At 70.0% G+C, this 54772-nt stretch carries 55 protein-coding genes and 1 pseudogene (2 of these 56 cut by a window edge); 21 read left to right on the top strand and 35 right to left on the bottom strand.

Going from position 1 to position 54772, the window contains the following annotated elements:
* Window positions 1–374: the 3' portion of an ATP-binding cassette domain-containing protein gene (locus tag ACYQ78_RS06335; RefSeq protein WP_459799761.1), read on the top strand. It extends 127 nt beyond the left edge of the window; only the last 374 of its 501 coding nucleotides appear in the window; the start codon falls outside the window, past its left edge; it ends in the stop codon at window positions 372–374.
* On the opposite strand, the gene ACYQ78_RS06330 is transcribed toward ACYQ78_RS06335, so the two are convergent.
* Both ACYQ78_RS06330 and ACYQ78_RS06325 read right to left on the bottom strand, forming a co-directional pair.
* Window positions 375–818 carry a PIN domain-containing protein gene (locus ACYQ78_RS06330; protein ID WP_459799722.1) on the bottom strand — a complete coding sequence of 148 codons (444 nt, stop codon included), beginning with the start codon at window positions 816–818 and terminating at the stop codon, window positions 375–377.
* Window positions 766–1017, bottom strand: coding sequence for a type II toxin-antitoxin system Phd/YefM family antitoxin (locus ACYQ78_RS06325; RefSeq protein WP_459799721.1), 252 nt, complete (start codon window positions 1015–1017; stop codon window positions 766–768). The genes ACYQ78_RS06330 and ACYQ78_RS06325 overlap by 53 nt, the downstream gene beginning before the upstream one ends.
* Before the next feature lie 242 nt (window positions 1018–1259).
* Here ACYQ78_RS06325 and ACYQ78_RS06320 point away from each other — a divergent pair, with 242 nt between their 5' ends.
* Window positions 1260–2669 carry an amidase gene (locus ACYQ78_RS06320; protein ID WP_459799720.1) on the top strand — a complete coding sequence of 470 codons (1410 nt, stop codon included), beginning with the start codon at window positions 1260–1262 and terminating at the stop codon, window positions 2667–2669.
* 16 nt (window positions 2670–2685) lie between these two features.
* Here ACYQ78_RS06320 and ACYQ78_RS06315 read toward each other — a convergent pair whose 3' ends face one another.
* The 4 genes from ACYQ78_RS06315 to ACYQ78_RS06300 are packed head-to-tail and all read right to left on the bottom strand — an operon-like array spanning window position 2686 to window position 5861.
* Entirely contained in the window at window positions 2686–3339 is a 654-nt protein-coding gene (locus tag ACYQ78_RS06315) for an RES family NAD+ phosphorylase (RefSeq protein WP_459799719.1), read from the bottom strand.
* Between the two features lie 23 nt (window positions 3340–3362).
* The gene (locus ACYQ78_RS06310; RefSeq protein WP_459799718.1) at window positions 3363–4226 is read right to left on the bottom strand and encodes an inositol monophosphatase family protein; all 864 of its coding nucleotides are present in this window, start codon (window positions 4224–4226) and stop codon (window positions 3363–3365) included.
* A 26-nt stretch (window positions 4227–4252) separates the two neighbouring features.
* Window positions 4253–4807 (bottom strand): hypothetical protein, encoded by a 555-nt coding sequence (locus tag ACYQ78_RS06305; RefSeq protein WP_459799717.1) that lies wholly within the window; start codon window positions 4805–4807, stop codon window positions 4253–4255.
* Between the two features lie 58 nt (window positions 4808–4865).
* Window positions 4866–5861, bottom strand: a complete 996-nt coding sequence (locus ACYQ78_RS06300) for a hypothetical protein (protein ID WP_459799716.1) — start codon at window positions 5859–5861, stop codon at window positions 4866–4868.
* Between the two features lie 168 nt (window positions 5862–6029).
* Here ACYQ78_RS06300 and ACYQ78_RS06295 point away from each other — a divergent pair, with 168 nt between their 5' ends.
* Window positions 6030–6764 carry a DUF427 domain-containing protein gene (locus tag ACYQ78_RS06295; protein ID WP_459799715.1) on the top strand — a complete coding sequence of 245 codons (735 nt, stop codon included), beginning with the start codon at window positions 6030–6032 and terminating at the stop codon, window positions 6762–6764.
* Complete coding sequence (locus ACYQ78_RS06290; RefSeq protein WP_459799714.1) at window positions 6765–7310, top strand: formylglycine-generating enzyme family protein; 546 nt, start codon at window positions 6765–6767, stop codon at window positions 7308–7310.
* Here the strand turns inward: ACYQ78_RS06290 and ACYQ78_RS06285 are convergent.
* The 7 genes from ACYQ78_RS06285 to ACYQ78_RS06255 are packed head-to-tail and all read right to left on the bottom strand — an operon-like array spanning window position 7288 to window position 13503.
* Window positions 7288–8571 (bottom strand): hypothetical protein, encoded by a 1284-nt coding sequence (locus tag ACYQ78_RS06285; RefSeq protein WP_459799713.1) that lies wholly within the window; start codon window positions 8569–8571, stop codon window positions 7288–7290. The genes ACYQ78_RS06290 and ACYQ78_RS06285 overlap by 23 nt on opposite strands.
* Window positions 8571–8915, bottom strand: coding sequence for a hypothetical protein (locus ACYQ78_RS06280; RefSeq protein ID WP_459799712.1), 345 nt, complete (start codon window positions 8913–8915; stop codon window positions 8571–8573). Before ACYQ78_RS06280 ends, ACYQ78_RS06285 begins: the two co-directional genes overlap by 1 nt.
* A gap of 11 nt (window positions 8916–8926) precedes the next feature.
* On the bottom strand, window positions 8927–9745 hold the full coding sequence (locus ACYQ78_RS06275; protein ID WP_459799711.1) for a copper resistance CopC family protein: 819 nt from the start codon (window positions 9743–9745) through the stop codon (window positions 8927–8929).
* Window positions 9742–10893 carry a metabolite traffic protein EboE gene (gene eboE, locus ACYQ78_RS06270; RefSeq protein ID WP_459799710.1) on the bottom strand — a complete coding sequence of 384 codons (1152 nt, stop codon included), beginning with the start codon at window positions 10891–10893 and terminating at the stop codon, window positions 9742–9744. Before eboE ends, ACYQ78_RS06275 begins: the two co-directional genes overlap by 4 nt.
* Before the next feature lies 1 nt (window position 10894).
* Window positions 10895–11752: a TatD family hydrolase gene (locus tag ACYQ78_RS06265; RefSeq protein WP_459799709.1), complete on the bottom strand. Its 858-nt coding sequence runs from the start codon at window positions 11750–11752 to the stop codon at window positions 10895–10897.
* Between the two features lie 3 nt (window positions 11753–11755).
* Window positions 11756–12370, bottom strand: coding sequence for an EboA domain-containing protein (locus tag ACYQ78_RS06260; RefSeq protein WP_459799708.1), 615 nt, complete (start codon window positions 12368–12370; stop codon window positions 11756–11758).
* Window positions 12355–13503 carry an inositol-3-phosphate synthase gene (locus tag ACYQ78_RS06255; protein ID WP_459799707.1) on the bottom strand — a complete coding sequence of 383 codons (1149 nt, stop codon included), beginning with the start codon at window positions 13501–13503 and terminating at the stop codon, window positions 12355–12357. The genes ACYQ78_RS06260 and ACYQ78_RS06255 overlap by 16 nt, the downstream gene beginning before the upstream one ends.
* 391 nt (window positions 13504–13894) lie before the next feature.
* Between ACYQ78_RS06255 and ACYQ78_RS06250 the strand changes: the two genes are divergently transcribed.
* Window positions 13895–14533: a neutral zinc metallopeptidase gene (locus tag ACYQ78_RS06250; RefSeq protein ID WP_459799706.1), complete on the top strand. Its 639-nt coding sequence runs from the start codon at window positions 13895–13897 to the stop codon at window positions 14531–14533.
* Here the strand turns inward: ACYQ78_RS06250 and ACYQ78_RS06245 are convergent.
* The 7 genes from ACYQ78_RS06245 to ACYQ78_RS06215 form a co-directional block, all read right to left on the bottom strand.
* Window positions 14530–17106 carry a M48 family metalloprotease gene (locus ACYQ78_RS06245; protein ID WP_459799705.1) on the bottom strand — a complete coding sequence of 859 codons (2577 nt, stop codon included), beginning with the start codon at window positions 17104–17106 and terminating at the stop codon, window positions 14530–14532. The genes ACYQ78_RS06250 and ACYQ78_RS06245 overlap by 4 nt on opposite strands.
* Complete coding sequence (locus ACYQ78_RS06240) at window positions 17103–17552, bottom strand: hypothetical protein (RefSeq protein ID WP_459799704.1); 450 nt, start codon at window positions 17550–17552, stop codon at window positions 17103–17105. Before ACYQ78_RS06240 ends, ACYQ78_RS06245 begins: the two co-directional genes overlap by 4 nt.
* 86 nt (window positions 17553–17638) lie before the next feature.
* Entirely contained in the window at window positions 17639–17824 is a 186-nt protein-coding gene (locus tag ACYQ78_RS06235; RefSeq protein WP_459799703.1) for an EF-hand domain-containing protein, read from the bottom strand.
* 9 nt (window positions 17825–17833) lie between these two features.
* Window positions 17834–18652: a GNAT family N-acetyltransferase gene (locus tag ACYQ78_RS06230; RefSeq protein ID WP_459799702.1), complete on the bottom strand. Its 819-nt coding sequence runs from the start codon at window positions 18650–18652 to the stop codon at window positions 17834–17836.
* Complete coding sequence (locus ACYQ78_RS06225; protein ID WP_459799701.1) at window positions 18642–19490, bottom strand: hypothetical protein; 849 nt, start codon at window positions 19488–19490, stop codon at window positions 18642–18644. The genes ACYQ78_RS06230 and ACYQ78_RS06225 overlap by 11 nt, the downstream gene beginning before the upstream one ends.
* A 25-nt stretch (window positions 19491–19515) precedes the next feature.
* On the bottom strand, window positions 19516–20313 hold the full coding sequence (locus ACYQ78_RS06220) for a hypothetical protein (RefSeq protein ID WP_459799700.1): 798 nt from the start codon (window positions 20311–20313) through the stop codon (window positions 19516–19518).
* Between the two features lie 143 nt (window positions 20314–20456).
* Window positions 20457–21764 carry a glycosyl hydrolase gene (locus ACYQ78_RS06215; RefSeq protein WP_459799699.1) on the bottom strand — a complete coding sequence of 436 codons (1308 nt, stop codon included), beginning with the start codon at window positions 21762–21764 and terminating at the stop codon, window positions 20457–20459.
* Between the two features lie 80 nt (window positions 21765–21844).
* Between ACYQ78_RS06215 and ACYQ78_RS06210 the strand changes: the two genes are divergently transcribed.
* The 9 genes and pseudogenes from ACYQ78_RS06210 to ACYQ78_RS06170 all read left to right on the top strand — a co-directional run bounded on the left by ACYQ78_RS06210 (window position 21845) and on the right by ACYQ78_RS06170 (window position 30504).
* Window positions 21845–22384, top strand: a complete 540-nt coding sequence (locus ACYQ78_RS06210) for an RNA 2'-phosphotransferase (RefSeq protein WP_459799698.1) — start codon at window positions 21845–21847, stop codon at window positions 22382–22384.
* Window positions 22385–22450: 66 nt separating this feature from the next.
* Window positions 22451–23029 (top strand): LGFP repeat-containing protein, encoded by a 579-nt coding sequence (locus tag ACYQ78_RS06205; protein ID WP_459799697.1) that lies wholly within the window; start codon window positions 22451–22453, stop codon window positions 23027–23029.
* Between the two features lie 108 nt (window positions 23030–23137).
* Window positions 23138–23992: an NAD-dependent epimerase/dehydratase family protein gene (locus ACYQ78_RS06200; protein ID WP_459799696.1), complete on the top strand. Its 855-nt coding sequence runs from the start codon at window positions 23138–23140 to the stop codon at window positions 23990–23992.
* Window positions 23989–25242 carry an enolase C-terminal domain-like protein gene (locus ACYQ78_RS06195; protein WP_459799695.1) on the top strand — a complete coding sequence of 418 codons (1254 nt, stop codon included), beginning with the start codon at window positions 23989–23991 and terminating at the stop codon, window positions 25240–25242. The genes ACYQ78_RS06200 and ACYQ78_RS06195 overlap by 4 nt, the downstream gene beginning before the upstream one ends.
* A gap of 47 nt (window positions 25243–25289) precedes the next feature.
* Window positions 25290–26831 carry a LacI family DNA-binding transcriptional regulator gene (locus tag ACYQ78_RS06190; protein ID WP_459799694.1) on the top strand — a complete coding sequence of 514 codons (1542 nt, stop codon included), beginning with the start codon at window positions 25290–25292 and terminating at the stop codon, window positions 26829–26831.
* A gap of 86 nt (window positions 26832–26917) precedes the next feature.
* Window positions 26918–28294, top strand: coding sequence for an ABC transporter substrate-binding protein (locus ACYQ78_RS06185; protein WP_459799693.1), 1377 nt, complete (start codon window positions 26918–26920; stop codon window positions 28292–28294).
* Between the two features lie 2 nt (window positions 28295–28296).
* Window positions 28297–29199, top strand: a complete 903-nt coding sequence (locus ACYQ78_RS06180) for a carbohydrate ABC transporter permease (RefSeq protein ID WP_459799692.1) — start codon at window positions 28297–28299, stop codon at window positions 29197–29199.
* Entirely contained in the window at window positions 29196–30020 is an 825-nt protein-coding gene (locus tag ACYQ78_RS06175) for a carbohydrate ABC transporter permease (protein ID WP_459799691.1), read from the top strand. Before ACYQ78_RS06180 ends, ACYQ78_RS06175 begins: the two co-directional genes overlap by 4 nt.
* A gap of 32 nt (window positions 30021–30052) precedes the next feature.
* A pseudogene (locus tag ACYQ78_RS06170) lies at window positions 30053–30504 on the top strand (nucleoside deaminase).
* Here ACYQ78_RS06170 and ACYQ78_RS06165 read toward each other — a convergent pair.
* The 3 genes from ACYQ78_RS06165 to ACYQ78_RS06155 all read right to left on the bottom strand — a co-directional run bounded on the left by ACYQ78_RS06165 (window position 30501) and on the right by ACYQ78_RS06155 (window position 34446).
* The gene (locus tag ACYQ78_RS06165) at window positions 30501–31571 is read right to left on the bottom strand and encodes a methyltransferase (protein ID WP_459799690.1); all 1071 of its coding nucleotides are present in this window, start codon (window positions 31569–31571) and stop codon (window positions 30501–30503) included. The pseudogene ACYQ78_RS06170 and the gene ACYQ78_RS06165 overlap by 4 nt on opposite strands.
* Complete coding sequence (locus ACYQ78_RS06160; RefSeq protein WP_459799689.1) at window positions 31555–31932, bottom strand: YchJ family protein; 378 nt, start codon at window positions 31930–31932, stop codon at window positions 31555–31557. The genes ACYQ78_RS06165 and ACYQ78_RS06160 overlap by 17 nt, the downstream gene beginning before the upstream one ends.
* Window positions 31933–32097: 165 nt before the next feature.
* The gene (locus tag ACYQ78_RS06155) at window positions 32098–34446 is read right to left on the bottom strand and encodes a PEP/pyruvate-binding domain-containing protein (protein WP_459799688.1); all 2349 of its coding nucleotides are present in this window, start codon (window positions 34444–34446) and stop codon (window positions 32098–32100) included.
* A 115-nt stretch (window positions 34447–34561) separates the two neighbouring features.
* On the opposite strand from ACYQ78_RS06155, the gene ACYQ78_RS06150 reads away from it, so the two are divergent.
* Window positions 34562–35719, top strand: coding sequence for an alkaline phosphatase PhoX (locus ACYQ78_RS06150; protein ID WP_459799687.1), 1158 nt, complete (start codon window positions 34562–34564; stop codon window positions 35717–35719).
* Between the two features lie 231 nt (window positions 35720–35950).
* On the opposite strand, the gene ACYQ78_RS06145 is transcribed toward ACYQ78_RS06150, so the two are convergent.
* Window positions 35951–36463 (bottom strand): MarR family winged helix-turn-helix transcriptional regulator, encoded by a 513-nt coding sequence (locus ACYQ78_RS06145; RefSeq protein WP_459799760.1) that lies wholly within the window; start codon window positions 36461–36463, stop codon window positions 35951–35953.
* A gap of 46 nt (window positions 36464–36509) precedes the next feature.
* Between ACYQ78_RS06145 and ACYQ78_RS06140 the strand changes: the two genes are divergently transcribed.
* Window positions 36510–37409 carry an EamA family transporter gene (locus ACYQ78_RS06140; protein WP_459799686.1) on the top strand — a complete coding sequence of 300 codons (900 nt, stop codon included), beginning with the start codon at window positions 36510–36512 and terminating at the stop codon, window positions 37407–37409.
* Between the two features lie 56 nt (window positions 37410–37465).
* Here ACYQ78_RS06140 and ACYQ78_RS06135 read toward each other — a convergent pair whose 3' ends face one another.
* Genes ACYQ78_RS06135 through ACYQ78_RS06120 form a run of 4 tightly spaced genes read right to left on the bottom strand, consistent with a single transcriptional unit; the run spans window position 37466 to window position 41812 of the window.
* Window positions 37466–38194, bottom strand: coding sequence for an alpha/beta fold hydrolase (locus ACYQ78_RS06135; protein WP_459799685.1), 729 nt, complete (start codon window positions 38192–38194; stop codon window positions 37466–37468).
* Window position 38195: 1 nt separating this feature from the next.
* Window positions 38196–39116: a winged helix-turn-helix transcriptional regulator gene (locus ACYQ78_RS06130; protein ID WP_459799684.1), complete on the bottom strand. Its 921-nt coding sequence runs from the start codon at window positions 39114–39116 to the stop codon at window positions 38196–38198.
* Entirely contained in the window at window positions 39109–40605 is a 1497-nt protein-coding gene (locus ACYQ78_RS06125) for a carotenoid oxygenase family protein (RefSeq protein ID WP_459799683.1), read from the bottom strand. Before ACYQ78_RS06125 ends, ACYQ78_RS06130 begins: the two co-directional genes overlap by 8 nt.
* A gap of 4 nt (window positions 40606–40609) precedes the next feature.
* Window positions 40610–41812, bottom strand: coding sequence for an acetyl-CoA acetyltransferase (locus tag ACYQ78_RS06120; protein WP_459799682.1), 1203 nt, complete (start codon window positions 41810–41812; stop codon window positions 40610–40612).
* A 37-nt stretch (window positions 41813–41849) separates the two neighbouring features.
* Here ACYQ78_RS06120 and ACYQ78_RS06115 point away from each other — a divergent pair, with 37 nt between their 5' ends.
* Both ACYQ78_RS06115 and ACYQ78_RS06110 read left to right on the top strand, forming a co-directional pair.
* Entirely contained in the window at window positions 41850–43028 is a 1179-nt protein-coding gene (locus ACYQ78_RS06115; RefSeq protein WP_459799681.1) for an acetyl-CoA C-acyltransferase, read from the top strand.
* Window positions 43025–43819: a DUF1295 domain-containing protein gene (locus ACYQ78_RS06110; RefSeq protein WP_459799680.1), complete on the top strand. Its 795-nt coding sequence runs from the start codon at window positions 43025–43027 to the stop codon at window positions 43817–43819. Before ACYQ78_RS06115 ends, ACYQ78_RS06110 begins: the two co-directional genes overlap by 4 nt.
* Here ACYQ78_RS06110 and ACYQ78_RS06105 read toward each other — a convergent pair.
* From ACYQ78_RS06105 to ACYQ78_RS06090, 4 genes are all read right to left on the bottom strand, one after another.
* Window positions 43807–44538: a GNAT family N-acetyltransferase gene (locus tag ACYQ78_RS06105; protein WP_459799679.1), complete on the bottom strand. Its 732-nt coding sequence runs from the start codon at window positions 44536–44538 to the stop codon at window positions 43807–43809. The genes ACYQ78_RS06110 and ACYQ78_RS06105 overlap by 13 nt on opposite strands.
* 15 nt (window positions 44539–44553) lie before the next feature.
* Complete coding sequence (locus tag ACYQ78_RS06100; protein ID WP_459799678.1) at window positions 44554–45609, bottom strand: tetratricopeptide repeat protein; 1056 nt, start codon at window positions 45607–45609, stop codon at window positions 44554–44556.
* A gap of 214 nt (window positions 45610–45823) precedes the next feature.
* Window positions 45824–47539: a 2-isopropylmalate synthase gene (locus ACYQ78_RS06095; RefSeq protein WP_459799677.1), complete on the bottom strand. Its 1716-nt coding sequence runs from the start codon at window positions 47537–47539 to the stop codon at window positions 45824–45826.
* Between the two features lie 9 nt (window positions 47540–47548).
* Window positions 47549–47887, bottom strand: coding sequence for a hydroxyisourate hydrolase (locus tag ACYQ78_RS06090; protein WP_459799676.1), 339 nt, complete (start codon window positions 47885–47887; stop codon window positions 47549–47551).
* 265 nt (window positions 47888–48152) lie between these two features.
* Between ACYQ78_RS06090 and ACYQ78_RS06085 the strand changes: the two genes are divergently transcribed.
* The 3 genes from ACYQ78_RS06085 (at window position 48153) to ACYQ78_RS06075 (ending at window position 52558) form a co-directional block, all read left to right on the top strand.
* Window positions 48153–48347 (top strand): hypothetical protein, encoded by a 195-nt coding sequence (locus ACYQ78_RS06085; RefSeq protein WP_459799675.1) that lies wholly within the window; start codon window positions 48153–48155, stop codon window positions 48345–48347.
* A gap of 283 nt (window positions 48348–48630) precedes the next feature.
* Entirely contained in the window at window positions 48631–51750 is a 3120-nt protein-coding gene (locus ACYQ78_RS06080; protein ID WP_459799674.1) for an AfsR/SARP family transcriptional regulator, read from the top strand.
* 124 nt (window positions 51751–51874) lie between these two features.
* Window positions 51875–52558 (top strand): 4'-phosphopantetheinyl transferase family protein, encoded by a 684-nt coding sequence (locus ACYQ78_RS06075; RefSeq protein ID WP_459799673.1) that lies wholly within the window; start codon window positions 51875–51877, stop codon window positions 52556–52558.
* Window positions 52559–52562: 4 nt separating this feature from the next.
* Here the strand turns inward: ACYQ78_RS06075 and ACYQ78_RS06070 are convergent, their stop codons facing one another.
* The 3 genes in view from ACYQ78_RS06070 to ACYQ78_RS06060 are tightly spaced (at most 7 nt apart) and all read right to left on the bottom strand, a layout consistent with a single transcriptional unit that may run on beyond the window.
* Window positions 52563–54305 carry an acetyl/propionyl/methylcrotonyl-CoA carboxylase subunit alpha gene (locus ACYQ78_RS06070; RefSeq protein ID WP_459799672.1) on the bottom strand — a complete coding sequence of 581 codons (1743 nt, stop codon included), beginning with the start codon at window positions 54303–54305 and terminating at the stop codon, window positions 52563–52565.
* Entirely contained in the window at window positions 54302–54496 is a 195-nt protein-coding gene (locus ACYQ78_RS06065) for an acyl-CoA carboxylase epsilon subunit (protein WP_459799671.1), read from the bottom strand. The genes ACYQ78_RS06070 and ACYQ78_RS06065 overlap by 4 nt, the downstream gene beginning before the upstream one ends.
* Window positions 54497–54503: 7 nt before the next feature.
* Window positions 54504–54772, bottom strand: partial view of an acyl-CoA carboxylase subunit beta gene (locus ACYQ78_RS06060; protein ID WP_459799759.1) — the 3' end only. Its footprint extends 1276 nt past the window's final position; 269 of the gene's 1545 nt are visible here — the last part of the coding sequence; the start codon falls outside the window, past its right edge; the stop codon is at window positions 54504–54506.

Genomic DNA, 54772 nt, shown 5'->3' with positions numbered 1-54772 from the left:
ACCGATTGTTCACGTCATTGACCGTGGAGGAAAATCTCCAGGTCGGCACGCATTGGGCGGCCCCCGGGTCATGGTCTCTCGGCCGGGTCTACGAGCTCTATCCGTACCTGAAAGAGAAACGCCGCGCCCATCCCGGTGACCTGACCCCCGAGGAACATCAGGCCGCCGCCATCGGCCGCGCCCTGATAGCCAATCCCCGGATTCTGCTCCTCGATTCGCCCTCGCACGCCGGGCCGGTCGACCGCTTGGCGAAAGAGGACCTCGCGCTCGTGGTCGCGACCCCCGACCTGCCCGCCACCACCTGCCGGATCCACCGCCTCGTCGACGGCAGATCCACCACCACCCGCCCTGAGGTCAACTGCTGCCCTCGCTGATCACTCGCTGAAGGGATCGACGACCGAGACTCCGGTGCCGGCGAAATCGCGCACGTTGCGGGTGACCAGGGTCCAGCCGTGGACACGCGCGGTCGCCGCGACCAATCCATCGGCGAAGGGCAGTGGCCGGACAGCGTTGAGACGGCCCCACTCCTCGGCGACCGCCGTGGTGACCGGCACGATGCGGTCACCGAACTGCCGATGGAGACCGTGCAGCCACCGTTCCAAAGTGATCGCCTTGACGGGGTCGCGCCGGCGGCACCGCTCGATGCCCGCGCGGACCTCTCCGATGGTCAGGGCGCTGATGTGCAGTTCGGGAAGGTGACCTACAGAAGGTCGTTGCGTTTCCGACCTCGGAGATGGCGTTGGTGTCGAGGAGATAGCCCATGGATCAGAATTCGATCTCGCGGGGCAGCGAACGGTCTCGGGGGAATTCCACGTCATCGTCCCAGTAGGGATCTTCGATCAGATGGCTCTTGAGATCGGGAACCGCGCCGCGAAGTCGGCGGAACTCCTCGATGCCGACCACCACCGCGGCCTCCTCCCCGTGCAGGGAGACCACTTGCGGACCCTCGGTGCGAGCACGACGGACCACCTCGCTGAACTGTCGCTCGGCATCCTGCAACTGCCAGCTCGTGATCACCTTTCTGACCGGACAAATTCTGATCCGCCGATGCCAGGGAAATCTGGTCGACAGCGAACAAGGGGCGCTGCCAGGATGGCCCGCATCATGGCGCGAGCGTAGGTATATCTCGATCATCTGACAGAGGCGTGGGGATCACCGCCTCTGTTCACGGCTGTCTTGTTTTGGCGGTGCCTGCTGCACCGCTCCTCCCGCCCGTCGCGGCGGTAGAGCCGTATGTGATCGATGAAGAGGACTCTCGCGTGGAGATTCACGAGTACACGACGTACGACGCCATCGGGCTCCGGAAGCTGATCGGCGCCGGTGAGGTCACCCGGAAGGACGTGGAGGACGTCGCCCGGCGGGCTCTGGCCCTGGCGAATGCTGAGCTCAACGGGCTGGCTCTGCCGGTGTTCGAGCCGGCGCTCGACTACTCAGAAGACGGGCCGTTCGCCGGGGTGCCGTTTCTGATCAAGGATCAGGGGCCGGTGGCCGAGGGGGTTCCGTTCTTCCTCGGGAGCCGGGCGATCAACGGGGTCGCGGCCCGGCACGACAGCGATCTGATGGCCCGCTTCCGGGCTGCCGGGCTGGTCACGCTCGGGCTCACGACGGCGCCGGAGATGGCGCTCAGTTTCGCCACCGAGTCGGTCAGGTTCGGGCCGACCCGCAATCCGTGGAACGTCGAGCTCAGGGTGGGCGGGTCCAGCGGGGGCGCGGCGGCGCTGGTGGCCGCGGGGGCGGTTCCCCTCGCCCACGGCAGCGACGGGGCCGGTTCGATCCGGGTTCCGGCCTCCTGCTGCGGGCTGGTCGGGCTCAAGCCGAGCCGGGGGCGTGTTCCGTGCGGGCCCGACATGGGAGAGCCCATGCTCGGGATGGCGTACGAGTTCGCGCTGACCCGCACCGTCCGTGACGCGGCCCACCTTCTGGACGCCGTCCACGGACCAGGCATCGGCGACAAGTACACCGCGCCGCCTCCGGCCCGGCCCTACGCCAAGGAGATCGAGCGGGTCCCCGGGAAACTGCGCGTCGCGGTCACCACCGAGGCCTGGTCGGGCGCCGACGTCGATCGGGAGGTCGCCGAGGCCACGGACCGAGCCGGGCGGGTGCTGGAGGCGATGGGGCATGTGGTCACCGACGCGAGCCCGGTCGTCGACTGGGACGCCGTCATGCGGAGCACGGTGGCCGAGGCGGTGGCGATCGCGTCTCTCCTGCTGCTGGCGCCCAGACAGCCCGATCCAGAGCTGATGGAGTCGGTCTCGCGGCGAGTGCTCGAAGTGGCCAAGGGGTTCGGCGCGCTGGATCTGATGGCGGCCTTCGGAGCGCAGAACCAGGTCACCCGGTCGGTGGCGGGGTTCTTCACCGGTCATGATCTGCTCGTCACCCCGACGCTCGGACGTCTGCCCGCGCCGCACGGCACGCTGCGGTACGACGACCCCGATCACACCCTCACGTCGTGGCTGACCTCGATGTTCGACTATGGCCCCTTCACCATGGTGTTCAACGTCACCGGGCAGCCCGCGATCAGCCTCCCCCTCGGGCACAGCGAAAGCGGGCTGCCCATCGGGGTGCAGATCGCCGCCGCGTACGGGCGGGAGGATCTGCTGTTCAGGATCACGGCCCAGCTGGAACAGGCCATGCCCTGGAAGGATCGAACCCCTCGGTCCTTCGTCTGAAGCACCCCGGCAGCGCCTAGCGCGCGACCGAATCGAGCCGACGCGACTCACAGAGCGATTCGCCCACCGAGGTGATGAGCACCCGGCAGAGTTCACGGGTCTGGTCGACCCGGAAGACCGACCCGGCGTCGGCGCCGCTGCGGGCGCGGAAGATCGCGAGGTTCTCCGACTTCCGATCGGGATCTCTGCAGGACAGCCACTTGACGCCGGAGATCCCCTGGCAGAACAGGTCCCAGGCGAACCGCTGGCTGAACTCGTAGGCGTCGTGGCCGCCGATGGGTCCTCTTTCGCCGAGGATCCGGCTGACGATGCTGCCCTCGCCCGCGTCGGCCGACCCGGTCAGGTCAAGCACTTCCACGGGCCTGCGGACGGTCAGCACCGCGAGCCGCCGCTGGCCGGCCCCGGCCTCGTGGAGTGCGCCACGCTCGAAGACCTCGATCACGGCACCCGTCTCGGAGGTCGACAGATAACACGTGCCGGCGTTTCCCCTGGGGAAGTCGAAACGGTGGTCGCCCTCCCCGCAGAACCAGGCGGGGACACCGGGAACGACCGCCGAGGACGGGCTCGGCGCCAGTGGCCAGCAACACGGATAGATCCGGTAGAGGGTGACCTCGGGCGACAGGCGGAAACGTGGCAGAGCGCGCAGTTCGGCGGCTCGGATCGCCCCCATCGGCCGGCTCCGGTTCTCGAGAGCTAGGTGGGGTCTCCGGCAGCCGGAGAGCCGGCCCACAGTCCGTCCATGCGCCCGCTCATCTCCTCGGCGGACGACCAGAGGTCGATCAGCCCGGGCAGCCGGTCGCTGGTACCTGCGATGAATGAACGGTTCTCGTCGAGGCTCTTGAACGTCGAGTCGAAGGGGGTTCCCGACGGGTCGAGAATCTGGAGACCGGCCTCTGTCGCGATCAGCGCGCCGCCGTGCAGGTCGAGCTCACCGACCCGATAGCCGACGAACCCGCCGAGGTCACCGCGTGCGAGCATGACCCACGCGACCAGCGGCGCCCACAGGCGCACGACCCGGGTGGCCTTACGGTCGAGCTGCAGCTTGAGCGCCGTCGCGATCGGGTCGTCGGGGTTCACCTGGTAGCCCTGGGTCCACGCCAGGATGTCGCGCCCGTCGTTGCGGGGGCGCCGCCTCAGGCGTTCGCGCCCCACGTAGGCGCCCTGACCGCGTACGGCCGACCAGGTGCGGCCGGATATGGGGTCGTGGACGACGGCGACGACGGGCACCTCCCCGTCGCACAAGGTCAGGCCGACCGCGTAGGCGGCCAGCCCGAGGGCGATGTTGTTGGTGCCGTCGAGGGGATCGATCAGCCAGCTCCAGTAGCTGTCGCCGACCAGCATCCCGGACTCCTCGGAGACCACATGATGACTCGGATAGCTGCTCCTGAGCCGTTCAATGATCAACTGCTCGGCCGCATAGTCAAGTTCGGTCACCAGGTCGCGATCACTTTTTCGCCAGACCGAGAAACTCTGTTCAGCCCCCGCTCTGATGAGTTTACCCGCGTCCTCCGCCACATGGATCGCGACCTCGCGAGCGGCCTGAAGATAGTCGATCATATGAGATCTACTCCTCTCGAAAACGCTCACTGTTCAACTCCAAGAATTCGTGCCGCGATCTTTATGTCGGCGGGTCCGCCGGGCCGGCGCATCACCGTGTGAGGCCGGGTGGAAATGCTCGCGAGACTGAGCTCGGGAGCAGCATATTGGTTCTCGGCCATGGCGATCGTCACCGTCTCGCGCAGAGCCGTGGTGGTGTGGAAAAGGCCGGTGGCCAGAGTATAGAACTGCCCTTGGCTGAGGTTTTCCGAACTGACCAGATGATGACTGACCAATTGCTCCGTCGGCTTTATCTGATCACCGTCGTCACTGGGATGTATGGTGCAGAGTCGATGGGTCGCAGCGCCGGGATCCGGCACCACCGCGATGATGTCGTTGCGTATCTCGCCGGTCACGACGTAACTGAGCAGGTCCCAGCTGTGGGCGTGGACCTGTGACGTCGTGGGGGGTTCGAAATCCAGGTTGTCCGACCATACGTGCAGGCAGACCCCGAAGGCGGTCGCCCGGTGAATGGGGAAGCACAGAAAACCCAGCGGGTGCCGCACCGGAACCGCACCCGCCGCCATCACGTCGTGTCCCATCTCGTCGAGGATCCGATCGACGCACCTGGCGAGAAGGAGTTCGCGGACGGCTTCGACCTTAGATGTAGGGATTCCGAGCATGGATCGCCTTCTCGATTATGTCGGGAACAAGGTCATGTGAAACCACCAGCGGAATGTTGATGGCCGCGAAGACATTGATCACTTCACCCGGCGTAGGCTGGACACTGAGCCTGACCCGCTTCGCCGGTGCCAGGTCGACCTTCCTCGCCTGCTCGAAACTGTTCGCTAGCTCGGTCTCGTAGGACTTGTAGAGGAAGCCCTTCTGCGGGACGACTATGGCGCCCCCGTCATCCTGCGTGATGACGATCCGGCTGTCGGACATGTCGTATCTGAAGACCCCCATGATGCTCGTCAGCGCCACCTTGATATCCAGCAGAGTGTAATCCAGCTGGTACCAGCACGCGGCCAGCAGAGTCGCATAAGATTCGAGCTGGGTGCGTTCCTTCGTCCATATTTCGCCAATTCCATCCGGGTTCGGCGAAATCGAATAGCGGAAACTAGCGTAGCGGTCGCAAACGTCTTCGTTGGTGGGATCGAGGATCTCCAGGCGCACCTGAAGCGGGCGGCGCTCCTTTCGCGCCACACTCACGAGACCTGGCAGGGTCACTGCCCGGATATAGGTGCCGGTGCCACCGCGGAAGATCCAGCGACTGCTCGTCTCGCGGGCCTGCGTGCATTCGTCGGCCACTTGTTGGGCGGTGGTGAGACCATGCACCAGCGCCTGGCTGTTCAGCGCGACCCGCGCCTCCCCCAGGGTGGTTCTCATCTCGTCGATGGTCGTCTGCGCCTGCCGGAAAGAGGCCAGCGCGGCCGACACCTCGCGCAGGCCGGCGAGTGTCTCGTCGGTGGCGTCACCACGCCGCCACCGGTCACGAAGAATGGACACCGATAAAATGCCCAGCGTCACCAAAATCGCATTCTGAATAACGGAATCGGAAGCGACGGACGTCAGCCCGAGGATACCGACGCCGATTGCGATCACCAGCGCAAGGACGGTATCTGCCTCGTTGACAATCTTTGGCAGTTTACGCACTCGGCACACTCCAAGGTTGTTGGCCTTGAGGAGTATATGCCTCGGCGGGAAATATCAATATAGATCGCCGTCGGGATCGGCCTTTAACCCGGGAAATGGTCGGCCACAAAGCGGCACTCCGGCGAGTGCCGCAGGAATATCTCCCCCACAACTGTGGTTTCGGTGCGTATGACGACAACCAGAGGCCGGGTCCGGGTCGAGCCGACGGCCAAGCGTGTGCGCGTTTATCTCGGTGGGCTGCCGGTGGCCGACACGTCGTCGGCGCTGCTGGTGTGGGAGAACCCGTCCTACCCCGCCTACTACTTCCCGCTGAAGGACGTCGCGTCCGGGGCGCTGAAGGAGGCCGGGCAGGGCCAGCACTCGCCCTCGCGTGGTGACGCCACGCTCTACACCGTCACCTCGGGGGGCAGGGAGGCGAGCGCGGTGGTGTACGCCGACTCGCCCATCGAGGAGATCCGCGAGTTCGTCCGGTTCGACTGGGATTCCATGGACGCCTGGTTCGAGGAGGACGAAGAGGTGTTCTTCCACCCGCGCGACCCGTACACCCGCGTCGACATCCTGCCGTCGTCGCGGCACATCCGGGTCGAGGTCAACGGGGAGACCGTGGCCGACTCCAAGAACGGGCGGATCCTGTTCGAGACCGGGCTTCCGGCGCGCTACTACCTGCCCAAGACCGACGTGCGGTTCGACCTGCTGGAGGCGACCGACTCGGTGACGCACTGCCCCTACAAGGGGTCGGCCGAATACTGGTCGGTGAACGGGGTCAAGGATCTCGCCTGGTCGTACCGGACGCCGCTGCCCGAGAGCCAGAAGATCGCCGGGCTGGTCGCGTTCTACAACGAGAAGCTCGACATCTACGTCGACGGCGTGCTGGAGCCCCGGCCGAAGACCAAGTTCTCATAGATGATCGAGATTCCGGGCGGCGTGATCCTGCTCCGCGACGAGGCGCGCGACGTCGGGTGGACGGTCGAGATCGAGCCCTTCCTGCTCGCCGCCCACCCGGTGACCCGGGAGGAGTTCCACGGCGTCCCGGGCGACCGCCGCCCGGTCACCGACGTCTCGTGGCACGACGCGCAGGCCTACTGCGAGCGCCACGGGTTCCGGCTGCCGACCGAGGCCGAGTGGGAGTACGCCTGCCGGGCCGGGTCGCGCGGCGACACCTACGGCGACCTCGACGAGATCGCCTGGCACGGCGGTGAGGTCCGCGAGGTGGGCCTGAAGAAGCCCAACGCCTTCGGTCTGTACGACATGATCGGCAACGTCTGGGAATGGACGTCCGACCTCTACGACCCCGAGGTCTACGGCGACTACCGGGTGTTCCGGGGCGGCGGCGCGCACGACGGGCCGAGGGCGCTGCGCGCGTCGTGCCGGAGAAAGAGCCACCCGACGTTCAAGATCGACGATCTCGGCTTCCGGGTGGCCCGTTCTAGGCCGCGAACAGCAGCATGAGCCCGGTCACCGTGTAGACGACCATCAGGATCAGCAGCGGCACCTGCCCGGCCACGGCCGTCCTGCGGGGGAACAGCACCAGGGCCCGGTCGTGGGCCAGGGCGGTGCCGAGGACGTGGCCGATGACGATCAGGGTGACCTGGAGCATAGCCACGGCGGCGGGGGTCAGGAAGGCCGACTGGATGGTCCAGTTCGCCGTCCCGAGCCAGTTGGCGCCGGTCACCAGCGGGTCGGAGAGCAGGGCGAGGGTGCGCTGGCCCTCGTACAGGAAGAGCGTGAAGTAGTGGGCCAGGATGTAGCCGATCGCGATCGGCACGATCGAGTGGGCGATCTCGCCCGCCGTCCGGCCCTGCTCGGCCATGCCGCGCCGCCCGGCCAGGCGGGTGGCCAGCTCGTAGGCGCCCAGCACGATGAGGATCACGACCAGCAGGCCGAGCGTGCCGAGCACCGGTGACGGCAGGCTGTTCTCCTGGACGAACCTGACCCAGACCGGCGCGTTGGAGAAGCTGTCGTACATGGTCGACCCGAGCAGCACGATGACCAGCGCGGTCAGCCCGGGGGCCGGGCGCAGGGTGGTCATGCCGTCGAGCGGGTTGCGCCAGACGAGCACCCCGTCGTCGCGCCGGGCGATCGGCGACAGGCGGCCGGCCAGGTCGCTGTAGACCTCGAACGTGTCGCCCTTGTCGAACCAGGCCACGCCGTAGACGAGACCTCCGGCGAGCATCGCGAGGGCGTACACGGAAAGCCACGCCCCGATGACGGGCAGCGTCACGCGCCCGGGAGCCACCAGCTCCAGCCAGACGAACGCGAGCAGCCCGGCGGCGGCCGGCCAGTAACCCAGCCCTTCGGGCAGCTTCTTGAAAGACCGGTCGCCCCTGATGAGGAGCACGACGGTGCGCAGCGGGTTGAGTAGGCGCCACACCCCGCCGAAGATCAGCGACAGCGGCACCAGGCCGACCCAGAACAGCACGTAGACGACACCGGCCGTCGGGTTGTCGGGGTCGTCGGGGCCGAAGAAGCCGATCAGGAAGTACGCCGTCGCGACCAGGCCGACCGCCCGCCACACCCACTCGGGCACCCGCCACTGGAGGAACCGGGGCAGCGGGGCCGCCTCGTCGAGGCCGACGCCGAGCCGGGACTCCCGCCAGAGGAAGCCCAGCGCGGCGAACGACACCAGCAGGCAGATGATCGCGCCGATCAGGGCGGCGGAGAACGGGATGGGGAGGTCCTGACGACCCCCCACGCCGTGGGCCAGGAGCATCAGCTCACCACGAGCTGGAAGAGCTGGAGGTCCTGGTCGTGCGTCTCCACCTCGAACAGGCCGGTCTGGTCGGCCAGGAACGAGATCACCGAGGGGTGGTTGGGCAGCAGGGTCGCGGCCTTGTCGTACCCGTGGACGTGCGCCTCGTCGGCGACGTCACTCGTGACGGTGATCTTGATGCCCTGGTTGAGACCGACCTCGATCCGGCCGGGGGGCGGGGTGACCTTCTTGCCGGAGATCGTGACGGTGATCTCCTTGATCGGGCCGACCGCCGCGGCGGGCCCGCCGGTCGAACAGCCCGAGAGGGCCAGGACCGCCACGAGCAGCGCGGCAACGTATTTCATCGGTTCTCCAACTAACGTTTCTTCGCGCCGACCTTGCGCGGGGCGGGCCGAGCGGGGTTGCCCGACTTGCCGGGCTGCTTCTTCTTCGTGTTCTTCGCCGGTGGACGTCGCATCGCCCGCGCCAGCAGGAACACCACGCCCAGCCCCAGCACGACCGGGATCAGCCACACCAGCGGGCTGTCGTCTCCGGTGGCGGGCGCCGCCACCGGAGACGCAGCGGTACTGGGCGCCGTGGTCGGCAGGACCTGGGTCGTCGTGGTGGTGTCCGTGCTCGGGAGGGCGGCCGGGGCCTTGTCGGCCTCGTGGGCCGCCTCGATCGCGGCGAGCAGACCGGGGTCGGGACCGTCGGTCGGGGCCTTCCAGCCGTCGGGGGCCTTGGTCGGCTTGCCGGCGTAGGTGAACTTCACCTCGCCCTTGACCTGCTCGCCGTCGCTGGCGATCGAGAGCCACGCGATCGTGTACTCACCGACCTTGGGCCAATAGGCCACCGGGACCTCGACCGAGAAACCCTCGTGGTAGAGCCGGGGCTCCCACTTCCCGTCGATCAGGAAGAGCTCCGTGACCGGCTCGTCGAGCCGCTTGGTCGCCCCGATCAGCCACCTCTCGTCGACGCGCTTCCCGTCGGGTCCTGTCACGGTGAAGTGGGCATTGCTCGGCGGCGCCTCGGTGTACCAGAGCGTCACGGTCTGGACGGGATCGACGAGGGTCCCGCCCTTCTCGGGGGTCGACTCGACGAGCTGGCCGTGGGCGAACGCCGGGCCCTCCAGGAGGACCGTCGTCGTGCCCAGGCAGAGCACCGCGATCAGCAACCGGGCCAGCCATCTCGTCATCGGGACACGTCCTCCAGTCCGAGCGCGACCAGGCGGTCACGCGTCCAGGCGAGCTCGGCGGCCAGCCCGGCCACCAGGCCCGCGTCTCCCTGCGGGCGGCGGTCCTCCGGCAGCACCTGCCAGGTGTAGGTCTCGACCTCCACGTGGTCGGTGACCGCCGTCGCCCCGCCGAAAAGAGCCTCCAGAGTGCTGTTCAGTACGCCGCTCGTGCTCGACAGCGGCGGCTCGGGGTCGGCGTGCAGGGGCAGGTGGAAGTGCACCCGCCACGCGTCGTCGCCGGGCAGCCCGGCGAGGGCCTCGTCGAGGTCGTCGCACGAACCGCCGCCGCGCTCCCGCGTCTGGTGCAGGAACCGCTCCTCGTGGAAGGCCGCGAGTTCCTCCCGGGCTTTGGCAGGCTCGTCGACGTGCAGCGCGCACGACGCCTGGGTCTTCACGACCGGCAGCCCCGCCGCCTTCAGCCGGGCCAGCGACTCGACCGGGTCCTCGAACTGGACGGCCAGGTGGCAGACGTCCAGGCAGACCCCGAGCCAGTCGTGGTCGAGCGCGGCGAACTCCTCGCACGCCTGCTCGATGGTCTCCACGACGCAGCCGGGCTCCGGTTCGAGGGCGACCCGGATGGTCCGCCCGCTGGAGGCGGCCAGCTTCGACAGCCCCTCGGACAGCTCGGTGAGCCGCGAGAGCGCGGCCTTGGACGAGGCCGTGTTCCAGTCGGTCCGCCACGCCAGCGGCAGCGTCGACACGCTGCCCCGGGCGGCGTCCTCGGGCAGCAGCCCGGCCAGCACCGACGCGCAGTCGAGCGTGTACTGGAGCCGGTCGTGCGTGGTCCAGTCGGGGACGTACACCTTCCGCTTCACCACCGGGTCGTGGAACCCCCGGTAGGGGAAGGCGTTCAGCGTGACGACCTCGAGGCCGCGCGCCGCGAGCTCGCGGCGGAGCCGGACCACCTGGACGGGGTCCTCCACCAGGGCCGTCGCGACGTCGCGCGCCAGCCACAGGCCGAGGCCCAGGCGGTCGACCCCGAGGGCCTCCCTGACCGGCTCGCCGAACCGCGCGAGCTGGCCGAGGACACCCTCCAGGTTCTCAGCGGGGTGGACGTTGGTGCAGTACGCGACGTGCACCGTCGACCCGTCGGGATGACGCAGCCGCATGTCAGGCGTCCTTGCGCACGCCGCGCAGGACCGAGTTGCCCTCGAAGGTCTCGTCGGTCTTCAGGTCGGACAGGTCGAGGCGGCCCGACTGGGAGTAGAACTCCACCGGGTTGCGCCACAGCACCTTGTCGACGTCGTCGGGGCTGAATCCGGCGGCCAGCATCGCGTCGCCGGTCTTGCGGGTCTTCAGCGGGTCGCTGCGCCCCCAGTCGGCGGCCGAGTTGACCAGGATCCGGTCGGTGCCGAACTCCTGGAGGATGCGGACCATGCGGTCCTCGTCCATCTTGGTGTCGGGGTAGATCGAGAACGCGGCCCAGCTGCCCGACTCGACGACCATCTTCACGGTCATCTCGTTGAGGTGGTCGACCACGACCATGCCGGGCGCGATGCCCGACTCGCGCACGACGTCGAGGGTCCGCCTGGTGCCGGCGGCCTTGTCGCGGTGCGGGGTGTGGACCATGATCGGCAGCTCGTGCTCCTTCGCCAAGTCGAGCTGACGCGTGAAGGCGTGGTCCTCTTCCTTGGTCATGGAGTCGTAGCCGACCTCGCCGACCGCGACCACGCCGTCCTTGGCGAGGTAGCGGGGCAGTTCGTCGAGCACGTCCACGCAGCGCGGGTCGTTGGCCTCTTTCGGGTTCAGCGCGATCGTGCAGTGGTGGCGGATGCCGAACTGCGCGGCCCGGAAGGGCTCCCAGCCCACGAGGGAGTCGAAGTAGTCGAGGAACGAGCGCACCCCGGTGCGCGGCTGGCCCAGCCAGAAGGCGGGCTCGACCAGGGCGCGCACGCCGGCCTCGTACATGGCCTCGTAGTCGTCCGTCGTCCGCGACGTCATGTGGATGTGCGGGTCGAAGATACGCACGGGCTAGGCCTCCTGGTCTACGAGGGTGAGCACGAGGTGCACGTCGTCCGGCACCACACGGCCGGCCGCCTCGCGTTCCTTCGCGAAGTCGGACAGCATGCGGGCCAGCTCGGCGTCCGCGCGGTCGGCGAGATGCGCGACCGCGGCCAGGGGGACGCCGACGAACACGCACTTGAGCACGCCGTGCCGCCAGCCCTCGTCGTCGAGGTGGGCGGCGGCGTAGGGGCCCATGGCGGCGGCCACGAGCCGGGTGTCGTTGGTGCGCAGGGCGTCGCGGACCAGCGGCAGCCCCTCGTCACCGAGGCCGAGGATCGGCAGCGCGCGCAGCACGGCCCGCTTCTCGGCGTTGTCCCCGTCGGTGTACGCCTGGGAGACCGCCGCCGCCTTGGGCAGCGGCAGGGCGTCGAGCAGCAGGGCGCGGGCGGCGTCGTCGGCCGTCCACCCGTTCAGGCTCTCGATGGGACCCCGGCCGACCTTGCGCCCGGCGGCCGGGAAGAGCACGGCCAGTTTCGCCGGGTCGTCGGCGATCTTCGTCCGTGACTCGTCGAGCCACGCCTCGGCCTCGGGGGTGAGGTCGAGGGCGGCCCGTAGTTCGTCGGGCGTCATCTGCCTGCCCACTCTCGCAGTGCGTCGAACTGGGCGAGCAACCGGTGCTCGTCGGTGCCGACGGGGTCCTTGAAGAAGAAGCCGAGCGGGGTCAGCGCGCCCGACTCACCCTGGCCGTGCGCCCACGCGGTGAAGCGCGCCAGGTCGAGGACCAGCGGCGCGGCCAGCGCCGAGTCGCAGCCCTGCCAGGTGAACTGCATCGTCATCCGGACGCCGAGGAAACCCTCGAACAGGATGTGGTCCCACGCGGTCTTCCAGTCGCCCAGGTCAGGAACGTAGTCAATGTGGACGTCGCCCCCCGCGGAGTACCCGAGCATCTTCGCCATGCCCCGCTGCTTGCTCGCGGTCTTGCTGGCCGCGGCGGCCGGGTCGGCCAGGGTGGCGCCGTCGCCGCCGCCCAGCAGGTTGGTGCCCGACCACGACAGGACGCGCAGCGCCCGCGTGGTGAACATCGGCGCGAGCGCCGACCGCATGAGCGTCTCGCCCGTCTTGCCGTCGCTGCCGGCGTAGGGAACGCCGCGCGACTTGGCCAGCTCGTCCAGCGCGGGCAGGCGCGCTCCCGTCGACGGGGTGAAGTCGACGAACGCGCACCCGGCCTCGAAGGCGGCGTACGCGTACACCGAACTCGGCGGCAGCACGTAGGCGTCGACCTCCATCGCCTTCGTGAGCGCCGCGAGGTCGTCGTGCTCGGGACGGTAGGCGCTCGGCGGCTCCGTCGACGACACGTTGATCACGACCACCCGGTCGAGCCCGTGCCGCTCACGGAAGCTGACGATGTCGGCCGCCAGCCGCTCGACGACGCGCAGCTGCGGCACCGCGTCCTCGACATGGACGCCGTCGCGGATCTCCGCCTCGACCGCGGTCACCTCGGGCAGCACCGCCGAGGCGATGTTGGCCGGGACGACGCCCGAACTGGTCAACTGCTCCACGCGCTTGGCGAGAGGGGTGGCCACGACGTCGTGGCCACCGAACACGAGCTCCCCGAACGCGGGCAACGGAAGCTGTGCGAAGTCCGGCAGTTCCGAGACCAGGCCGACGGGGGCGGTGAGCCCTAGACGCACCGCGGCGGCACCCGCCATGGCGGTCGTCGCGACCGACCCCCGAACTCCAACGAACCAGACGCCCGTCCGACTCTGCTCCACCATCACCGCTTCCCTTTCGATATATCTCCGAAGGGACAGCTTGAGAGGTCGGATGGCTGCCGGCCTACGGCACGCTGGGTCCCCAGTGTCGGAGGACGCGCACGCCGAACGCGTCTACGGTTCTAAAAAACCCTGCTTGACTCATGACGTGCCACCGCCGCCAAGCCCGAGACGTCCATATTGTTACGGGGCAGTACAGGTCGGGTCAATGCCACGAACCACTCGTCACGCTAAGTAGTCTTCCGAAGCCAGCGGCCACAGGTGAGCGGAATTCACATTTCCATAAATGTCAAATAAATAGTGGAATTACCGTACGGACTTATCTCTCGGTCGCCATCTATTGCACCATTAACGGCGCGGATAGCCTGCGAGTAGTCGAATACGGAGAATTCACATGAGATCAAGATTACGGGTGATTCCCGCACTCCTACTCGTTCTCGCGTCCATCGGTTTCGGGGCTCGCCCGGCCTCGGCCGCCGATGACGTCCGCGACGACATCCGCGCCGCACTGTCGGTGACCAGGGCTTTCTGGGCCGATCACTGGTACGACTATTTCAACGTTCGCTATGTTCCGCCGCGCATCCTGGGCGGCTACAACGGTAGGAGCGCCAATCGCCCGATCTGTGGCGGACAACGGGCCACCCCGCTCAACGCCTTCTACTGCGGCGGCAACGCGCATTACATCACCTGGGACGTCAACCTCATGTCCGAGGGTTACAAGTACGGCGACGGCTGGATCTACCACGTCATCGCCCACGAATGGGGTCACGCGGTCCAGGCCCACGTCCCGTGGCTGCGTGCCGTCCAGGACGAACTCCAGGCCGACTGCCTCGCCGGAGCGGCCCTCGCGGGCGCGGCCCGCGACGGCAATCTGGTCTGGGAGCGCGGCGACACGGCAGAGGTCCACACCATCCTGCGACTGCTGTCCGGCGACACGCCGTGGACGAAGGTCGGCGACTACGGGAGCGCGGCGGAGCGGATGAGAGCCTTCCGGCTGGGGGCGAACAGGGGCGTCCCGGCCTGCTTCTCCTAAGGGGCCGATTCGGCGACGGTGAGCGTGCAGTAGTGGGCCAGACGGGAGACCGTCCGGCCCACCATGTCGGCGTCGTACTTCCCGAACCAGACGTATCCGGCCTGCGCGAATATGCGCAGGCCGTCGTCGTCGGCCGAGGCGATCCGGTTGACCAACCGGGCGACCGTCAGCCAGTAGCCCTGGTCGGCGCTGAGGACGTCACCGGCCCTCGTCCCCCGATGGGCGGAGAGGGCTTCCTGGCAGGTGGCGAGCGGGGGCAGGCTGCGCTCCCGGATCGGCTGACGGAGCGCCTCGACGATCTCGGGGCTCCAGCGCGCCGGAGGCTGATCGGCCGCGCCGATGTAGGGCAGCCACTGCGTCACCGCGCCGGTGGCGCCCGCGGCCCCCACCACGGTGACCGCCGCGATCGCGGCCGCCCGCAGAGGCCACTTCCGGGGCGCCCGGACGCCGTCGTCACCGGCGCGCAGGGACCGGACGAGGCCGGCGACCGCGGTCACCACGAGGGCGGGGAACAGCGCGTAGGCGAAGGTGAGGGTGTAGTAGCTGCCCAGCGCGCCGACGAATGTGCCGCCCTGGGTGTAGCAGGACGCCGCCCGCGCCCAGCCGCACTCCGCGAGCGCGGTGTGGCCGAGCACCACCAGCGCCATCGGGACACCCGCGACCGCGAGTGCCGACGTCGTGTGGGCAGCGGCCCACAGGGTGCGCCGCCGGCCGCCCGTCAGCACGCCGATGACGACCGCGGCCACCCCGGACAGCGCGACCGCGATGCCGATCAGCGTGTACACCGCCTCGAGCTGCCGCCCGGCGCGGGTCTCGGCCGCCAGCCACGGCTGCAATGCGAATCCGGCCACGGCCAGCACGGCGGCCGCTCCCATCGCGGGCACGAGCGCGGCGAGGAACCGTGAGTACGCGCGCCGCAACGGAGCAGGGGGCACGTCGTCGAGGAACAGGGCGAGCGGCCGCGCCGGACGGGCCCGGCGGGCGCCCGCCGCGACCAGGAACACGGCGGCCAGCACGATGGTGAACAGGAAGAGGGGATGGCGCGCGGCGAACAGCGCCAGGATCGACACGAGCTGGCGCCCGTCGGCGACGTCGAGGAGGAGCAGCGTGCCCTGGTGCCACATCCCCAGCCACGGCCCGACGACCACCGCCCCGACCGCGACCGCGACGAGGGTGATCGACCGGGTCCCGCCGGCCACGGGCAGCCAGGCCGTCGCGCACGCCTTCGCCCACGTCAGGAAAAGCCACAGGAGCAGCAGCAGACCGGCGGCCATCAGCGCCGCGCTCAGCGGAGCCTGGAACACCGCCGCCCAGAAGCCGCGGTTCTGCGTCGCGGTGAACCACAGGCCCGCGAGCAGCCCGGTGGTCATGGCCGCCGCGGCCGCCAGGGTCGTACCGCCGCCCATCAGCCCGGCGGCCGCCGCACGCCAGATCCCGACAAGCGCGATGCCCGACAGCAGCGCACCGAAGAGAATGCCGGGAAGGATGTGCCGCACGTCGTTCCCGGCCTCGAAGTTCACGTAGGCGAAGGCGTCGAGTACGGGCGGGAAACAGAGGCCGGCCAGCAGGCCGGTGGTGGCCATCTCGCCGATGCCCGGCCGCAGGAGCCGTCCGGGGTCGGCCAGCACCGCCGCCCGGCGGCCCGGCCCGGGATGGTTGCCCAGGCGCCGATACCAGGGCAGGGGGTCGCCGCGCTTGACGGCCGCCTCCATGCCCTCCCGCCGATCGGGCGTGTCCCCGGCCCGGACGTCGGCGTGGTGCTCACGAGCGCGCAGCACGGCCGTGCGTGACGACCACAGCACCAGCAGGATCACCGGGAGGAAGATCGCCCACCCGGGAAGCAGGGAGGGGTTCCACAGAACGCTCGCGACCACGGCGGGAACCGCCTCGGTGACCAGGAACGCCCACCAGATCGCCACCGTGAGATGGGCGACGCCGACGTCGCGGTTGCGGATGTGCGCGAGTTCGTGCCGGAGCACCGCCTCGGCGACCTGCGGTTCCTTCCGGTACGCCACCACGGTCCCGATGCTGAGCACGATCGTGTGCCGCCGGGGCAGGCCGAACGTGCGCCCGCTGACCCCCCTGCGGGCCGGGTCGACGAGCACCCGGACCACCTTGCCCGGCGTCTCCTCGGCGACGACCGCCGCGAACCGGGCGACGACCGCGTCGTGGTTCGGCCCCTCTCCGACGGTCTCCAGAGGGTCGAGCCCATGGCGCCGGGCCCAGACGGGATGGAGCAGATAGAGCACCACCACGGCCAGGAGCGGCGCGGCGAGCATCGCCACGGGGATGAGCGAGTCGATCGCCGTGACCCGCACCGCGCACGCGGCGTAACGGTCGAGGACGGCGGTCGCGTCCTCCATCGCCCCGGAACGCAGCCCGGTCAGGCACGACGCGGCTCGCACGTGTTCGGGGGTCTCCCGCACCGACCACCACATGGTGCGCAGCCAGAGGTTGACGTACAGCGAACCGGCGACGGTGGTCAGGATGAGGATCAGGAAGCGCGACGTCGTAGACGACGGCAGCAGGAAGGGGTTGAGCCGTGGCGCGCGCTCACCCCCGTCTCCGGTCACCTCTCGCCTGACAGATGGGCGTAGAGCGCCTGCCTCAGGCGGAGCGCGAACGTCGCGTCCGCGCCCATCGACAGGGCGATCTCCTCGGCCGCCCGCGCGGCGTCCTTCTTCTGCTCCTCGGTCAACTCGACCGGCGTCTCCGCCGCGGCGATCTCCGGGTCCTTCTTACGGCGGAACCGGCCCAGCGCCTTCTTGGCCGTGCCGGTCGCCATGGTCTCCAGGAGGTTGGACAGCGTGTCGGTCGCGGCGGCGCTGAGCACCGCGAGCACGATCGGGCTGGCCAGGGTCACGATGTCGGCGATGCCGAAGCCCAGGAGGTCGTCGGTTCCGGGCTCGAACGCCCGCCCCGGGTCACGCCGGACGGCCCGCGCGATGGCCGGGAAGTATTCGGCCTCTTCGGGCGACACCTCGGCGACGATGGCCGCCGCCACCTCGTCAAGTCGCATTCTCTTCCTCCGGTCGAACGGCGATCCGACCGAATTTTAAATGCCGCTCTTCTGGAAGAAAATGGACTCCATAAATGTCGCGTTATTTATGGAGTGAGCAGCCGGGAGAATTCCTCGAACGAATAACGCCCGTCGCCGTCGGCGTCGAGCCCGGTCGCGTAGGCGCCCAGCGCCTCGGCGGGCAGGTGGGGGAAGTGGGCGACGATCTCCGCCTCGGTGACGTATCCGTCGTGGTCGGCGTCGATGGCGTCGAACGTAGCCTTCAGGTCCACCAGGTCTCCTTATCCTCGGGCCACACCATAGTGCACGGTCCGGGCAACTTGGGTGAACCCCATGGAAAGGTACAGACGAGCCGGAATCGGCCAGGCGTCGTCACCTCGCGGGCTGACCGTGGCGATCTCGGCGCCGAGCTCCCTGGCGGCGTGGAGGGCGGCGAGACAGACGTCTCTGGCCAGCCCCCTCCCCCGGTGGTCGGGGACGGTGCCGACGGGCTCGACCAGCGCGGCCTTCCTCGCCTCGTCGAGCCAGACCAGGCAGTAGGAGACCGTCTCGCCTCCGGCCTCGACGAAGATGTCGAGCTCCTTCTTGTACGGCCAGGTCCCCTGGACGACCCGATAGCTCTCCTCGGTGACCCTCGACGGGTAGAAGGCCTCGCGGTGGGCTCTGACCCTTCCGGCAACGTCGGTGACAGGGTGGCAGGGGTGCGCCGGGGCGGGAAGTTCTTCCAGGTCGCGTACGAGATGCAGGAAGAAGGGCCCTTCCACCCGGACGAACCCGCGCGCTTCGACGGCGCGCATCAGGTGGGGTTCGGCGCTGGAGACGACGACGCTCTCGGGCTCGGTGATCCCGGCGAACCAGTCGAGCACCTCCCCCGCCCAGTGCTCGTCGACGGCCTGGAGGTTGAGGTGACCGGGCAGCTCGGCCCACCCCCACGCGACGACCTCGCCACCCGACCGCCACACTTTCGTGGGCCACTCGTGCTCGCGGCCGAGGTGCTGGCGCAGACCCCAAGCGAGGTCGCCGATGTGCCAGCGAGCACCGGGGAACCAGAGGCGCGAGGTCAGCTCCTGCATGTCGCGGAGCGACCGATCAGGCGACATAGAGCACCCCGGGCATCTCGATCAGCCGGTCGAGCAGAGCGGAGTCCGGAGTGGCGGCCAGATCGATCACGAACATCTCGCCGTAGTAGGCCTCGGTGACCTCGAAGGGGTCAGGTTCGAGGGGCTCGCCCAGCGACTCGCGGATGTCGCCCTCGCTCTCGCTCCACAGCGTGAAGGCCCGGCTCACCGGATAGACGACCCCGCCGTCGATCCCCCTGAGCACGTCCTCGACGGCGTCGATCTCGGCGCGCGTGGCCTGACCCCGGCCTCCGGCACAGGTGTTCGACGACCATTTCGGGCGCTCCCCGCACATCGCGACGACCAGATCGCCCTTGCCCTCCCAATACGACTTCGGAGTGACCGAGGCACCCCATGATCCGGGAAGATCGGGCGAGTCCGGATAGCCGGGATAGTCGGCCTCGACCGCCACGAGGTCGGCCGTGCGCGCGATGGTGGCGTTGAACATGCCGCCCGTCTCCGCGAGTTCGACGAGCGGTTCGTCCTCGCTGATGCCCACCTCCGCCATCTCCTCCTCGGTGAGGAGTGGAGTGACGTTGGACCTGGTGTCCTCGCCGGACGCGTTCACGTCCGCCACCATCTCCTCGGGGCTGGTGTAGGTCAGATCGGTGAGGCGGGGATCGGCCTCCAGCACCTTACGGACCGCCGCCACCATCTCGGGCGTCGCCCGACCCGCGTCGCAGCCCTCAACCACGGACTCCTCCGGGCACATGTAGACCCCGAGGCTCCCGCCCTCCGGCCAGGGGTCCTTCGCGGCCACCCCTCCGGCGGCGGAGGCGCCCCCGTAGACGAGGGCAACGGAGATCAACAAGCGAAGCATTTTCGGATTATGTCGCACGAAAGGGTCATGAGATTCCGACTTCCAGGACCCCCGGAAGGCCGATCGCCCGGTACAGGATGTCGATCCGGTTGGTCGTGTCGGCCAGGTCGACGTAGAACATCGGGGTGAAATCGGCCTCGACGGCGTCGAAGTGACCCGACCGCTCCAAGCGGTCCCAGTAGATCCTGGACTCCCACAGGTTGTGGGCCGGGGTCTGCTCGTACACGACCGGATCGCCCGGGAGACCGCGAAGGTGGGCGGCGACGGCGTCCTTCTCGGCGCGGGTCGCGGCTCCTCGGCCCTTGCAGGCCAGATGTTCTTTCGCGGGGTCTCCGCACATGCTCACGTAGAGGTCGATCCGGTCTGACCAGAAGCCGGCGGGGTCGACCCTCACCACGTCGACGCCGGGCAGTTCGCCCGCGTCCGCCTCCACACCGGGGAGGTCGGCCCGGTCGGCGACCCTCGCCTCGACGGCCAGGAACATCCCGTCGTCGGAGAAGGTGCTGATCGAGATGCGGGTGCGGTCCTCGATCCGGTCCACGCCGTTGGTCCACAGTTTGTCGTGATTGATGGTCTGGGCCAGCTCCCGGCCGTCTTCGATCCAAGCCTCGGTGACACGTGGGTCGGCGGTCAGCGCGGCGCGCACCTTCTGAGCCTGGGTGAGCGTCGCCTCGCCCTCCGGGCAGCGATCCTCGTCGGCGAAGTAGCCGCACATGGTCGCGACGACGATCCAGGCCTCGGGCCAGGGGTTCTTCGGCTTCTCGCCCCCGGCGGCCGAGGCGCCTGCCATGACGAGGGCCGCGGTGATCAATAACCGGAGCATCGTCGGAGTATCTCGTACGGAAAGAGCCCGTTCGGTCGCCTTCGCCGCAACCGAACGGGCTCTTCACGCATGGCCATCCCGGGACCCGGGCGCGAACTACCGGGGGGTTCGGGTCCCGGGATGGGGTCCTGCCGCGTGGGTGACTAGCGCGGCAGAGCCTGGAAGGCGCGGCCCGCCTGGGTGGGGGTGCCGTTGTCGCGGAACAGGCCGCTGTTGACGCCGCTGGCGCCCGCGCCGATGCCGAACCACGCGTAGCGCTCGACGAACGGGAGCGACTGGAGCATCTTGGCCGACTCGGTCACGAACGCGGCCTGCTGGGCCTCGGTCGGGAATCGGGTGCCGTTGCTGAAGTCGATCAGGGCGAACTCGGTCAGCCAGATGGGCTTCTTGTAGCGGTCGTACACGGCCTGGAGGTAGCCCTTGAGCTGGCCGACGGCGCGCTCGGTGACGAAGTCGCCGCCGTACCAGTGCAGCGGGATGAAGTCGACGCGCAGGCCCTTCTGCTTGGCGCCGGTCATGAAGCGGTCGAGCCAGCCGCCCGCGCGGTCGCCGCCCCATGCCACGGCGGGGGCGCCGAGGATCTTGCCGGCCGCCTCCAGCCGGGGCCACAGCTCCAGGGCCTTCTCGACGGTGATGTTCGACTGGTCCTTGAAGTCGGGCTCGTTGAAGCCGAGCAGGTAGGGACCGGCGGCCTTGGCCTTGGCGAGGTTGGCGTCGGTGACGCTGTTGACGCCCCAGATCATCGGGACGAACTGGCTGTTCGCGGGGGTGGTGATGTTCTGATGGTCGACGGCCCAGGTGTAGTACCAGCTGGCCTGGGCGTTGGTCACGGCGGCGTTGACGCCGGGGATCTGCCAGACCGCGACACCCTTCTTACCGACCGTGGCGTTCGGCTGGGTGGTCGTGGGGGTCGGCTTGGGAGTGGTCGTCGTCGGCGTGGGCGTCGGGGTGCCGGAGCCGGAGCCGGTGCCGAAGACCTGGAACTCCCAGAGGGAGGTGCCGTAGACGGTTTTGCGCTTCGTGGAGTAGAGGCGCACGTAGCGGGCGCTCGCGGACGCGTTGATCGTCTGCACGCCGCCCTTGCCGGCCGTCGTGGTGGAGATCGTCTTCCACGAGGCGGCGTCGTTCGAGGTCTGGATCTGGAAGGCGGTCGCGTAGGCGGCCTCCCAGTTGAGCACGATCCGGCTGATCGGCGTGACCTTGCCCAGGTCGACACGGATCCACTGCGGGTCGGCGAACTTGCTGGACCAGCGGGTGTTCGTCTTGCCGTCGAAGGCCGCGGCCGCCGACAGGTCGCCCCGCTCGACCGACGAGGCCACCGCGGGCCGACCCTGCGAAACCAGCGTGTCGGCGGCCTCCGCGGGCGCGACAGCGGTGAACAGGGACGCGCACAGGGCTGCCGCGAGGGCGCCCACGAGCGCGATGCGCCGGCGGGGAACTGTCTGAGTCATGGTTGTCCTTCGTAGGGGATGTCTGAACCGGAGACCCCTTCACCACCTGCGGACAACACTTTTTCGGCACAATTTCCGCCATGGAAGAAAAACGCCTGGTGCGCATCTCGAAGTACCTGGCCAAGCACCTGCGGCACGAGCCGGAACGCATCGGCCTGACCCTCGACGAGCACGGCTGGACTCCCGTGGACGACCTGCTCGCGGCCGCCGCCGCCCACGGATTCCCCATCGACCGGGCCGAACTCGACCGCGTGGTCGACGCCAACGACAAGAAGCGCTACGTGATCTCCGACGGCCGGATCCGCGCGAACCAGGGCCACTCGATCGAGGTCGACCTCGACCTGCCCGCCGCGGAACCGCCCGCGCTGCTCTACCACGGCACGGTGGCCTCGGCCCTCGACGCGATCCGCGCCGACGGGATCAGGAAGATGGCCCGCCATGACGTGCACCTGTCGGCCGACGCCGAGACGGCCTCCCGGGTGGGGGCGCGGCGGGGGCGTCCGGTGATCCTGACGATCGAGGCCGGGGCGATGCACGCCGACGGGCACGAGTTCCGGGTCAGCGCGAACGGGGTCTGGCTGGCCTCCCACGTACCCCCGGGTTTCATCCGTTTTCCGTAGGGATGGCCCCGCTGTGGCGGGAGGGGCGCCGGTCGCATCGTGAAGGCCTAGACGAAGGAGCCTTCGATGCGAATCCCGTTCCGCGTGTCCCTCGCCCTCGCCGCCGTCGCGGCCGGGGTGTTCCCCGCCACCGCGGCGTCCGCCGCGCCGTGTTCGATTCAGCCGTACGGGCTGATCGGCGACTACTGGCACTCGCTCGGCGGCCAGAACTCCCCGCTCGGCTGTCCGACCGGGGAGGAGAGGAGCGTGCCGAACGCCAACGGGCGGCGGCAGAGCTTCCAGTGGGGCCAGGTGGCGTGGTCGCCCGACCAGGGGCACCGCATGATCGTCGCGGCCTACCGGCAGAACGGGAAGGCGGTGTTCCGGTGGGGGCCGACGAACCCGTTCAACTACGACTACTGGCGGGTCTACTGGAACGCGAACCCGCCCGGTGACCTGGGCGGGCTGGCGCTGCAGTATCCGTCGTACAGGACCAAGAGCGGTTCCCGGACTTCGGGCAGGGTCACGCACCCGGTTCCGGCCGGTCAGATCACGAGCGGTGGGTACGCCGCCCGGTTCACCTTCTGGGTGAAGGGATGTGACGGAGGGCTCCTGAGTGACACCTGTCGCCAGGGTTACACGATCCCCGTCTCGGTGAACGCCTGAAGGTGGCCGCGCTATAGCGGCTATAAGATCACCCCGCGAAGTGCGTTGACAAACCCCTGCATGGCGAGTTTTGCTCAGAAGCAAATCGTTTTGCAGGAGGGTGATCGAATGGCCGACACACCCCGCCGGGTGCTGGTCACGGGGGCCGCGGGCAGGCTGGGAAGGGCCACGCTCGCGCTGCTGGCGGAGCTGGGGGTCGAGGCGACCAGGCTCGATCGGGTGCCACCCGACGGGCCCGATGCCGTGGTGGGTGACGCGGGCGATCCGGCGACGGTCCGGCGGGCGCTCGCCGGGGTCGACGCGGTGCTCCACTTCGCGGCGATCCCGGCGCCGACGCTCGGGACGCCGGAGGAGGTCTACTGCGGCAACACCCGGTCGACCTTCGTGGTGCTGGAGGAGGCGGGCCAGGCGGGGATCTCCCGGGTGGCCCTGGCCAGCAGCTTCTCGGTCACGGGGATGCCGTGGGCGGCCAAGCCGCTCCACCCGGCCTACCTGCCGGTCGACGAACGGCTCCCCCTCCAGAACGAGGACCCCTACGGCCTGTCGAAACAGGCCGACGAGGCGACCGGCGAGATGATGGCCCGCCGCTTCGGCATGGGCGTGGTGGCCCTGCGCTACCCGCTGCTCGGCGGCCCCGGCGACAAGTTCGACACGACCGCCGCGCGCTATGCGGAGGACCCCGGCTCGGGCGCCTCAGAACTGTGGACGTATCTGGACGATCGGGACGCCGCCCGCGCGGCCTGGCTCGCCCTGACCGCACCCCTCACGGGGTACCACGCCGCCTTCGTGACCGCCCCGACCACCCTCGCGCCGCAACCGACCGAGGACCTCCTCGACCGGTTCCATCCCGACGTCGAGCGCCGACGAAGGTTCGAAGGCCACGAGGCACCCATCGACCTGACGGTGGCCGAAACACTGCTCGGTTTCCACGCCGAACACCTCTTCCCCGGAGCCGCCGCATGATCGACGAGACTCAGGCGCCCTGGCCGCCTCGGGACGGCCTGCGCATCACCGGGGTTCGGTCGATCGTGACCGCGCCCGAGGGGCCGCCGCTCGTGGTGGTCAGGGTCGACACCTCCGAGCCCGGTCTGTACGGCCTCGGCTGTGCCACCTTCACGCAGCGCTTCCACTCCGTGGCCGCCGCCGTCGACGAGCACGTCGGGCCGCTGCTGATCGGGCGGCATCCCGCCGACATCGAGGACATCATCCGGATGGTCCACTACTCGTCGTACTGGCGGGGCGGGCCGGTGCTGAACAGCGCGCTCTCGGGGGTGGACCAGGCGCTCTGGGACATCATGGGCAAACGCGCCGGCATGCCCGTGTACGAGCTGCTCGGCGGCCGGGTCAGAGCCGCCGCCGACACCTATCTGCACGCCGAGGGCGCCACCATCGACGCCACCCTCGACCACGCCCGCGCGTTGCTGGAGGCGGGCTACCGCAACGTCCGGCTCCAGACCGGCGCGCCCGGACTGGGGCACTACGGCGCTCCCGGGTCCCCGAACGGCTATCCGCAATCGCCCTACCCCGACGGCTGGGACGTGCAGCGGTACCTCCGCGAGACCCCGCACCTGTTCGAGCGGGCCCGACAGGAGCTGGGCGAGGAGCCGGGGCTGCTGCACGACGTCCACTCCCGGCTCACGGTCAAGCAGGCGATCCAGCTGGCGCGGGCGCTCGAACCGTACCGGCTGTTCTTCCTGGAGGATCCGATCGCGCCCGAGTACTACGACCGGCTGCCCGAGGTGAGGGCGGCGGCGCCGATGCCGATCGCGGCGGGCGAGCAGCTCGGGTCGGTCGCCGACGCGGCGCGGCTCGTGATGAACGGCGGGGTCGACCTGCTGCGGCTGCACGTCTCGGCGGTCGGCGGGCTGACGCCGGGCCGGAAGCTGGTCGCGCTCTGCGAGCTCAACGGGGTCGGCACCGCCTGGCACTCCCCCGCCGACGTCTCCCCCGTCGGCGCCGCGGCCAACATCGCGCTCGACGTCACCACCCACGCGTTCCAGATCCAGGAGGGCCACGTCTACCCCGACCCGGTGATCGAGGTCTTCCCTGGCACGATCAACCCGGTCGACGGCTATCTCTTCCCCCACGACGCCCCGGGCTGGGGCGTCGACCTCGACGAGACCGCCGCCGCGAAGTTCCCCCCGACCAAGCACCTCCACGAACGGTGGTCGGGCCGCGTGCGCCGCCCGGACGGAGGCATCGAGCCGCCGTAGACGAAGTTACATCCGGTGCAAGGTGCGTGTGGATATACGATCCCTCCATGGATCGGCGGGAGCGGAAGAAGGCCGAGACGCGCCGGGCGATCACCGGGGCGGCGCTGCGGCTGTTCGCCGAACGCGGGTTCGCGGCCGTGACGGTGGCGGAGGTCGCGGCCGAGGCCGACGTCGCGGTCAAGACGGTGTTCAACTACTTCCCGGCCAAGGAGCAGCTCTACTTCGACGCCGACCCGCCCCTGCTGCCGCGCGGACCGCTCCCCGGGGAGCCGGTGCCGCAGGTCGTGGCGGGGTGGGTGGCGGCGACCGGGGTGCTCGACCAGGAGCGGGCCCGGGTCTACCGCGACAACGCCGACCTGCGGGCGCACGCGCGGGAGGCGTTCGCGGCGCGGGAGGAGGAGCTCGGCACCGGTGTGACCGGGGTGCTGATCGCGGCGGCGGCGCGGCGGGTGTGGGAGTCGGCGATCCTGCGGGTGGCCGACGGCGTGCCCGCGCCCACGGCGGCCGAGGAGGCCCGCGACGAGCTCAAAGACGCGCTGGCCTCCTTCGCGGCGCCCCCGCCCCGGCGGACGCCCGCGCCTCGAACCGACGCGCGGCGGCCGAGCATCCTGCTGGTCGCGCAGGCCGCGGGTGTGAGCGCCACCACGGTCTCCCACACCCTCAACGGACGGCGGCCGGTCGCGGCCGAGACCCGGCGGCGGGTGCTGGAGGCGATCGACCGGCTCGGCTACCGGCCCAACGTGCTGGCGCGCGGCCTGCGCACCAACCGCAGCCAGACGATCGGGCTGGTCATCCCCGACATCACCAACCCGTTCTATCCGGCGCTGGCCCGGGGGTTGCAGGACGTGCTCCGGCCGGCCGGGTACGACGAGATCATCAGCAACACTGACGGCGACCGCGACATGGAACGTGCCGCGATCGAGCAGATGATCGCCCGGCAGGTCGACGGCCTGGCGTTCGCCGTCTTCCACACCCACGCCGAAGACCTCCTGCCGGTCATCGAGGCCGGGCTGCCGGTCGTGCGGCTGGGCGGCGTGCAGGTGCAGGATGGCGTCGACCTGGTGCACAGCGACGACGAGGGCGGCGCCGCCGAGGCGACCCGCTACCTGCTCGAAACCGGCTACCGGCGCATCGGGTTCGTCTGCGGGCCGCGCGCCGAGGGGCCCGCCGCCGAGCGCGTGTCGGGCTACCGGCTGGCGCTCGCGTCGGCCGGGATCGAGGCCGATCCCCGGCTCGTGGTGCACACCAGCTTCAGCCGCTCGGGCGGCGCGGGCGGGACATCGTGGCTGCTCGGCATGCCCGAACCGCCCGACGCGGTGCTGTGCGCCAACGACCTGATGGCCCTCGGCGCGCTCGACGCCGCCATCGCCCGTGGCCTGCGCATCCCCGACGACCTGGCGGTGATGGGCTTCGACGACATCGAGGCCGCGAGCCTGGTCTCGCCCCGCCTGACCACGATGGCCAACCCGGCCCGCGAGATCGGCCGCGCCTGCGGAGAACGCCTGCTCGCCCGCCTTTCCGGCACCGTCACCGAGAGCTCGACGGAGACGATCATCCCCGCCCGTCTCGTACGACGCCAGTCGGCCTGACCCTTGACAGAGGATTTCCCGCGTGTAAATTCACGGTTCAGTCTTAACGATTTGCGTCCCACCCCCAGGGGGCCGATATGGCATCAATGAAAGCGCGAATCCTGTCCCTTGCCGCCGTCGCCACGTTGGCGATGGCCGGCTGTTCGTCCGGTGGCGGTGGTCAGCAGGGCGAGCCGGCGGCGTCAGGGCAGTCGATAACGATGTGGACCTTCAAGCAGTCGCACGCGACCGCGCTCCAGAAGGCCGCCGAGCAGTTCACCGCCCAATCGGGCATCACCGTGAAGATCGAGGCCGTCACGCCCGACGACGTCTTCAAGAGCAAGATCCAGAGCGCCGCCCAGACGGGCGACCTGCCCGACGTGCTCGAGGCCCACGCCGCGGGCGAGGACCTGGAGCTCGGCGCCTCCGGCCTGCTCGCCGACATCAGCGCCGACGTCAACGACGCGTGGCGGGCGCGGTTCCTGCCGTCCACGACCAACGCGGGCGTGCTCGACCAGGGCCGCATCGACCGGGCGGCGTCCGACTCGCCGTTCAAGCAGGCCAAGGCCGGGTCAATGTACGCCGTGCCGTTCACGGCGGGCGCGTTCGGCATCGTCTACGCCAACAAGGAGAAGCTCGCCGCCGCCGGGCTCGATCCGAACACCCCCCCGGCCAGCTGGGAGGAGTTCGTGGCGGCGCTGAAGACGTCCACGGAGAAGGACCCGCAGGCGGGTGGCCTCTCGCTCGGCCTGAAGGTCAGCCAGGTCGGGTTCAACTGGATCTACCAGCCGCTCGCCCACGCCTACCTGGGCAAGGAGAAGTTCCAGGGACTGTTCGGCAAGGACACCGCGAACGGGTTCGGCTCGCCCGACGGCGTCAAGACGCTCGACGTCTACTCGCAGATCACGCCCTACTGGATGCCCGGCGCGACGACCCTCGGGATCGACGAGGCCGACATCGCGTTCGCCCAGGGCAAGTCGGCCTACAACGTCGGCGGCACGTTCACCCTGGCGTTCCTGGCCCAGAACGGCATGTCGCCCGACAAGGTGCTCACCTTCCCGATCCCGCCGTCGGCTTCGGGGGCGCACAAGCAGATCGTGATGGCCCCGTTGGCTCTGACCTCCCTCGGTGTCACCGCGACGTCCAAGAACCGGGCAGCCGCGCTGAAGTGGCTCGACTACGTCACCTCGCCGGCCGGGGCCGGTCTGGTGGCCAAGGAGTCGCTCGACCTTCCGGCCACCGACCTGGGCGCCGAGGCGGCCACGCTGATGGGCCCGGAACTGGCCGCGCTGCAGAAGTACTTCACGGGCGCCCCGGAGGACACCTACGACGCCGGGGACACGACGTTCTTCCCGGGTGGATACGACCAGGTCAAGCCGGGTGACGCGTTCGTGCGGCTGTCGCCGCTGAAGGAGCTCGACCCGGCGGCGGCCGGCAAGGAACTCGACGCGATCTTCGGAGCGATGTGGAAGTCGGCCGAGTAAGAATGGCGAGCCGCTGGAAGGAGTGGGCCACCGGCTGGGCGTTCGTCTTCCCGGCCGTGGCCCTCTTCGCGGTGATGGGCGTCTACACCATCGGCAGCGGTCTGGCCCTCAGCTTCGCGTCGTGGAACGGGTTCACCCCCGAGTGGATCTGGGTGGGCCTGGAGAACTACGCCGACCTGCTGTGGGCCGACCCGTCGCTGGCGCCCGGCGTCCGCCGCGCGGCCTGGAACACCCTCCAGGTCTGCGTGGCGGTGCCCCTGCTGACGGTGCTCATCTCGCTGCCGCTGGCGGTGATGCTCAACTCCGTGCGCCGCCTGCGGGGGCTGCTGCGCTCGGTGTACTTCCTCCCGTACGTCACCACCGGCATCGCCACCTACTACGCCTGGCGTTACCTGCTCGAACCCGAGGGCTCGATCAACCTGATGCTGCGCTCGGCAGGCCTCGGCTCGCTGGAGCAGCCGCAGGGGTGGCTGGCCAATCCGTCCACCGCGCTCTGGACGCTGATCCTCATCCTGGTCTGGTCGGCGGTGCCGACCGCGACGCTGCTCTACCTGACCGGGCTGCAGGCGATCGACCCGAGCATGGTCGAGGCGGCGCGCATCGACGGCGCGGCGCCCCGCCAGGTGCTGTGGCGGATCATCGTGCCGCTGCTGGCGCCGATGACGACCGGGATCGTGCTGCTGGGCGTGCGCGACTCGCTGCACGGCTTCCAGATCTTCCTGATCATGACGAACGGCGGGCCCGGCGGGCACACCAACGTGCTCGCGCTGGAGACCTACGAACTGGCCTTCTTCAAGGGGCTGGCGCCGACGCTCGGCCTGTCGAGCGCGCTGGGCTGGCTGCTGTTCGTGGGGGCCGTGCTGCTGACGCTGGCCAACGCCCGGCTGCTGAGGAGGGTGCGGTGACCGCCGCCCGTATCGCGAAGACGGCCGCCTACGTGGCTCTGGCGATCTACGCCGTGCTGAGTCTCTATCCGTTCCTGTGGATGGTGTCGGGGGCGTTCAAGACCCGGGAGGAGATCCTCGACGGCGGTCACCTGATCCCGCGCGAGCCCACCCTGGACACTCTGGTGACGACCTGGAACCAGCTCGCGTTCGTCGACTACTTCCGCAACAGCCTGGTCGTGACCGGGCTGACGGTGCTGGGCGTGCTGGTGGTCTACAGCCTGGCGTCCTACGCGTTCGCGGTGCTCAGGTTCCCCGGCGCGAAGCCGCTCTACTGGCTGTTCGTGGCGCTGCTGTTCGTGCCGGGGATCACGATGCTGCTGCCGGTGGTCATCCTGGAGAACCGGCTCGGCCTGCTCGGCACCCACATGGGGCTAGTGCTGCCCTTCATCAACGGCACCGCTCCATTGACGGTGCTGTTGCTGACGGCGGCGTACCGGAGCATTCCGAAGGAGCTGCGCGAGGCCGCGCGGGCCGACGGCGCGGGCGAGGTGCGGATCTTCCTGCGCGTCTACCTGCCGCTGACCCGCCCCGCGCACATCACGATCGCGGTCCTGACGGCGGTCCCGACGTGGAACGAGTACGTCCTCAGCCGGGTGTCCCTCAACGACGAGTCGCTCTACACGCTGCCCCTCGGGCTCGAATCCCTTATTTCCGGTACGGTCGTCCGCTACAACGAGGTGCTCGCGGCATCATTGATCATGGTGCTGCCGGTGGTCGCGCTCTTCGCGTTCCTCCAGCGCTACTTCGTGAACGGTCTGGTCGGCGCGGTGAAAGGGTGACGAGCTTGAGCAACGGGGTCTCCGAGACGGACATGCTGCACTTGGCGCGCTGTGTCGAACTGGCCCACGAGGCGTTCGAGAAGGGCGAGGAGCCGTTCGGCTCCGTCCTGGCCACGGCCGACGGCGTCAAGCTCGCCGAAGACCACAACCGCACGTCCGGCGGCGACCAGACCCTCCACCCCGAGTTCGAGCTGGCCCGCTGGGCCGCCAACCACATGACGCCGGAGGAGCGGGCGGGAGCGACCGTCTACACCTCCGGCGAACACTGCCCGATGTGCTCGTCGGCCCACGCGTGGGTCGGCCTGGGTGCATTCTGTACGTCGTCTCGGCCGCTCAGCTGACCGGGTGGCGCGACGGGTGGGGCGCGCCGTCGGCGCCGGTGCGCCCCCTCCCGATCCAGGAGGTGGCCCCCGGCGTGATCGTCGACGGCCCGGTCCCCGTGTTCGAGGAGACCATGAAGGCCCTCCACCGGCGCGCGTTCTAGCCCTTCACCGAACTCAGCACCACGAACTTCGGGTCGCCCGCGACCACGACGGCGTTGCCGAACAGCCGCTTCAGCTTGACGTGGTAGCCGAGGTGCCGGTTGCCGACGATCCGCAGCTCGCCGCCGCGCTTGAGGGCCCGTTTGGCCTGCGTGAACATCCGCCACGCGGTGGCGTCGGTGACGGCCTGGTGGGAGTGGAACGGCGGGTTGCACAGCACGAGGTCGGCCGACCCGGGCTCGGCGTCGGCCAGCCCGTCGCCGACGAGGAACTCGGCCGGCCCTTCGACGTTGGCGCGGGCCGAGGCGACGGCGGCGTAGGACTCGTCGACGAACAGCACGTCGGCGTCCGGATTGTCGCGGAGCACGAACGCCCCGACGATCCCGTTGCCGCACCCGAGGTCGACGACCCGCTGCCCCTTGGTGGTCTCGGGCAGGTGCCTGAGGAAGAACCGGGTGCCGATGTCGAGCCGGTCGCCGCAGAACACTCCGGCGTGGTTGACCAGCTCAAGACCCTCATGGGTGTACGTCACGGGGAACCGGCTCACGGCCTGCGCCGGGCGTGGCTCGGTGAAGATCAGCCGGGCCTTCCTGACCGCGAGCGAGGTGCGGGTGGGGCCGAGGATCTTCTCGAAGAGGGCCAGCGTGGAGGTGTGGATCTCCTTGACCATGCCCGTACCGAGAATCCTGGTCTCGTCATGGACGGACGGCGCGAGCCTGATGAGCTGGTCTTCCAGCAGCGCGAGGCTCTTCGGGATCCGGATGAGCAGCGTGTCGACGCGCGGCGGCGGAGCGTCGAGCACCGAGAGCAGGCGCGGCTCCGCCAGCCCGAGCCAGTCGAGATTGGCCCGCGTGGCCTGCTGGGTCAGGTGGGAATCGGTGATCTGCACCGGGTCGTGGGCGGCCAGCGCGGTGGTGAGTGCGCCCCAGCGGTCACCGAACACGACGACCGTGCCCTGCGGTTCGCCGAGTTCGTCGAGGAGGTATTCGTCGGCGGCGTCCCAGGCCCGGAAGGGGTCGCGAGGGTCGTCGGGGTAGCGGCGCAGGCCGAGGTCAGAGAGCGGCGACATAGACCCAGCGCCCGTTCTCCCTGGTGAACGTGCTGTTCTCCGCCATCACGCCGGTCTGCCCGCGCTCGGCGTAGTGGGCCCGGAAACTGACGGTGCCCTCGGTGTGGATCGCCGACCCGCCGGTGGTCTCGACGATCTCCAGCTTGGTCCACCGGGTCTTCCGGTCGAGATCGAGCCGCTGGGGCCGGGTCGCCGCCGCCCAGGTGGTGAGCAGATAGGCGGTGTCGCCCTTGGCATAGGCGGAGAACCGCGACCGCATCAACGCCTCGGCGGTCGGCGCCGCCGCCTCCCCCGAGTGGAACCGCCCGCAACACTCCTTGTACGCCTTGCCGGACCCGCAAGGACACCCCGTCTCGCCCACCCGGCCATTCTCCCCCAGCCGAGAACCTCAACGCCCCGTGCGGATCCGCCCAGCCAGCATCTTCGGCCCAGCGCCTCAACCGCCCGGCCTCTTCGCTGGTCGAGTGTGAAACCCGGCCGACCGGCTTCTCCAACCGAGCACGTGACCGGCCCCGGCCTGCTTTTTCTAGTCCAGAACCTCGACCGTCCCCGCCGCACCGTCCACCCGCACCCGGGCGCCGTCGCGGATCCGAGACGTCGCGTCGCCGGTGCCGACCACTGCGGGGATGCCCAGCTCTCTCGCGACTATCGCCGCGTGTGACAAGGGCGCGCCGATGTCGGTGACCACCGCCGCCGCGCGGGGGAACAGCGGGGTCCAGCCCACGTTGGTCACCGTCGTGACCAGGATCTCCCCCGCCGCCAGGTGTTCGCCCTCGTCCATCGACGGGATGAGGCGGGCGATGCCCTCGACCACTCCGGCCGCGCCAGGGAAGCCGCTGATCGAGCCGTTGCGGGCGGGCATCCCCGCGTGGGCGCCCGCGTAGTCGGCCCGCCGGTCGGGGTCGGCGGCCCAGCGTTCGGGGTCGAAGCGGCCCCGGATCACGCCCGGGTAGGCGGGCAGCGAGCGGTAGTGGTCGTAGGCCGCGCGGCGCGGGTCGATCAGCGCGAGCACGCCGCGATCGCCCTTGAGCAGCGAGAGGATCTCGCCGACGCGCAGGAAGAAGACGTCGTCGCCGATCCCGGTCACCGACCCGGCCCGCCGGACCCAGTCGCGCAGCACCCAGAACGCCCGGACCGCCTCCGACCTGGCCTCCTCCCGCGCCTGGACGATCTCGCCCCACCGCCGGATCCGCCCCCAGTAGCGGTAGGCGTTGCGCGGGTCGGTCTCCCTGAACCGGCGCCAGGCCGCGCGGGACACCTCCTCCTGCCTGTTCAGCAGCGCGATCGGGTCTTCGCTCAGGCCCAGGAGTTCGCGGTCGAGCCACTCCCGGTCTTCGCCGGGCCGGGGGGCCGACAGTTCGAGTTCGTCGGCGCAGCGGTGGCCCCAGCGGTGGGCGTAGTCCTGCCGGGACATCTTGCCCCGCCGCACCTCGCCCAGGCCGAGCAGCGGGCCCATGCTCTCCAGCCGGGCGCCGAATCCGCTGGTCAGCGCGTTGGCGTCGGCGGGGCCGACGAGGCGCTCCAGGCGGTTGCGCAGGAAGATCAGGCTGCCGGCGTCCTGGCGTCCGGCGGCGGCCAGGAGACGGTTGCACTCGCGGAAGTAGGGTTCGACCGCCTCACGCCACAGGCGGGGCAGGTCGTTGCTGACGGCGATCAGGGTGCGCAGGTCGTCGGCGCGGCGCCGCGCGCGGGGCAGTGCGCGGTTCAGCCTCCGGGCGTAGCCGACCAGGGCCAGCCTGCCTCGGAGGAGGGGCGGCATTTCGCGTACGAGCCGGGATTTCGTCACCGGCAGCAGGGGGATGTCAGTGCCCTCGGGGAGGTGGCCGAAGACGGGCTCCAGACTGTCGCGGATCACCCTGCTGAGCCCGAGTGACTCGCCGATCGTGAGCAGGACCGACAGGTTCATGTAGAAACGCCCGCCGATGTTCCCGCACATCGGATGCCCGGCGAACGACCCCGTGATCATGGCGTCGGCCATGAACCGCTCGATCACCGACCAGGTCACCGGCGTCATCACGCTGGGGATGGCCTCGCCGAGGTTGCCGTTGCTCCACAGGTAGTCGCCGCGCAGCGAGTCGTTCCAGACCTCCCGCCGCCCGGTGATCGGCCGCGCCTGCAGAATGTACGGCTTCGCTGACGCGATCGCCCATTCGACGTCCATCGGCATGCCGTACAGGATCTCGATGCGCCTGCCCAGCCCGGCCAGCGCCATGACCTGCTCGCGCGTCAGCGTGGGGACCAGCCGCAGGTCACCGGGCACCGGCACGAGCCCCGACGTGCCCGCCATCACCGTCTTCTCGGAGATCGTCTCGTCGATGTGGCCCTCGCGGTCGAGGGAGAAGACGTCGGGCGTGACCGTGCCGCCCACCACGGTCTCCCCCAGCCCCCACGCCGAGTTGATCACCAGCTTCCCGTCGAGCTCGGTGAACATGACCCCGGAGACGGACGCGTCGATCAACTCCTGGACGACCACCGCCATGCCCGGCCGGCCGATGCCCAGCCGCTCCCGGTAGGCCCGCGCCCGGTCGTTGTCGAGCGAGCCCCAGCAGCGTTCCACCGCGTCGAGCACCGCGGCGACGCCGCGCACCCCGAGATAGGTGTCGTGCTGCCCGGCGAACGAGGCGTCGGGCCGGTCTTCGGCGGTGGCGGACGAGCGCACCGCCACCGGCACGTCGTCGCCCAGCGCCCGGTAGGCCGCCGTGATCTCCGCGGACACCTCACGGGTCATCCCGGCGGCGCAGGCGGCGGTGGTGACGTGGAAGCCCCCCGGCACCGGCAGGCCCGCCTCGGCCAGCCGCGCGAGGGAGGCGCCCTTCCCGCCGACGGTGCCGGCGTCGGCGGAGTCGCTGATCAACGGCAGGGTATAGGGCCTCATCCCGGGATGATGCCGGAAACTCGGCTCGACCAAACCCGTCACTCGGTGCCCGCGCGGCGTTCACCGTGTGTAAACATCGCCCGGCTTACAGTCCCAGTCAAGGAGGTAAGAAAACGTGGAAAGACGCAATTTCCTTCGCGCTTCCGTCCTGGGTGCGAGCACTGTCGCCTTCTCCGGAACCCTCTGGCAAGGTGCCGCCCTGGCGGCCCCGGCCCAGCCCGCGACCAGCCCCTACGGTGCCCTGCTGGCGGCCGACGCCAACGGCATCCTGCTCCCCGCGGGCTTCACCAGCCGGGTGATCGCGCGATCTCGGCAGGTGGTCTCCGGAACTTCGTACACCTGGCACGACGCCCCCGACGGCGGCGCCTGCTTCGCCGACGGATCGGGCTGGATCTACGTCTCCAACTCCGAGATCAACCCGAGCGGCGGCGCCTCGGCGATCCGCTTCAACTCCAGTGGCAACGTGGTGTCGGCCAACCGGATCCTGTCGAACACCCGGCAGAACTGCGCGGGCGGCAAGACCCCGTGGGACACCTGGCTGTCGTGCGAAGAGGTCAGCAGGGGTTTCGTGTACGAGACCTACCCCTTCGGCGGCACCGCCGTGCAGCGCCCCGCGATGGGCCGGTTCACCCACGAGGCCGCGGCGGCCGACCCGGTCAGGAAGGTGATCTACCTGACCGAAGACGAGACGAACGGCCGCTTCTACCGTTTCGTCCCCACCACCTGGGGCGACCTGTCGGCCGGGACCCTCCAGGTCATGGTGGCCGGTTCGGCCACGAGCGGCTCGTTCACCTGGGCGACCATCCCCGACCCCGACGGCTCGCCGACCCTGACCCGCAACCAGGTCTCCGGCTCGAAGTCGTTCAACGGCGGCGAGGGCTGCTACTACGCCAACGACACCGTCTGGTTCACCACCAAGGGCGACAACCGCGTCTGGCAGGTCAATCTGGCGAACAACACCTATGAGCTGGCCTACGACGACAGCCTCGTCTCACCGGGCACTCCCCCGCTGACCGGCGTCGACAACGTCACGGGTGCCACCTCGGGCGACCTCTATGTCGCCGAGGACGGCGGCAACATGGAGATCTGCATGATCACCCCCGACGACAAGATCTCCCCGTTCCTCCGCATCACCGGCCAGGGCTCCTCGGAGATCACCGGCCCGGCCTTCAGCCCCGCGGGCGACCGCCTCTACTTCTCCTCACAGCGGGGGACGTCGGGCTCGTCGTCGGGCGGCATCACCTACTGCGTGACCGGCCCCTTCCGCCGCTGACCGTCCGCGAAGGTGGCCGCCCCGGGCGACTTCGGGCGCGAAGATGGCCGTCCGTGGGCGGCTTCGGGTGCGAAGGTGGCCGTCCCTGGGCGACTTCGGGCGCGAAGGTGGCCGCCCCGGCGACTTCGGGTGCGCACACACCCGACCGGGCGGCCACCGACTCTCGCCATGCCGGACCTCCGGCAGGCCGACCGCGCCTCGCCCGGAGTGTGGCCACCGGCAGGAGTGGAGTCAGGGGTTTCCGGGAGGGTCTTCGGCGGGGATCTCGAAGACCGCCAGCCACCTCGTGAGGATCGCTTCGAGCCGCTCGGCGTCCTCCGGTGGGAGGGCGTCGAGGAGGCGGCGTTCGTTGGCCATGTGTTCGGTGAACGCGGCGTCGATCAGCTCCAGACCCGCCGTCGTGAGCGCGACCACGCGGCCCCGGCCGTCCGATTCGCTGGGGCGGCGGGTCACCAGGCCCGACTGTTCGAGCCGGTCGACGCGCTTGGTCATCGCGCCCGTGGTCACCATGGTGTGGGCGGCCAGTTCGCCGGGCGCCCGCTCGAAGGGCGGACCGGCCCTGCGCAGCGCGGCCAGCACGTCGAACTCCCCCTCGGCCAGCCCGAACCGCCGGTAGACCAGGCAGAGCCGTTCGGTCAGGTGGCCGCCGACCCGGTGCAGCCGCCCGATCACCCCGGCCGGACTGACGTCGACGTCGGGCCGCTCGCGGGCCCATTCCTGCTGGATGCGCGCGACGTGATCCATCACGCGCGTCAGGATATAGCTTCCCGGGAAGCTAATATTACTTTCCATGGAAGCTACTTGGCGGTGGGTGCCGATCACGGCGATCGCCCCCATCGCGTGGGGCACGACCTACTACGTCACCCACGAATTCCTCCCCGCCGACCACCCGCTCTACGGCGCCGTGTTCCGCGCCCTCCCCGCCGGTCTGCTGCTCCTCCTGCTGAAGCGAACCCTCCCGCGCGGCTCGTGGTGGTGGCGTTCACTCGTGCTCGGCACCCTCAACATGAGCGTGTTCTTCGCCCTCATCTACCTGGCCGCGCAACTCTTGCCGTCGAGCGTCGCGTCCACCATCATGGCGACCTCCCCGATGGTGATGATGCTGCTGGCCTGGGGCCTGGTCTCCGAACGCCCGGCCGTCACCCACCTGCTCGGGGCCGGGGTGGGCGTGGCCGGGGTGGCCCTGACGGTCTTCACCGGCGCCGAGACGGTGAACGGCTGGGGTGTGCTGGCGTCGGTGGCCGCGATGGTCCTGTCGTCGGTCGGCTTCATCCTCGCCAAGCGCTGGGGCGGAGGGGTCGACGTGCTGGCCTCGACCTCCTGGCAGCTCACCTTCGGCGGCCTGCTCCTGCTCCCCGTGGCGATCATCGTCGAGGGCGCCCCGCCGGTCGTCGACGCCCCCGCGATCGGCGCCTACGCCTACGTCTCGGTGATCGCCACCGCCGTGGCCTTCACCGCCTGGTTCACGGGCCTGCGCCACCTCCCGGCCGGCACGGTCGGCCTCATCGGCCTGCTCAACCCGGTCACCGGCGTCGTCGTCGGCACCCTGGTCGCGGCCGAGACCCTGACCGCGATCCAGTTCGCCGGGCTGGCGCTGACCTTCGCGGGCATCCTGCTCGGCCGCCCGGTGTCCAGGCGCGCAAAAGACGAGCCGGAGATACCGCGGCCGTTGGAACCGGCCCGTCGCTGATCGACCCGATGGTTTCGCCCACAACACTTTCACCGGCGAAGCCATCACCGGGCGAACTATCGGCGCCGGATCGGAGCGTAGGTCCGTACCGGGTCGTTCTGGAGGAAGTCGGTGATCATCTGGTGGCAGAGCTCCGGTTTCTCCACGAGGAGGCCGTGGGAGGTGCCCGGGACCACGGCCAGTTCCCCGTCGGGGAGCGCGCGATAGAGGCTGAGCGCGTGTTCAAGGCGCACTTCGTCGTCGTCGCCGACCATCACCAGGGTGCGGGCGGTGACACGGCTCAGATCTTCTTCCCTGTACGACGGTTCGCGCGCGTGCAACTCGGCGAGTTTGGCCGCGACGACCCGATAGTGACCCTCACCATCGGGTGAGACCTCGCCGTAACTGCGGCCCAGCCAGGCGAGGGTGGCCTCGTCGGTGTCCAGCACGCCGGGCAGCCAGCCGTCGTGGTGGAAGACGCCCGCGACCAAGATCAGCTTCCGCACCAGATCGGGTCGCTTGAGGGCAATGGTCAACGCCACCGCGGCGCCGTCGCTGCAGCCCAGGAGGTGTGCGGGGCCGATGTGCTCGTCCTGGAAGGCGATCATGTCGTCGGCCATCGCGCCGAAGCTGAAGGGGCCGGGCGTGTCGGGGGTGCGGCCGTGGCCGCGGCGGTCGGCGCGCCAGACGGTGAAGTGGTCTTTCAGCGCGGCCGCGTTGACGTCGAGGGCGCGGGAGTCGACACCGCCCGGATGCAGTAGGAACAGGGGGTCGCCTGCGCCTTGGCGGTCGTACCAGAGGTCCATGTCAGCAGCGTTCCACGGCGACGTCGTGGCCGCGCAGGGAGACGCCGCATTTGCCGCAGAGCAGCCTTGGAGTGAACCACTGGTCGCAGCCCCGGTGGCGGTAGATCAGGGCCGGGCCCTCGGGGGCGCGGAACCAGCGCTGGCCCCAGGCGATGGCGGTGACCACGACGGGGAAGAACGCGCGGCCCTTGTCGGTGAGGTGGTAGGTCGTCCAGTCGGCGCGGTCGGGGGACGGCGCCTGTTCGAAGATGCCCAGGTCGCGGAAGACGCGCAGGCGGTCGGCGACGACGGCGGGCGGGGCGCCCAGGCGCTGTTCGAAGTCGCGGAAGCGGTGCAACCCCTGGAAGGCGCCGCCCAGGATCGCCGACGACCAGCGGTTGCCGATCAGCGTCATGGTCTGGGGGAACAGGCCCGCCTCGGTGGAGGCGGACCGGCGGCGGGTCGAGCCGACCGGGACCGAGCGTTCCCACGTCCCGGACGGACCGAACTCTCCGGTGACGTCGCGGGGGCGGACGGCGTCGAGGCAGGCGTGGCAGGCCAGGATCGGCACGAACTCCGAGCCGCAGCCCCGGTGGATCATCACGGGCAACGGTTCGGTGTGGTCGGGGACCCAGGCCGACTCCCAGGCCCAGACCGTGAGCAGGACCGTCCAGAGGTCGCGGCCGCGTTTGGTCAGGCGGTATTCGAGGCGCCCGCCCGCGTATTCGGCCTTCTCGAAGACGCCCGTCTCCGTCAGGCGGGCCAGCCGGCCGGTGAGCACGGCGTGGGAGATCGGCAGGGCGGTCCGCCATTCGCCGTAGCGGCGGACGCCCATGACGGCGTGGCGGAGGATGAGGAGGTTCCACTCGTCGCCGATGAGGCCGAGGGTCACCCCGATCGCGTTGGTGCCCCCCGGTTCGAGGAGGGTGGGCCGGTCACCCAAGCCCGACCGCCTGTTCGGGCCTGTCGGCGGTGCGCCAGCCGGGGATCGCGTCTCCGGCCGCCCAGGTCGCGTGGGTGCCGCTGGAGATGCGCTCGGGGAGGCGGATTCTGGCCAGCGGGCCGTCGGCCACCCGGGCGGCGTCGAAGATCAGGCACTCCGAGCGGTCTTCGTTCATGTCGGTCGTCAGGGTGATCAGGTAGCCGTCGTCCTCCGAGGCCGAGCCGGTGCGGGGGGCCATGGCGGGCTCGCTGCCGTAGACGTTCTCGGGGAGCTTGTACGTCTCCTCCTTCCCGGTGACCAGGTCGTGCTTGGTCAGGCCGTCGAACAGGAACCAGCCCTCGACGCCGGTGGCGGCGTAGGCGTAGCGGTAGCCGACTCCCCCGTACGCGGAATTGAGCACGCCGAATTCGGTGATGGAATCGGTGAGCCTTTCCTCCCGGCACTGACCCGTTTTCAGGTTCAGGCGCCAGCGGTGCAGTTTGGTCTTCATGCGGTCGAGCGCGAGGAAACGGAACATGCGCTGGTAGTAGCTGCCGTCGCCGATGTCCTTCGGCTCGGGGTCCTCCTGGAAGAAGCCGTCGAGCACGATCTCGTCGCCCTCTTCGTAGGCGTTCACCCAGTGCAGGACGTAGGTCGAGGCCGCCTCGAACCACTGGACCCGCGAACCCGTGCGGGGGATCACGCCGATGCGCAGCGGTATGTCCGGGTGGAAGCGGGCCGCGTACTTCCCGTGGGAGAGCAGGGCGGGGTCCCAGAACATCGGGCAGTCGTTGAGGATCGCGTAGTTCTCGGTGAACGCCATGTCGTGGGGCAGGCGCGGGCCGGGGAGCGGGACGTCCACGTAATGGGTGAGGCGGTTGTCCGGGGACACGACGCCGTAGTGCATGTAGGGCTCGTCGGTGCCGTAGTTGAAGAACAGCAGTTCGCCGGTGCGCGGATCGACCTTCGTGTGGGCGGAGACGTCGAAGTCGCCGTTCCAGGTGGTCTTCCCGAGCGTCTCCAGGGTCAGCGGGTCGAGCCGGTAGAGGTCGCCGCACTGGTAGAAGCTGGTCAGCGCCACACCGGCGTGCACGATGACGTCGGTGGACGACGAATCCTTCAGGCGGCCCCGCGCGCCCCACCCGTCGCGCAGCGACAGGGAGGGCTTCTCGGCCAGCCCGGCCCAGAGGGGTTTGCCCGCCTCGGCCTCGGCGAGGAAGCCGTCGGTGCGGACGAAGCGGTTGCGGTAGAACGCCTTCCCGTCGCGGAAGCCGAGCACGTGGATCATGCCGTCGCCGTCGAACGGGTGGTAGCGCTCGATCGCCGGGTGGACCGGGTTCTCGGTGTTGCGCAGGTAGACGCCGTCGAGGTCGGGAGGGATCTCGCCGATCACGTCGAGGTCGTCGGCCCGCCACTCGGTGGTCTGGGGGCGCCACGGACCCGTGCGGTAGGGATGGTCGTCGTCTTCCGGCAGGGTCGACAGGACCCGTGCGACGACATCGACGTCCACTCTTCTACTCCCCTGTCCCGATCACGAAGCCGACGGTCGTGGTCGTGCTGCCGCCGATGTTCAGCGTGCCGAACCGGCTCGCCCCCTCGACCTGGTACGCCCCCGCCCGCCCCGAAACCTGCTTACACGCATCGAGCACCATCCGTACGCCGGTCGCCCCGACAGGGTGGCCGCCACCTATGAGGCCGCCGCTGGGATTGACGGGGATGCGGCCGCCGATCTCCAGGTCGCCGTTCTCGATCGCCTTCCAGCTCTCCCCCGGTTCGGTGATGCCGAAGTGGTCGATCGCGGCGTACTCCGACATGGTGAAGCAATCGTGGGTCTCGATGCCGTCGATTTCGTCCACTCCGCCGAGACCGGCTCGCGTGAAGGCGTCGGTGATCGCCCGGCGGACGTGCGGCAGGACGTAGCGGTCGCCGGCGCTGCGGGTGAGCTTCTGCTCCAGGGGCAGGCCGACCGTGCGGTGGCCCCAGCCGAGAATCTGGGCCATCGCCTTCCGCTTCAGGAATCGGCGGCCGACCAGCACCACCCCGGCGCCGCCGTCGGTGATCTGGGAGCAGTCGGTACGCCTGACCCGGCCCTCCACGATCGGATTGGCCACGTCGTCGGCGTCGAAGCTCTCCGGCGTGAACGACCACTTCCGGGTCTGGGCGTTGGGGTTGGCGGCGGCGTTGGCGAAGTTGAGCCGGGCGATCTCCCGCAGGTGGGCCTCGTCGATGCCGTAGCGGCGGTCGTACTCATCGGTCAGGGCGCTGAACATGTGGGGCCACATGAACTTCGCGTCCCGGCCCTCGTGGCCGATCCAGGCCGCCGCGCCCAGGTGGCCGGCCGCGTCGTCGCCGGGGACGGTGCGCTCCAGTTCCAGGCCGAGGACCAGGGCGGAGTCGTACCGGCCCGATTCGATGTCGGCCATCGCGGCGAGCAGGGCGACGCCGCCGGAGGCGCAGGCGGCCTCGTGGCGGGTGGCGGGGACGTCCCAGAGCTCGGGGATCACCGTGGCGGGCATGCCGCCGAGCTGGCCCTGGCCGGTGAAGAGCTGGCCGAAGGCGTTGCCGACGTGGATCACCCCGATGTCGGCGGCGTCGACGCCCGCGTCGGCCAGGGTGCCGCGCACGACCTCCTCGGTCAGGTCGGCGAAGTCGAGCCCCTCGCGGGTCCAGTTGCGGGCGAAATCGGTCTGGTGTCCGCCCAGAATCCATACGGCCATGTATTCGTACTACAACAGACAGAGTTAGAGTGCAAACATGCCTGACGTCTACGTCCACGACTATGTGCGCACGCCCCGGGCCAAGGGCTCCGCGAAGGGCTCGCTGCACCACCGGAGCCCGGTCGACCTGGTCGCCGATCTCCAGAGCGCCCTGGTCGATCGGGGGCTCGACCCCGCCGCCGTCGAAGACGTGATCGTCGGGTCGGCGTCCCAGGTCGACGAGCAGGGCGGCAACCTCGCGCGGGTGGCCACCCTGCTGGCCGGCTGGGGCGACGGAGTTCCCGGCGGTACCGTCAACCGCTTCTGCGCCAGTGGGATCGACGCGGTGGCGCAGGTGGCGGCGCGTATTCGTACCGGAGAAATGGACCTGGCGGTCGCCGGGGGCGTCGAGAGCGTGTCCCGGGTGGCCATGTTCAGCGACCGCGCGCCTCTCTGGACCGACCCGGCGACGATCGGCGCGATCGGTTCGATCCACATGGGCGTGGCCGCCGACCTCAACGCGACCATCGACGGCTGGACCCGCGAGGAGCTCGACGCCTACGCCGTCGAGACCCACACCAAGGCGGCCCAGGCGTGGGACCGGGGCGACTACGCCAACGCGGTGATCCCGATGACCCGCGCCGACGGGTCGCCCTTCGACCGCGACGAGCTGATCAGGCCCGGGACCACGATGGAGTCGCTCGCCGCCCTCCAGCCCGCCTTCGCCGATCCGAACCAGGACGCCATCGCGCTGAAGGCCCATCCCGAGGTGGGCGCGATCGAGCACCTCCACACGGTCGGCTCATCGCCGGCGCTGGCCGACGGCGCCGCGCTCCTCGTGCTGGGCACCTCACCGGGTCCCATCAGAATCGTGGGCACCGCCACCGCCGCCGTCGACCCGGTGATCATGCTGACCGCCGGGCAGGTCGCGATCGAGAAGGTCATCGCCAGGGCCGGGCTGACCCCCGACGACATCGACGTCTTCGAGTTCGCCGAGGCCTTCTCGGCCCTCTGCCTGAAACTGCGGCGCGACCTCGGGGCGGGACCCGACCGGCTCAACCCCAGTGGTGGGACCATCGCGATGGGCCACGCGTTCGGCGCGACCGGGGCGATCATGGTCGGGCAGTGCGCGGAGAACCTGAAGCGCCTGGGCGGACGTTACGGTGTCGCATCGGTCAGCGGCGCGGCCGGGCTCGGTGTGGCAGTCCTGATCGAACGGGTAGACGTCTCCAAGTGATCTGGATAAATCTGGCCGTGACTCTCGTGGCCGTCGCCCTCACGATGGCCGCGACCATGGCCTACGCCCTGCGCACGAACAACCAGTCGATCGTCGACTCGGTCTGGGGCCTCGGCTTCGTGGTCGTGGCGGTCGTGTCGTTCGTGCTGTCCCTGCTGATCGGCGAGGGGAACCTCGTGCGGTCCCTGCTCGCGCTCGTGCTCACCGCGATCTGGGGGGTGCGGCTGGGTGCGTACATCCACCACCGCAACCGCGGGAAGGGCGAGGATCCCAGGTACGCCGCCATGATGCGCCAGAACACCGGCGCGGTGGCCCCCTTCGTGATCAAGAAGATCTACTTCCCGCAGGGCGCGGTCATGTGGATCGTGTCGTGGCCGGTGCAGGTCGCCATGTACCAGCCGCAGGCGCTCAACGTCTTCACCTGGCTCGGCGTCGCGTTCTGGATCGTCGGGTTCGCGTTCGAGACGATCGGCGACGCGCAGCTCGCCCGGTTCAAGGCCGACCCCGCCAACCAGGGGAAGGTCATGGACAAGGGGCTCTGGGCGTGGACGCGTCATCCCAACTACTTCGGTGACGCCGCCGTGTGGTGGGGGCTGTTCCTCATCGCGATCGGCTCGCCGTGGGCGCTCGTGACGATCGTGAGCCCGTGGCTGATGACGTACCTGCTGATCTCCAAGAGCGGGAAGGCCCTCACCGAGAAGCGCATGGCGAAGAGCAAGGGCCAGGAGTTCGTCGACTACGTGAACCGGACCAGCGGCTTCTTCCCGCTCCCGCCGCGTCAGCGGTCGTAGGCCCACATGTGGAAGTGCGGCAGCGCCGTCCGGAAGCCCATCTTCTCGTAGACGGGCAGGCCGAGGTCGCTGGCCAGCAGCATGGCCGAGGCGGCCGGGTCGGCACACGAGGCGGCGTAGGTGACGGCGGCGGCGAACCCCCGGCCACGCGCCTCGGGGGCCACCGAGACGTAGTTGACCTCGGTCAGGCCGTCGAGCGTGTACGCCGCCGAGGTCGCCACCGGCCGTCCGTCGAGGCGCCCGAGGAACAGCCGCCAGCCGGTGGCGTGGATGTCCCGGCTGAACAGGCGGCCGGGCCGCCAGCCCTCGCGGTCGAGCGGGTACGACCGCGCCAGCGTCGCCTCGAACTCGGCGGGGTCGCCGGTCACCTCTTCCACGTGGTGGGCGAGCTTCGGCAACTCCGAAGGGTCGCGGATCATCATCGGCGGGTGCCCGTCGGGGCGCCAGGGCGCGACCGGCTCGGGGAGCGGCCAGCCGCCCCAGAAATAGAAGACACCGGCGCCCGGGTCGCGGTCGGCGAACTCGAGCGCCTCGGCCGCGAGCTTGGCCGGGTTCTCCGGCTCCCGCAGCAGCGTCGCGCCGTTGGCGAACCCGCCCGCTCCCCCGAGGTCGGCCATCCACATGTCGTCGCTCCGCTCCACCCGGCCGCCCTGGAGGGCGACGTGGGCGTCGGCGGACGCGGCGAGCAGGCGGACGTACCGGGAGAGCATGTCGGTCATAGGGGACATATTGCCCTAAGCGGTGCGCTGTTCGGCGATCCTCCGGCGCATGGCGGACACATCGGTGTTGTACGGCAGCGACTCCAGGATGTCGCAGCACTCGTCCGCCGCGTTGAGCCATTCGAGCGCGAACTTGGCCACGAACCGGTCGTAGAAGAGGCAGAGCCCGGCCCCGGCCAGCAGGAAGTTCTCCCGGTCGTCCGGCCGCGAGCGGTCGACGGCCTTGCGCAGGTGGCGGGCGGCCTCGGTAAGGTATTCGGGCTCCCGCTCCACCCGCGCCCGGCAGGCGGCGGCGCACGCGAGAGTGAGGTCGTCGCGGCTGCCCCACGGCAGGACGACGGCCAGGCGGCCGAAGTCGGCCGGGAAGTCGACCGTCAGGTGGCGGCACATCGCGGCCAGCACCAGGATCAGCGCGTGGTCGTATTCGGGGTCGCCGGGCTTCGACTGCTCCATCAGCTCGACCAGGGCGTCGACGCCCTCGGCCAGTTCCGCCGGCTCCTCCGACTGCGTGGTCAGCAGGTTGCCCAGGGCCAGCAGCGCGGGCGGGCGCATCAGGCTCGGCGGGGCGGCCACGGCGGCGCGCAGGATCGCGAGGCGGCGGCCCGCCGGGGTGCCGGGGTCGACGGCGTTGAGGCAGGCGTACAGGGTGCCGAGCATCTGGGCGTGCTCACGGTCGGTGGGGCGGCCTTCGCCGACCTCCTTCAGGGCGATCGAGGGATCGCCGGTGGCCAGGGCGACCGAGCCGAGCAGCAGGAGGGTGTGGGCGTCGTGCGGGTCGTGGCGGGCGGCGGTGCGTAAGTGCTTCGCCACCTCGGTCAGATCCTTGGAGGTACGCCGGGCCATGACGGCCGCGTCCACGAAGGAGATGCCGAGACCGGGCACCGCCTTCTCCAGGAGGAGCTCACCGGCGCGCGAGTGCGCGGTGGCGGCGGCCTGGACGAGCCCGGGTGTGGGGCCGGCGTTCTTCAGGCGCTGATCGACCAACCGGGCGGCCTCGATCGCGACGGCGGGGCTCGGGTCGTGCTTCAGTGCGCGGAAGGCACGCTCGATGTCGTCGTCCGATGAAGTCATATCGTCATATTGCCGATATTTCGGTGTTCGTTACGAGAGTTGACGGAGAGAATTTTCGGAGCCGGGTGTTTTGTGGCGCGAATGAGCAATGTGCGGGGGTTTTCTCACCGGCTGATTTCGTGATAAGCGACAGACTACCGGTGGAATACCACAGACATTCGCCGAATCGAAGGGGGCGGAACCGAGGTCCCGCCCGCTCGATACCCGTGTTCGACTAGCCGTGTTCGACGAGGCTGGCCCGGCGCTGCCTCGGGGTGGCGCTGCTGAGCAGGCTCCACGCCGACCGGCCCACCGCCGCGCTGACCGCGCGGAGCGCGGCCGTCGTCGCGTCGAGTTCCACCCCGGCGCCCCAGACCGCGTGCTCGCCCACGTGGCAGTGCGCGTAGACGGCGACGCGTCCGGTGGTGCCCGCCTCGGCGGCGGTCCATTCGACCGCCCGGACCTCCACGCCCCGGGCGAGGAGTTCCTCGCGGAGGGCCGCGACCAGGTCGGACCGGCCGCCGCTCACGTCGAACTCGCCCGCGTCCAGGTGCAGTTCGGCCGAGACCAGGCCCGGCGGGAACGCCAGCGGGACGGGCAGCGCCGAGGTGTAGACGCGGTGGAACAGATCGCCGAGCCGCTTCGGGGAGATCTCGCCTCCCTCGGCGTCGGTGTGGCGCTGCACCACCCGGGCGAAGTCGACCCGCAGGTCACGCGGGATGTTCAGGTGGTGCCAGGCACCCAGGACGTAGGCCACCCCGCCCTTGCCCGACTGGCTGTTGATGCGCACGACCGCCTCGTAGGTACGGCCGACGTCGGCCGGGTCGACCGGCAGATAGGGCACCCGCCACGGCAGCTCCTCGGGATCGAGGCCGGCCTCGTGGGCCTGCCGGGCGAGGGCGTCGAAGCCCTTCTTGATGGCGTCCTGGTGGGAGCCCGAGAAGGCGGTGAAGACGAGGTCGCCCCCGTACGGATGGCGCGGGTGCACCGGCAGCCCGTTGCACCGCTCGACCGTGCGCCGCACCCGGCCGAGGTCGGAGAAGTCGATGCCCGGATCGACGCCGTGGCTGTACATGTTCATCCCGAGGGTGACCAGGTCGACGTTGCCGGCCCGCTCGCCGTTGCCGAACAGGCAGCCCTCGATCCGCTGCGCCCCCGCCATCAGGGCCAGCTCGGCCGAGGCGACGCCGGTGCCACGGTCGTTGTGGGGGTGGACCGACAGGCAGACGTGCTCGCGGCGGGAGAGGTTGCGGTGCAGGTACTCGATCTGGTCGGCGAACGCGTTGGGGGTGTCGCGCTCGACCGTGGTCGGGAAGTTGAGGATGATCTCCCGGCCGGGGCCCGGCTCCCAGACGTCCATGACCGCCTCGCAGACCTCCAGGGAGAAGTCGCGCTCGGTGTCGTTGAACAGCTCCGGGGAGTACTGGAACCCGAGGTCGGTGCCGGCCAGGGTGCGGTCGGCGTACTTCATCATCAGGCCCACGGCCTGTACGGCCATGTCCTTGCACTCGTCGCGGGTCAGGCCGAACACGAGGTCGCGGAACTGCGGCGAGGTCGCGTTGTAGATGTGCACGTTGGCGCGCGGCGCGCCCCGCAGCGCCTCGACGGTCCGCCGGATCAGGTCGTCGCGGGCCTGGGTGAGCACCGAGATCCGCACGTCGCCGGGGATCAGGTCGTGCTCGATGAGGTCGCGCAGGAAGTCGTGGTCGTCCTGCGAGGCGACCGGGAAGCCGACCTCGATCTCCTTGTAGCCCATGCCGACGAGGAGGTCGAACATGGCCCGCTTGCGGGCCGGGTCCATCGGCACGGCCAGCGACTGGTTGCCGTCGCGCAGGTCGGTCGACAGCCAGCGCGGCGCGCGGGTGATGCGGTTGTCGGGCCAGGTGCGGCCGGGAAGTGAAACGGGCGCGGGTGTGTCGTAGCGCCGCACCCCTCTGCTGTTGCGGTTCACGGCGAATCCCTAGTTGTCGGTCCCGAAGTAGATGGAATACGAGTGGGGCGAAAGGGTCACCTGGATGAGGCAGGAGTCCGACTCGTCGGCGATCCGGAACATCGCGGTGATCTCCGGATAGGCCGCGTTGAGCCCGAGGCCGACGAAATACTGATCACTGTCGAACACGATGCGGTAGAGGCCGCGTTCGAAATCGTCGGCCGCCCAGTCGAGGATGCGGCCGCGCCCGTCGGTCTCCGCCGTTCCCAGACGCCGCCAGCCGAGATCCACGGCCTGTTCCAGCCGGGCGCGCACGCCTGCGGCCACCCGGCCGTAAACGCCGTCGAGCGCTTGCGACGTGATGCTCATTTCCAGGACACCCACTTTCAGACCCGCGCGCACACGCGAGTCGCTCCGCTGAATTCGGTTGCAGACCGAGGGTGGCAACGCGCGCTATCGATTCCCTATGCGTTCGCTATTCGCGCGGGCCGACGGCTATTGAAGGAGGTGGATGGAGGGTCGAGAGCGATCCGATAACGGGCGGATGGCGGCCTTTTCTAGGTTGAAGACACCACCGAGAAAGCGCGAAGAAAACGAATTCTCGGACCGGAAGAAACGACCGGAGGGAAATCTCATGCAGAACCGCCGCACCGCCACCGCCGCCCGGGCCATCGCCTCCACGCTGATCGCGATCGGCGCCCTGACCGCCGGCACCACGCTGCTCGCCACGCAGCCCGTCTTCGCCGACGACGTCCCGGTCATGACCCCGAGCCCGCTGCCCTCGCCGTCGCCCACCGGCGGCGTCACCCAGGACACCCCCTGGGACTAGCCGGTTCCGCATTGTGAGATACCGAGCAGTAACAATTGGCGGGATATACACGGCCAATGTCTGATGACACCGATGTTACCGCTACAATAACTCGACAAATCTGGCGCAATTAGGTCAAGCCGCGCTGGCTCCAAATCTGCACAAGATGTATGATCCTGATCCAGAGTGACACAAAGCGTAACAGCAGCTCACTCCCATTCCTTTTCCACGCTGACCGGTTACTCCGACATCTGGAACCGGTCCGCGGGCGAGAGACTGCTGAATCCCTGCAGGGGGCTGCGAGGTGGAGTTCCGCGTTCTCGGACCGCTTGAGGTGGTCGTCGGTGACGACCGCCTGGACCTGGGAAGCAACCGGCAGCAGACCGTCCTCGCCGTGCTGCTGCTCGAACCCAACCGCGGCGTGACGATCGGCCGCCTGGTGGAGGCGGTCTACGGCGACAACCCGCCCAACACCAGCAGATCGCAGGTACAGATCTGTATTTCGGCCCTGCGGCGCCTGTTCAGCAAACACGGCGAGCCCGGCATCATCACCACCCAGTCGACCGGCTACTCCCTGCGCACCGACCTGGATTCCGTCGACTCCCACCGCTTCCAGACCCTCACCGTCCAGGCCCGCCGGTCGCGGGAGAGCGGTGAGTACGAGAACGCCGTGCGCACCTACCGCGAGGCCCTGGCCCTGTGGCGCGGGCCGGCGCTGGAGGGCATCGAGAGCCGGTTCGTCCAGTCGTCCGCCGGACGGCTGGAGGAGGACCGCATCACCGCCAACGAAGACTGCCTCCAGCTCGAACTCGACCTGGGCCACCACCACGAACTGGTCAGCGAACTGACCACGCTCGTCGACGACTATCCGCTGCGCGAACGCCTGCGCGGCCAGCTGATGCTGGCCCTCTACCGCTCGGGACGCCAGGTCGAGGCCCTCCAGGTCTATCGCACGGCCCGCCGCACCATGATCGAGGAACTCGGCATCGAGCCGAACGAGCAGCTGCAGCAGCTCGAGTACGCCATCCTCACCTCCGACGAACGCCTGGCCGCCCCGCCGACCGCCGCGCGTCCCGCGCTGATCGTGGACGCGGGCCCGTCCACCACCCAGCAGCCGCAGGCCCCGCCGCCCGTTCCCCCGCCTGTCCCGCCGGCGAGCGTGCCCCGGCTGCTGCCCACCGACATCGCCGACTTCACCGGCCGCTCCAAACAGGTCGAGGAGATCCGGCAGTACCTCCTGCTGGCCGCCGAGGACCGCACCCGCTACGCGGTGCCCATCATCGGCATCATCGGCAAGGCCGGGACCGGCAAGTCGACCATCGCGGTGCACTCGGCCCACGGCATCGCCGACCTCTACCCCGACGGGCAGCTCTACGCCGACCTGCACGGCGGCGCCTCCCGTCCGATCAGCCCGATGCACGTGCTCGAACGGTTCCTGCGCGCCCTCGGGGTGCCCGGCAACGCGATCCCCGACAGCCTCGACGAGCGCGCCGAGATGTACCGGGGCCTGCTGGCCGACCGCCGCACGCTGGTCGTGCTCGACGACGCCAGCACCGAGGGCCAGGTAACGCCGCTGCTGCCCGGCGACTCGGGCTGCGCGGTCGTCATCACCAGCCGGGGACGCCTGGCGGGCCTGCCGGGCACCGTCCACGTCGAAGTCGACGTGTTCGACCTCCAGCAGTCGATCGAGCTGCTGTCGCGGATCGCCGGCGCCGACCGGGTCGGGGCCGAGATGGACGCGGCGGCCCACCTCGCCGAGCTGTGCGGGAAGCTGCCGCTGGCGCTGCGCATCGCGGGCGCCCGGCTGTCGGCCCGCCCCCACTGGAGCATCGAGCAGCTCGCCGGGCGTCTGGAGGACGAGGCCCACCGGCTCGACGAGCTCAAGCACGGCGAGATGGGGATCAGGGCCAGCATCTCGCTGACGTACGAGAGCATCCCCGACGACACCCGGCGGCTGTTCCGGCGGCTGGCCATCCTCGACTTCTCCGCCTTCTCTGCGTGGGTCAGCGCGGCGCTGCTCGACCGTCCCCTCTACGAGACGCAGGACCTCCTCGACGACCTCGCCGACGCGCAGCTCATCGAGACCACCGGCATCGGCCACGGCGTGCACAGCCAATACCGGTTCCACGACCTGATCCGCGTGTTCGCCCGGGAGCGCCTGGCCGCCGAGGAGAGCGCGGCCGAACGCCGGGCCGCGCTCGGCCGGGTGCTGGGCGGCCTGCTCTTCCTCACCGAGGCCGCCCACCGCAACGAGTACGGCGGCGACCACACCCAGGTCCACAGCGGCGCGACACGCTGGCCGCTCCCCGACAAGCTGGTCGCCCAGCTCGTCAGCGCCCCGCTGAACTGGTACGAACGCGAGCGCCTCACCCTGGTCGCGGGCATCCGTCAGGCGGCCCAGGCCGGGTTCGCCGACCTGTCGTGGGACCTGGCGATCAGCGCGGTCACCCTGTTCGAGTCGCGCGCCTACTTCGACGACTGGCGCGACACCCACGAGATCGCCCTCGCCGCCTCCCGGGCCGCCGGCGACGTGCGCGGCCAGGCCGCGATGCTCTACTCGCTCAGCTCGCTGCACATCACCGAGCAGCGGTTCACCGAGGCGCGCGCCAACCTCGACGCCGCGCTCACCCTGTTCCAGGGCCTCCCGGACGACCTGGGCATCGCCCTGGTGATCAGGAACCTCGCCCTGCTCGACCGCATGGTCGGCCGGTTCGACGAGGCCCGCGACTACTACGAGCGCGCCCTGGAGATCTTCCGGCGCACCGGCGACCGCATCGCGGCGGCGTACGTGATCAACAGCCTGGCCCAGCTGCGGCTGGAGCACGACGACCTGCGCGGCGCGACCGGCCTGCTCGCCGAGGCCCTCCGGCTGGCCAGGGACGGCGGCAGCCGCCGGGTGGAGGCGCAGGTCCTGCACCGCATGGGCAGCACCCTGCTGCGCAGCGAGGAACCGGACGACGCGTCGGAGATCTTCGAGCAGGCGCTCCGGGTCGTCCGCGAGATGGGCGACCGGACCGGTGAGGCGTACGCCCTACAGGGGCTGGGCCTCGCCCGGCTGCGGACCGGCGCGCACGAGGCCGCCGACGCGGCGCTGCGGCAGGCGCTCACGCTGGCCACCACGACCGGTCACCGCCTGGCCGAGGCCCGCATCAAGGTCGGCCTGGGCGAGCTCGCGCTGGCCCGGCGCCACCCCGAGGAGGGGCTGCCCCATCTGCGCGAGGCGTTGATGCTGTTCAACCGCATGAACGCGTCGATGCTGGAGGCCGAGGCGCTGGTGCTGGTGGCCGACGCCTACCAGGCGTCCGGCGACCCGGAGGCCGCGCGCGAGGCGCTCACCGAGGCGCAGGAGCTCTGCGCCCGGATGGACTCCCCCGCGGGGCGCCGGCTCTGCGGCCGGATCGGCGCGCGGCTCGGGCTGAAGTGATCCCCCTAGTGCCCTTACCCCCAGGTGGGCGACCCGTGACGTGCCCGCGGGGAGTTCACCCTCCGGGCCCGCCTGCCTAGCGTGGTCATTGTGTGGTCACTGTGACGAATACCAGGGGAAGGCCATGATCGAGCAGATACTGCCGCCGTTCGTGAAGGCGGCCGACACCGTCGACGACCGGCTCGGCGCTCCGCTCTTCCCCGAGGAGGAGGCCGTCATCGCCGCCGCCGTCGACAAGCGCCGCCGGGAGTTCACCACCGCGCGCGCCTGCGCGCGCCTCGCCATGCGCAAGCTCGACCGCCCGCCGGCGCCCATTCTTCCGGGTGTACGCGGCGAGCCCCTCTGGCCGGGCGATCTGGTCGGCAGCATCACCCACTGCGCGGGCTACCGGGGCGCCGTGGTCGGGCTCAACTCGACCGTCGCCTCCATCGGCATCGACGCCGAACCGGCCGAGCCGCTGCCGCCGGGCGTGCTGGAGGCGGTCGGGCTGCCCGAGGAGCGCAGGCGGATCCACGCGCTGTGCCGGTCGCACCCGTCGGTCCCGTGGGACCGGCTGCTGTTCTGCGCCAAGGAGTCGGTCTACAAGGCGTGGTATCCGCTGGCCAACGCCTGGCTCAACTTCGAGGACGCGATCATCCACTTCGACCCGGCGCGCGGCACGTTCGACGCCCGCCTGCTGGTCACCGGGCCGCGCGTCAACGGCCGCCGGATCACCGGGTTCAGCGGGCGCTGGCTGGCGAGCGAGGGCCTCATCCTGACGGCCATCGTGGTCCCCTTAGCCGAACCCGCCGAACCCGGCGTGAACTGACGAACTAGCCGATCTCGCAGATCACCGATCCGGCCGAGACGCTCTGCCCGACCGAGGAGGCCAGCCCCCGCACCACGCCCGGCTTGTGCGCGGTCAGCGGCTGCTCCATCTTCATGGCCTCCAGCACGACGATGGTGTCGCCCTGCGCCACCTCGGCGCCGTCGGCCGTCACGACCTTGACGATCGTGCCCTGCATCGGGCTGACCAGCGCGTCTCCCCCGGCCGCCGCCGTGGCGCCGCCCGGACCGCGCTTGGGCCGGCGCACCGCCTGCTGCTGGACGCCGGTGGTCTTCATGGACGCGGGGAGGACGACGTCGAGACGGCGTCCGGCGACCTCCACGACGATCCGCTCGCGCGGACCCGGCGCCGGAATCTCGGCCGGCTCCTCCGGCTTGGGCATCCGGGCCGCGAACTCGGTTTCGATCCACCGGGTGTGCACCGCGAACGGCTCGTCGGCGAAGTCGGGGTCGGTCACCACGGCGCGGTGGAACGGCAGGACGGTCGGCAGGCCGTCGACCACGAGTTCGGCCAGCGCCCGTCTGGCCCGCCGCAACGCCTGCGCGCGGGTGGATCCGGTGACGACGAGCTTGGCCACCAGGGAGTCGAACGTGTCCGGCACGGTCTGGTTCTCGACGTAGCCGGAGTCGAGCCGCACGCCGGGGCCGCCGGGCGCGCGCAGCGCCGTGATGTGGCCGGGTGTGGGCAGGAAGTTCGACGCCGGGTCCTCGGCGTTGACGCGGAACTCGATGGAGTGGCCGCGTGCGGGCGGGTCGTCGTAGCCGATGGCCTCCCCGGCCGCGATGCGGAACATCTCGCGGACCAGGTCGATGCCGGTGACCTCCTCGCTGACCGGGTGTTCGACCTGGAGCCGGGTGTTGACCTCCAGGAACGAGATGGTGCCGTCGGCCCCCACGAGGAACTCGCAGGTCCCGGCCCCCACGTAGCCGGCCTCGCGCAGGATGGCCTTGGAGCTGTCGTACAGGAGCCTGTTCTGGGCGTCGGTGAGGAACGGCGCGGGGGCCTCCTCGACGAGTTTCTGGTGACGGCGCTGGAGTGAGCAGTCACGGGTGGAGACGACCACGACACCGCCATGGCGATCGGCGAGACACTGGGTCTCGACGTGGCGGGGCCGGTCGAGGTAGCGCTCGACGAAGCACTCGCCCCGGCCGAACGCCGTGACCGCCTCGCGGACCGCCGACTCGTAGAGGCCGGGGATCTCCTCCATGGTGCGGGCGACCTTGAGCCCGCGGCCACCGCCGCCGTAGGCGGCCTTGATGGCGATCGGCAGACCGTGGGCGGCGGCGAACTCCCGGACCTCCGCCGCGCCGGAGACCGGGTTCTCGGTGCCGGGCACCAAGGGGGCGCCGACGCGCAGGGCGATGTGCCGGGCGGCGACCTTGTCGCCCAGCGAGCGGATCGCGTGCGGAGGCGGCCCAATCCAGGTCAGGCCCGCGTTCAGGACCGCCTCGGCGAATGAGGCGTTCTCGGCGAGGAAGCCGTAGCCCGGGTGCACGGCGTCGGCGCCCGACCGGACGGCGACCTCGATGATCTTGTTGATGGCGAGATAGGTCTCGGCGGGGGTCCGCCCGCCGAGCGCGTAGGCGTGGTCGGCCAGGCGCACGTGCAGGGCGTCGGTGTCCTGCTCGGCGTACACGGCGACGCTGGTCAGGCCCTCGTCGGCGCAGGCGCGGATGATCCGCACCGCGATCTCGCCGCGGTTGGCGATCAGGATTCTGCTGAGCTTCATCGTGGCCTTCGCGGGACGGCCGGGGTGGCCCAGGAACGCGCGGAACGGTGGCCTTGCGGCGACCATCGCACTTCGGGGCTGGCTCCGGTGGCGGGCGGGGCTGGCGCGGCGGCCAGGAGGAGGGCGCAGACCAGTGCGGCCAGTTCCTCTTCCGTGGGCTCGCCACGCACGACTTCGATCTCGGGTGGCATCAGGGCCTCACATCGGAGGGTTGCCGTGCTTGCGCTGCGGCTGCTCGGCGTGTTTGGCGCGCAGCAGGCCGAGCGAGCGGGTCAGCACCGCCCGGGTCTCGCGCGGGTCGATGACGTCGTCGACGAGGCCGCGCTCGGCCGCGTAGTAGGGGTGCATCAGGGTGGTCTTGTACTCGTCGACCCGCTTGGCGCGCTGCTCGGCGGGGTCGGCGGCGGCGGCGATCTCGCGGCGGAAGATGACGTTGGCGGCGCCCTCGGCGCCCATGACCGCGATCT

This window comes from Herbidospora sp. RD11066 (assembly GCF_054661255.1).
The sequence above is the reverse complement of the archived record's forward strand: the minus strand, read 5'-3'. Positions and strand labels throughout refer to the sequence as shown.

Excerpts from the sequence above, each read along its gene's own strand:
- ACYQ78_RS06070 (WP_459799672.1), bottom strand. The coding sequence starts at position 54,305 with ATGAAGCTCAGCAGAATCCTGATCGCCAACCGCGGCGAGATCGCGGTG.
- ACYQ78_RS06120 (WP_459799682.1), bottom strand. The coding sequence starts at position 41,812 with ATGGCCGTATGGATTCTGGGCGGACACCAGACCGATTTCGCCCGCAAC.
- ACYQ78_RS06280 (WP_459799712.1), bottom strand. The coding sequence starts at position 8,915 with ATGAAATACGTTGCCGCGCTGCTCGTGGCGGTCCTGGCCCTCTCGGGC.
- ACYQ78_RS06200 (WP_459799696.1), top strand. The coding sequence starts at position 23,138 with ATGGCCGACACACCCCGCCGGGTGCTGGTCACGGGGGCCGCGGGCAGG.
- ACYQ78_RS06305 (WP_459799717.1), bottom strand. The coding sequence starts at position 4,807 with ATGGGACACGACGTGATGGCGGCGGGTGCGGTTCCGGTGCGGCACCCG.
- ACYQ78_RS06115 (WP_459799681.1), top strand. The coding sequence starts at position 41,850 with ATGCCTGACGTCTACGTCCACGACTATGTGCGCACGCCCCGGGCCAAG.
- ACYQ78_RS06090 (WP_459799676.1), bottom strand. The coding sequence starts at position 47,887 with ATGAGCATCACGTCGCAAGCGCTCGACGGCGTTTACGGCCGGGTGGCC.
- ACYQ78_RS06140 (WP_459799686.1), top strand. The coding sequence starts at position 36,510 with ATGGAAGCTACTTGGCGGTGGGTGCCGATCACGGCGATCGCCCCCATC.
- ACYQ78_RS06105 (WP_459799679.1), bottom strand. The coding sequence starts at position 44,538 with ATGACCGACATGCTCTCCCGGTACGTCCGCCTGCTCGCCGCGTCCGCC.
- ACYQ78_RS06290 (WP_459799714.1), top strand. The coding sequence starts at position 6,765 with ATGATCGAGATTCCGGGCGGCGTGATCCTGCTCCGCGACGAGGCGCGC.
- ACYQ78_RS06205 (WP_459799697.1), top strand. The coding sequence starts at position 22,451 with ATGCGAATCCCGTTCCGCGTGTCCCTCGCCCTCGCCGCCGTCGCGGCC.
- ACYQ78_RS06250 (WP_459799706.1), top strand. The coding sequence starts at position 13,895 with ATGAGATCAAGATTACGGGTGATTCCCGCACTCCTACTCGTTCTCGCG.
- ACYQ78_RS06240 (WP_459799704.1), bottom strand. The coding sequence starts at position 17,552 with ATGCGACTTGACGAGGTGGCGGCGGCCATCGTCGCCGAGGTGTCGCCC.
- ACYQ78_RS06085 (WP_459799675.1), top strand. The coding sequence starts at position 48,153 with ATGCAGAACCGCCGCACCGCCACCGCCGCCCGGGCCATCGCCTCCACG.
- ACYQ78_RS06330 (WP_459799722.1), bottom strand. The coding sequence starts at position 818 with ATGACGTGGAATTCCCCCGAGACCGTTCGCTGCCCCGCGAGATCGAAT.
- eboE (WP_459799710.1), bottom strand. The coding sequence starts at position 10,893 with ATGCGGCTGCGTCATCCCGACGGGTCGACGGTGCACGTCGCGTACTGC.
- ACYQ78_RS06065 (WP_459799671.1), bottom strand. The coding sequence starts at position 54,496 with ATGCCACCCGAGATCGAAGTCGTGCGTGGCGAGCCCACGGAAGAGGAA.
- ACYQ78_RS06285 (WP_459799713.1), bottom strand. The coding sequence starts at position 8,571 with ATGCTCCTGGCCCACGGCGTGGGGGGTCGTCAGGACCTCCCCATCCCG.
- ACYQ78_RS06225 (WP_459799701.1), bottom strand. The coding sequence starts at position 19,490 with ATGCTTCGCTTGTTGATCTCCGTTGCCCTCGTCTACGGGGGCGCCTCC.
- ACYQ78_RS06295 (WP_459799715.1), top strand. The coding sequence starts at position 6,030 with ATGACGACAACCAGAGGCCGGGTCCGGGTCGAGCCGACGGCCAAGCGT.
- ACYQ78_RS06180 (WP_459799692.1), top strand. The coding sequence starts at position 28,297 with ATGGCGAGCCGCTGGAAGGAGTGGGCCACCGGCTGGGCGTTCGTCTTC.
- ACYQ78_RS06315 (WP_459799719.1), bottom strand. The coding sequence starts at position 3,339 with ATGGGGGCGATCCGAGCCGCCGAACTGCGCGCTCTGCCACGTTTCCGC.
- ACYQ78_RS06275 (WP_459799711.1), bottom strand. The coding sequence starts at position 9,745 with ATGACGAGATGGCTGGCCCGGTTGCTGATCGCGGTGCTCTGCCTGGGC.
- ACYQ78_RS06135 (WP_459799685.1), bottom strand. The coding sequence starts at position 38,194 with ATGGACCTCTGGTACGACCGCCAAGGCGCAGGCGACCCCCTGTTCCTA.
- ACYQ78_RS06195 (WP_459799695.1), top strand. The coding sequence starts at position 23,989 with ATGATCGACGAGACTCAGGCGCCCTGGCCGCCTCGGGACGGCCTGCGC.
- ACYQ78_RS06220 (WP_459799700.1), bottom strand. The coding sequence starts at position 20,313 with ATGCTCCGGTTATTGATCACCGCGGCCCTCGTCATGGCAGGCGCCTCG.
- ACYQ78_RS06145 (WP_459799760.1), bottom strand. The coding sequence starts at position 36,463 with ATGGATCACGTCGCGCGCATCCAGCAGGAATGGGCCCGCGAGCGGCCC.
- ACYQ78_RS06165 (WP_459799690.1), bottom strand. The coding sequence starts at position 31,571 with ATGTCGCCGCTCTCTGACCTCGGCCTGCGCCGCTACCCCGACGACCCT.
- ACYQ78_RS06185 (WP_459799693.1), top strand. The coding sequence starts at position 26,918 with ATGAAAGCGCGAATCCTGTCCCTTGCCGCCGTCGCCACGTTGGCGATG.
- ACYQ78_RS06215 (WP_459799699.1), bottom strand. The coding sequence starts at position 21,764 with ATGACTCAGACAGTTCCCCGCCGGCGCATCGCGCTCGTGGGCGCCCTC.
- ACYQ78_RS06255 (WP_459799707.1), bottom strand. The coding sequence starts at position 13,503 with ATGGTGGAGCAGAGTCGGACGGGCGTCTGGTTCGTTGGAGTTCGGGGG.
- ACYQ78_RS06100 (WP_459799678.1), bottom strand. The coding sequence starts at position 45,609 with ATGACTTCATCGGACGACGACATCGAGCGTGCCTTCCGCGCACTGAAG.
- ACYQ78_RS06230 (WP_459799702.1), bottom strand. The coding sequence starts at position 18,652 with ATGTCGCCTGATCGGTCGCTCCGCGACATGCAGGAGCTGACCTCGCGC.
- ACYQ78_RS06210 (WP_459799698.1), top strand. The coding sequence starts at position 21,845 with ATGGAAGAAAAACGCCTGGTGCGCATCTCGAAGTACCTGGCCAAGCAC.
- ACYQ78_RS06075 (WP_459799673.1), top strand. The coding sequence starts at position 51,875 with ATGATCGAGCAGATACTGCCGCCGTTCGTGAAGGCGGCCGACACCGTC.
- ACYQ78_RS06190 (WP_459799694.1), top strand. The coding sequence starts at position 25,290 with ATGGATCGGCGGGAGCGGAAGAAGGCCGAGACGCGCCGGGCGATCACC.
- ACYQ78_RS06310 (WP_459799718.1), bottom strand. The coding sequence starts at position 4,226 with ATGATCGACTATCTTCAGGCCGCTCGCGAGGTCGCGATCCATGTGGCG.
- ACYQ78_RS06155 (WP_459799688.1), bottom strand. The coding sequence starts at position 34,446 with ATGAGGCCCTATACCCTGCCGTTGATCAGCGACTCCGCCGACGCCGGC.